Origin of the sequence: Bacillus massiliigorillae (assembly GCF_000380245.2) — a bacterium.
Lineage (GTDB): Bacteria > Bacillota > Bacilli > Bacillales > DSM-1321 > Bacillus_AD > Bacillus_AD massiliigorillae.
The window spans coordinates 142,278-198,500 of sequence record NZ_HG428745.1; the positions used below are offsets into that span (position 1 = coordinate 142,278).

The following is a 56,223-nucleotide window of genomic DNA, read 5'->3' on the forward strand; positions in this document are numbered from 1 at the left end:
ATAATATGCTTATATGGAATTGTTTGATACTTTCCGTTTGAAAATAAAAACTTTAAATATAACTCCCCAGTACTGTCTTGTACTGCTTCTACTGACGTACAAGGAACTGGCCACAATTCTGTTAACATACCATGTTCGTATTTCATATAAATAAAAGCATTATTATTTAATTTGTAATGCGTTGCAATCTTTTCTTGAAGCATCTGACCACTCATTAAAGGGTTTGGTTCTTCTAATAAAAATCTAATGTTTACATTTGGATTTATTTTAAAAGTTTGTTCGTTGCTTAGAATATGTTTAGCAATAAGCTTTCCACTTGCTTTAGCAAAAGGACGAATACAGGATCGGATGATGTCTGACTTATACAAATTGCCACCGAAAGAATAAAAACCATTACCGTTATCACTAATCATTTCAAATCTAGTTGTTGCTTTACTTTGCTTGTTAGGAAAAAGCCAATCTAATAACCCCAATGTTTCACCTCCCTTATATCATATTTTGATAATCATTCATCTTGTCTTGAAGAACTACATACGCATTTAATAATGCAGCTGTACCATCAATACGCCTTCTCTGATTATTTGTTTTACAAGGTTGTATATTTAAGTTCTTATCAATTTCAACTGCTGTATTTGATAAGCACCATTTATCTATCGGATGATTATTATAGTTAATTCTTTTTGCATCTAAATCTGCTTCTAACAAATACATAGGACCAGATAATGTTTTCTTTCCCTGAAAAACAGGTATCATTGATTCTTTTCCAAAATACCCTTGCATTTCCTCCACCCAATATTCAGCAGACCAAGCATCATAACCAATCCAAGGTAGATAAATATCATATTCGTCTCTACATTCTAAATACCATTCAGTAACTAGCTTAGGATGAACCTTGTTACCAGGTGAAACCCTTAATAGACCTGCATCATGCCATAAGTTATAAGGAATCTTATCTTCAGCACTTCTCTTATCTAATAATTCCTCTGGTAGCCAGTACATTTGCTTAACGTAAATTGTTTCATCACCAGGCAACATAAAAAGGACCTTTGCGGCTGTAAGGTCCGTTGTTTTAGACAAATCAGTTCCTCCGATACCATAACGTGGTTTAAGTTGAAGAATATCGAAAGTGGATTTATTATTTAATTGTTCAAATGTAAGCCATGCTTCTGAAGCTGTCTCTCTTATATTGAAATCTTTTGTTAAGAGATTCTTAACCAACAACGGGTTAGCCTTCGCTTTATTAACTTTAGTGCGTAGCTGATCTACTTGCTTTATAGTTCCAAGTCCTGGATTAGCTTTTGCCCATGTTTCTTCCCCTTCTAACCACTCTTTACGGTTATCCAACTCATAAATAATGGGGAGAAATCGCTCATCTTTATATCCATCTTCATCATCAAAACCATTAAGAACCATTTCAGCTTCTTCATACTTCATATCATAAACAGATTCACGAATAGTACCAGCTGTGGTTATCATGAATATCATAGGCTGTTCACGAGAAGATGTACCATCGACTATAACATCATACAAGTTTTTATCTTTCCAAGCATGAATTTCATCCATCATAGCACCATGAACGTTAAGGCCATCTAAAGTTTCAGAATCGGAACCAAGTGGCTTAAATACAGCATCGTATGCATCAGCTCTCAACTCACTTACTAACGGTTTGATTCGTTTCCTTAATGCTGGGGACTTAGTAACCATACGCTTTGCATCAAGCCACACTAATTTTGCCTGGTCTTTCTTCGTTGCTACAGCATATACTTCAGCACCAGGCTCTCCATCAGCAATCATTAAATACAATCCTATCCCTGAAGCAATCGTTGACTTTCCATTTTTCCTAGCCACAATTAGAAGTACTTCACGATATTTGCGAGTGCCATCAATTTTATGAATGAAGCCAAAAGATGCAGCAATAAAAGCTTTCTGCCATAATTCTAATTCAATCTGTTGACCGCCCCATTTACCTTTCGAATGCTTACAGAAGTTTTCTATAAATTCTATAGCATGATTGGCTCGTGAAGTGCTATATTCATATTCACTTTTAACATCATTTATATCATCAACAAGCTTTTTATAAATACGTCTAACCTTATTGGATACTACAACTTCACCAGATTGAATTTGATTGTAGTAATCAATAATAGGATTATAAGCCAATGGATAACGTTTCATCTGTCCATCACAAAGGTTTCAAAACCATCATCTTCAGGAACATTGGTACCTTTAGGGAATAAACCAAGTATTTCTTTCATGACAGTTGTATATCTTTGAATCATGGCATTGTAAGTAGTAACTGCTGGACTCGCTCTTAAAATCGAATATTCGCCTTGCTCCATTTCATCAATTGGTCCATTAGTATTTATATCTTCCTTGAGTTCAGCGAGTGTAGCTCTCATAAATGCTGCTTCTTGAATTAACCCTTCAACAGCCGATTTTTTATTTTCCTCTAAATCTTTGAAAATATCGCTTAGTCTCTTGATCTCTTTTTTAATCGCTCTTTCTTTTGGAAGCACTTTTCTAGTCGCCATAAAAAACACCACCTTTTTTTCGAAAAATGCTGAGTTTTTGGGAGGGGGGTCTTACAAAAACGACCTGTGTATTCTTTGAACCTCCCCTCTCGGTCCCCGTGCCGTTATCCTTGTTGAATATTAAGGGGGGCTATGCTTCTTCTTTTTCTTTTTCTTTATAAATAGTTATATTATTCATTTCCCTAGTGGCATGAAACCATCTTCTTGCAGTTGGATAATATTTATATGGATAATCACATTCTGTAGTTGTAACTGTTCCGTTTGTTACTTTACAAACTACTTCAAATTCGTTCACACCACACACCAACCTTAACAAGATTACCTTCATCATCAAACATTACATCACTACGAACAGGACTATACTTCTCATGGTGCTCCTTGTTATGGCAATCCTGACATAAGTATTCAAGGTTATCATGATTAAGAGATACATATGGATCAGTAATATTATTAGGTGTTAAGTATTCAATATGATGTAATATCTTACCCGGTTGTTTACATCTCTCGCATAATCCATACACATTACTGATATAGCTCTCTCGGCATTGTCTCCATGCTTTACTCTTATAAAACTTCTTGGCCCATTCTTTAGCCATTAACAGTTAATCCTTTTCAATCTCTTCTGACTTATCATCTAATCTACCATCAATAAGATGAACCAAATCATTTCTCATAAGTGGTAATTGCTTTCCTGCATCCAGTAAACAACTCTCTAACTCTTTAACATAATCAACTAAAGTATAGACAGACATGTTACTTCCTCCTCACAGCACCATTGCACCTTTTGTAAGTATCACGATTAACACCCATGATATTTTCCCATTCCTTTGTCGTATGCTTCTCTTTTACCTTAATAGCATTCAGTTTCTTGATAGCTTCAGGTGTAAGTCCATCTTTCAGTTTCATGCTAATCACATCCTTTAGGCATAATAAAAAGCACCTGTTAAATCTGGTGCTTTAAACTTAATAATTTCATATATTTTTTTCATCAATATTCTTGGCGATTTCTTCAAATAGATTTTCTACTTCGGCTCCACGAATTATTTCTCCTTTTTCTGTTTCAATTTTTATTCTTTTCCATTCCGATTTTAAGATTACCTGTTGAATATACGATAGCGTCTTTTTATATTCACTGTATTTAGGCATTTTAAAGTCATCACTAAGGATTTCATTAATAGTACAATCCAAATAGTATGTAAGCATCTTTGAAAAAAATTCTGTTGGGTTGATTAATAACTCAATATTATTTTTAGAAGCTATCACATTTTGATATGGTTCTCTAAAATCGTAACTACTTTTGTCCAAACTTTTCATTTGAATAGCAAATATAATCATACTTTGGGTATGAGTTAGTTTGTTAAATTCTACAAATGCATTTCTTAATTTATTAATCCACTCAATCCTTTGAATACTAATTGTATCAATTAGTCTTCTTTTATCTAAGGAGATTATATTTTCCTTCCCAATTTGTTCAGTACTTGCGGCAATCTCTATTGCTGTCTTGGTGTTTTCTTCAGCTATTGCTTTTGTGATTTTGATATTTTCTTTAGCTAGTTCTTTTGTAATTTTGATATTTTCTTCAGCTATTGCTTTTGCCGAATTGGTATTTTTTATTCCTATTACCACTGTTCCTACTAACGCGATTAATGCAGCAAATACCGAAGCTCCAGCTGCTATTAGCGCAACTTTCATTTCTTTACTTACTTCATTACCCAAAAACACCTCAATTAAAAATCCTACAAAGTCCAATATAATCATCCTTTTCAAAAATACACAGTTATATATTTACATTTTACTATATTTTCAAAGGATTTTACTCATTCAATTATCTACATACTATATTTTGTATAATTCACCTTACTTAAAAAATCCTTTATTACCAGTACTTCTAACCACTCTAAAATTTCAATTAGACAATTCTTTTTTGTAGATAATTGAAAAAGGCATTAAATTAATGATTAGATTTTATATTTTGTTTGATACGCATTTAAACCATCTTGTTGAATGCCAATATATCGAAGTGTCTCTTTCTGATCTGTATGATTAAACATCATTTGTAGAGCTACAACATCTTTAAATTGATTATAAAAATGATATCCATACGTTTTCCTAAATGAATGAGTACCAATGCGTTCTAAATCAAATTCCTCTGCTACATCCTGAAGAATCTTATAAGCCATTCCCCTTGTTATGGGTTTATTCTTTCCAATCCTACTTTTAAAAAGAAATTCATATTTAGGTTTTCCTTGCACATAAGACCTAACGGCTTTCTTTAATTCAGGAGGCATCTTTACTTCTTTTGGTTTCTTTGTTTTTTTCTCACGGACAAAAACGTTCCAACCTTGTACATCTCGGACTCTAAGGTTAAGGATGTCGGATATTCGCAATCCTGTGTTAATACCAAACAGAAAAAGAATATAATTTCTTTCATTTCTTTCTTTTAAGTACTCTTTAATTTCTTGGATTAATTCTTTATCTCTTATTGGTTGTACAAGATTCATTATCCTCACCGCCCGCCTTTAATAAAAAAAGATGGTACCAACTCTATTGTTAGCACCACCTCAATATCGAATATATAGACTTATCAACCATATATTTAGCAAATTATCAAATTTACCATACTATCATCTTATCAGCTTTTTCCCTTTATGCTCTGCCATCATTCTGCCGATTATCTGCCATTTTCAAATATATGATTCAATTTTCAGTGCAGCAGCCAGTTTAAAGAATGCTTTTGATTTCATTCTGTAATACTGTCTTTCTGATAAGTTCATTTCAGTATATATCTGATAATCATACACCATATCATCAACTAAATACCGTTTAATAATGATTTCTCTTTCACGAGCATTTAATCGATTTACACCTTTTCGAATCCAGTTAATATGCCGTTCTTTTATTTGCTCTAAATGAACACGATCAATCGCTACCGATTCGGTCGTAGAATTGAATAAATTTGAAGGAGCAGCCGATACCATTGAATATGTTGCTGTCACTTTAGGAAGCTTCTCTTCTGATACACTGAACATGAACTCTCGATATTTCACTAGAGCTTCTTCCACATTTGCCTTTGTTTCTTCCTCATTGATGGCTGGAATAAGACTTAACTGTTCAATCATTTAACGACCTCCTAACAATTTAATTCTTCAATCTTTGAGACCTGCAATGCAATTTTTTCGTAACATCCATCTATATCGCTCGAACAATCATGAACATCTTGTCCTTCAATCTCATATAGACCAAATTCATTAAGAAAGACCTTTATGTTATGAATTATGATAGTTCCTTCTTCTTTCACTTTCAATAACTTAGAATAAACAGGATCAAATTCATGTCCTAACTCATTATAAATTGATAACTGCTCCATAATTCACCTTCTTGCTTCCGTCTATCAAACTCTATAAGGGCTAAATATCTAAAATCAGTATGTCTAGCCAAGTATTGCAACTCGGCTAGACTAGCAATTCTAAGATTCATAACGTATTAGTTTCTCTTTTAATTCTTTATTTTCTCTTAGCAAACTAAGAATATAATTATGTTGATAATCCATTCTTTCCTTCATTCCAAAAATGTAATGTAATTGATCTACATTTTCTTGTATTGCATGTTCAACTAATTCAGTGTTTGTCCAAGATGAAGGAGTAAATGGTTCTGGATACTTTTCAGCACCTTTGCAAATCTGTCCTTGTCTAACCTTTTCCCATGCTTCCTTTGCTTCCTGGTAGAATGGATGAGCTAAATGCAATTGCAATTTATTTTCCAACATACATTTCCTCCTATTCAACTGGTTTACTCTTTTGTTTCCTTAACATTTCTCTTTAATGAGGTGAGCACATCATCTAGAGTACTTTTCTCACCACATATTTCGCGATTATTCTCTATATGCCATATAATGTTCTTAACTTGTCTATTCGTTAATGCCATAGAAATCCTCTCCATTCTCTTCTATATCGTTTTTAGCTAAATTCAACATTTTTCTACTACTTCTTACATAAAAAGTTATAATATACCTATATCAAAAAAAGTTGGTGTTGTTATGACAAAAGTACAAGAGAAAAATATAACCACAAATGCACAAGAAAAAACATTTGATAAGATTCAATGTGGATTAATTATGCCTATTGCACCCATTAGAGATTATTCAGAAGCCCATTGGCAAGATGTAAAAAGAATAATTCAAGAAACCACTTATAGTATCGAAGGTTATTCTTTTAAGACTGAGATGGTAAGTGACTCTGATGGTGAAACGAATATGATACACAAAAATATAATTCAAAATATTTACAATGCGGATATTGTTGTCTGTGATATAAGTGGACGTAATCCAAATGTGTTATTTGAATTAGGTATGCGTTTAACGTTTGATAAACCTACCGTCATTATTATGGATAATCAAACAGACTTTTTATTCGATATAGGCTCTATCGACACCCTTATTTACCCTAAGGATTTAAGATTTCAAAATATTATTGATTTTAAGGGTAAGTTAGCTCAAAAGATAATCCAAACCCTCCATAAATATAAGGAAGATAAGAATTATTCTGCTTTTTTAAAGCATTTCGGTGATTTCGAAGTACCAACAATAGATCAAAAACAACTTAGCACTGACCATATCATTCTGAATGAACTGCAGAGAATGAATAGAGATATTAGAATGATTAAAAATCAAACTAACTACGATAATAATTACTTAGAACAAAGAAAAAGTCCGATTAACCGTTCTAGCACTGTAAAAAATATTGCTCTTTCCTTGATTCAAACCTATGTCGCAAATTATATTACATCTACATTAGATAATAGAGCTCCAATAGAAATTGCTAAAAGTAAAGAATTTGTAGAATATATTACTTCTAATCTTGAAGCAAAATATACTCAATATATATCGAAAGATGAAATGATTAATATAATTGAACAAGCACAAATAGCTTATTAGATTATCATAGACTGAATTCGTAATACCATAATTCAGTCTATGAATCTCTCTCAACCTTGTGTTTCCTGGTAATAAAATGTAAAACCATTTATCTTATGTGATACAATTATCAAAAACAGGTGGGATTTTTAATGAACTATGATGATCTGATAGCCCAACTATTTTTATTTGTTATCACATTAGCAATATTATTTGGTGTTTATCGTGTTATTAAATTTGTATTTTCCCTAAAGAATCAGTCTAGTAATTCAAAGTCAGTTGAAGAAAAACTCGATAAAGTTATTGAATTACTGAAGAAAGATAAGAAAAGTTAATTCCTTCAATACGAAGGGATTTTTCTTTTAAGCAACACAATAATTCTTAAGATTCCAAAGATTTTCAATCACATATGAAACTTCTTATAAAGTAATTCCGTATTAATATGTAAACTAATTACATATAAGGGGAATTTTATGTCTAGACGAGTTTTAGGAACAACAATTGCAATATTAGGTGCACTTGCAACGATTATTAACCTTTCTTTTTTTCAGCATATGGAGTGGTATGATAAAGTCCGAGTGATTTCCTATGCTGTATTTTTTATAGGAATAATGTTAATTCCAGAATACAATAAGAAGAAAAGTAAAAATCAAGAGTAGGCTATAGTAAAGGGAAGCAGACAACTGTTTTCCTTTATTTCGTTATCCATCTTCATTCCTCCCCTATTCACTCATAATCTTTTCTGTATATGCTTTAACGAAGAATGACTTCTCTTCTTTTAATTGCTCAATTTGATTCCAATCGAACGTTTCCAAAATCTTAAGTAGCCGTTCCACTTTAGGAGCTCTCCAAGCTGTCATTGCATACGTATGAGCTTTAGCCGAATAGTGATAATGATTTAACTCAAGATGGCGCTTTGCTTCTGCTTTTGTTAAGAACATGGTATTTGGAGCAATAAACGAAACCTGCTCTTCATAAATTGGATAAAACCTTGAATCATCATCATAAGATTCAATCCAACTATAGACATCATTAGGTGAATCAAACTCTTGAAGATCCTTTAGTTCTTCTATTTCATCTTCAGTAAAATCTTCGCTACGTTCTCCATTTAAGATTTCATCTACATAATCATTTAGCTCTACAGTTTCACAAGCATCTGAATCAAATAAGGAAATTCTATCCTCATGCCCTTCTGCAGTAACTACCCATTTATAGTCCATAATCGCCCAAAATCTTGGTGAAGCTTGACAGTCATTTTCTTGGGTTCTAAGTTCTTGTTGCAAATCCTTTAAGAACTGAATATCTCCAATCATTTTTAATCCTCCTATCGATTTAGGAAACATAATACAAAATCTATTTCATATCTTGTGCAAATTCTGCAGATAGTGACCACTTACAACCACAAGTACAAACAAACACTAGCTTTTTATACTTCATAATATCGCTGTAAACTGTATACTTACATTTCGGACAATACGCTTTATATAGCTTCATACAGCATCATCCTAACTAATCAATTTCCACCCTTGTTTCAATCGATTGTGTAATTGATATTTTCGTAAAGGCTCAAACGAATAAACTTTTTGTCCATCTTCCCATTTATATAAAAAAAGCCATTTTGCATCTGGATGAACTCTCATTACATCATCCCCTAGCTATAAACTGAATTTGTCTACTGCTTCGTCTATTATGTCTTGATTAATCCCTATATAACGCATAGTTACACTTGGTGAAGAATGATTAAAAATCTCCTGGAGTATCGCTATATCCTTATATTTTTGATAAAAGTGATATCCGAACGTCTTGCGTAATGTATGTGTACCTATTTCTGTAATATTAACTTCTCTTGCTGCTTTATTAAGAATCTTCCAAGCTTGAACTCTTTTAATTGCTTTACTTCCCCGTAAGGATTTAAATAAAAAATCATCGTCATGTAGTTGCCGAATATATTGACTGATATGCGTTTGTAGATTTTCATTCAGCTTAAATCGTTTGTATTTACCTGTTTTCTTCTCGTTTAAAATCAAATGAGACTTACCTTTTACGTCAGATACTTTCAACCCAAGTAAATCACTAATACGTAACCCAGTATTAATTCCTAGAAGAAAAAGAAAGTAATTTCTGTAATGCTGATTCTTTAAAATTCCCTTCATTGCAGCAATCTTGTTCAAATCACGTATAGGTTGAACTGTTTTCAAATAAATGCCATCCCCTTGTTGTTTTGTCACCAATATTTATTCAAATTTTTATAGTGTTTTATTAAGTCTTTTTTACGTAATTCATAAAGCTTTGTACAAACAGTAGCTTTTGTTCGCCCTAATGCAAGTGCTACTGTTTCTAGATGGTCAAATTCATTAAATTTGCATAAATACTCTAAATCCTCTTCCGTCCATGGTGATTTTTGTTTAAAGTGCAGTTCTGGATGATATTTAATACGCCCACAGGAATCATATTCAATTCCTTGCAAATCATCTATTGTCACCCTAACCACCCTCCCGGACGAGATTTAATCCTTTTCTCACGCATCAAATGAAAAAGCACAAGAAAGATATCATCTAACGTTATTCGAAAACGTAATGCGATTTTACTAGCTTTTATGCCTTCGTTATATAGACTGATAACCTCTCTAAGATCACTTTCATTCCAGTCAAATTTCAGCTCGTCCAAAATGATGACTGTATTATCAAAATCAACACAAGCCCCCATATTACTCCCTCCTATGAAAACTTTTTAAAGCGATAGTTTTTTCCTTCGATTTTAATTGAGTCACAATATTGAACCATTCTGCTAAAATCTCGTTCTCCATACAATTCAATCAATTGTTTTGCTGTAAAATTCGTTGTATAAATAGTAGACTTACCAACCCGACTATCAACGACTTCATAAATTTTCCCCTTTGCCCATGCAGCAGCATCATCTTTCTTTCCATCAATTTCTACTCCAAGATCATCAAGGACAAGAACATTTACATTTTGTAATGCCGATAATACCTCTACTTCCTGCAAAGCACTTTTCCTGTTATACGTAGCTTTTAATTCCGTCATCAACCTTGGTAGAGAAATAAATATTCCACTATATTTTTTCTTAATTAATTCTTTAACAATCGCAGATGCAAGGTGGCTTTTACCTAGACCTGGTTTCCCTTGTAAAACTAATCCTCTCTCACAATCAAATTCATTTATATAAGTTTTTACCGTTTCAAGAGCAACATCTTGTGATTCATTTTGTGGATAATACTTATCTAAGGTAGCTTCATGTAAATCTTTATTCATTAGACTTTTCTTTTTAAATGCCGACATTAATTTATGAACATCTTCATTTTCTAACGCTTTTTCAGCCGAATCCTTTATTTCCTTATCTTCTGCAGCAATAGTAGAGCAATAAAAACAAAATTCATTTCCATTCTCATCAATGAGAAGCTTTCGTTTACATATGCTGTTGTTAATAATGTCGATATTTCTACAACGATTATCAGAAGTCAAAATTGTATTCTTCTGAAAGACTTTTGAGGTTTGGATCGATTTCATTTTGTCCACCACCTTTTTGATTTAAATATGATTCAAAGTTAGTACCAAACAACGTTTTAGGACGCACGAATTTATTCATTTTTTTATCATTCAGCCATTCGGCCACTTTTATATCAATTACTTGTTTAAAATCATCTAATCTAAATCCTTCATTCCAACGAGCTTTTATATAATCTCTGGATTGTTTAGAAGAAGAACGATAATTTGTATTTGCTTTAGCATTTAAATAGTCGAGTATCTCGACAAATGGAATTTCTTCTTTTTCTTTTTCTTCTTCTTTTTCTTCTTCTTTTTCTTTTTCTTTTTCTTTTTCTTTTTCTTGTCCACCTGTCGTACTACGATTCGTTGACGATACGTTGAACCCTTCATTGACAAGGAATTCAGTGAAAATATCTTTTATGTTTGGCTGCTGAATCATTTTATAAATTGGAACTAATTGAGACACATTCTTAATTAGTTTCAACTCTTTTCTTATTAAATCTTCTACAGGCTTACCAGCACGCCCTAAATTGTACTTTCCCCAATTTATAATAGCGATTTCTCTTGTTTTATTATCATAAGTAACTAATTTATGATGGTCGGTAAACCTTTGTAATAGAGCATTAACAGCCTCTTGTGCATATCCCATTTCAAAAGCTATTTGCTTTTTAGTTATTTGATAAACACCTATTTGGCGTGTATGAGGGTTAGTGAGAAGATAGAGATAAAAGAACTTATCCTCTGGTGTAAATTCCTCTTGAACCTTAACGTCATTCCAAAATGTTGTATGAACTTGTCTAAATACAGTCATTATGGCCTCCTTACAGTTCCTATAGATTTTCACTAGAAAATAGTGTAAAATTTACAGGAACGTAAATTCATCAATTATGTTTAAGTCTAGTGTTCCAGCACTAGGCTATTTTCTTTTTTACACAAGTGGTCTCCATGATTTAATCCAAGCTAACGCCTCATCAAAGTCAATTTTGCGTAAATCCCTGTATGTAGGTATCGCGAAAGCATCTCGAAAGTTACGATGAATTTTCGGAAATAACAGGTTTTTACCGATAGCATTAGGGTTATAATCTTCATAGACTTTGTAAACTCTTGAACCGATTTGTTTCTTAATGACATTGTTTTCAACCTCAATAAGTCTTTGATCAAACTCCAATAGCTTTTTATCATGTTCGAGAGACAGTTGTAAAAGCTCTACTCTTTGTTCATGTTCAGTTAAAACTTTCACCTTATTAAAATACGAGTCTACTAGCTTTGCATAAACTTCCCAAGCAGCATCCGTATTAAGTGATTTAGCATGAAGAAAAGCGCCTTTTTCTGTCCATAGGTATAAAACAGATGAATATTTAAGGGTGGCGTCAATTTGTCGTGACCCTTTAAACGCTTTTAAATCTTCTCCAGTTAGAGCAAAATAATGCTTACCATGAACATACCTATCAGTATTACGTTGGAAGTTCCTATTAATAGTTTTAGTATCTGTAGCGTAACTTTCTGCTAATTGGCTTGTTAATAAAACTCTTTGTCCATTTTTCTCGATGACTTTTAACTGATTCATGAAAACATTCCTTTCTAAAAATAATTAGATCAACTTAACATTTACTTTTCTTTCAATTTCAAAAGGCACTTCTGTTGTTAGATAAATGTTCATTGCTCCTTTTTCAGCAAGATATTTGATGTTGTCCAATGCATCTATTTCATCATCAAACATTGAAATGGTTGGAACGGAATTGTTATCCTTACAAATTACTACAAACATCTCTTTCACCTCCTCTCGGGTTTAGACCAACTTTCGTTCCTCAAATTCTGCAAAACTATTAAAAAGAGAGAGCCTTTTCAGGCTTACGCTTTTGAAAATCATAAACACGTTTCCGGTATTCAAGTTCTGATGCAATAACTAAGGCAGGATTCTGACGTAGATTATTATTATGTATTAGCACATCCTTTGCCTTCATTAGGCGACTTACCTGTAAGAGATAGGGCATAAATTATGTTCACTCCTTTAATAAACTTTCTCTTTAATTCATTGCTTTTTCTTCAAGCCAATTTAAAAGAAATTCTTTTGTTGCTTTAGCTGGAAAGTACCATTTCCCACCTACTTTTCTTTTGGGAAAGTTAGGATGAAAAAAGAACTCTTTCTGAATCGTATTCCAGCTCATACAAGTTCTTCTTTCTAATTCTCTTGAATCCCAAAAAAGAAGTTCTGCATCTATCTCTTTAAGCTTTTCTTCTATCTGATTTAGATAAACTTTCTTTAACTCCATTTCGTCTAACTCAATCTTTAGCATTTAAACACCTACAATTCGTTCCTTTTTAGGAACTTCAATTTCAAAAAAATAAGCACGTGGTATTCCAAAATGACTCGACATCATACGTGCTTCTTCCAGCGAAAAATCCCCACCTGTACCGTTTAACTTTTGATTAATCGCACTAGGGCTCTTTGCTAGTAATAAACCTACTTCCTTTTGTGAAATGTAATTTTCCACCAAGAACGCTTTGATTTTATTGTACGGAGGATGCCTACGTGATGTTTCACCATTAATATTCGCCATCCTTTCACCTCCTTTAAACCGTTCCTATTGAGGAACAACTTTAGTATAGATTAATGAAAATTATCTGTCAATAAATTTCGTTCCTTATTAGGAATATATTTTATGAATTTGTTGCATTATAGGAATTGTTGGTATAGTATATTAGATATGAATAATATCAAAGAGGGGAAATAAATATGCACTCATTTGGAGCCATACTAAAAAATCTTAGAACTTCTAGAAAACTCAGTATCGATCAATTAGCCAAACAAATAAATGAAAAGTATCAAACTAAAATTAGTAAAAGTATGATTTCTAGATATGAAAATAATTTATCTGAACCAAAGATGGATATTGTAAGAGTTTTTGCAGATTTTTTTGATGCGTCTCCAGAATACATAATGGGTATAAATCAAGCTGACACTGAACCTAAAGAAAAAACATCTAAAGCAATAGAAACTATTGCAGCTCACCTAGAAGGAAAAGACATCACAGACGAGAAAATGAAGGATGTTTTAAAATACATTGATTTTATTTTTCAAGATGAAGATTAATATATAAGGTGGGCACTCTTATAATGCATTACGAAAACTTACTATTAGAATACGATGACATTAAAGTTAAAGAAAAAAATCTTCAATATGGTTTTAAAGGATTATATAAAGATGGTGTTATTATTATTGATAAAAGCCTTTCTTTTATTGAAAAAGGATGTATCTTAGCTGAAGAGCTTGGTCATCACAATAAAACTGTTGGTAATATCCTTGATCAAAGTAAGATTTCGAATGTAAAGCAAGAAAAAATTGCAAGAGGATGGGCACACAATAAAATAATGCCTTTATCATGTTTTGTAGATGCTTATAGATATGGCTGTAGAAATAGATATGAGGTTGCAGAGTATTTAAATGTAACTGAAGAATTTTTACAAGAAGCTTTAGATAGGTATATTGAAAAATATGGAGATTATGTCGTTGAAGAAAATCTGATTATTCTGTTAAATCCTTTAAATATAATTGAAAACAGGTGATAACAAATGGCTACATTCAGAAAGTTAAAGAGTGGGAAATGGCAAGCTAGAGTTTCTAGAAATGGAAAGGAATTTAGCATTGGTACATTTCGCACAAAAAAAGAGGCTGAAATTGAAGCTGGCAGAGTTGAAGAACGAATTTACTATGGTCAAGCACTAAATGATCGCAATCTCTTATTTGATAAAGTTGCAAAAGAGTGGTTATATGATTATAAAAAGTCGAATGTTAAAGAGTCTACATTTGTACAACTTGAAGTAATTGTCCGATTACATCTTCTACCTTTCTTTGAAAATAAGAGGATTATGCAAATAAGACGTTCTGAATTGAATAAGTGGATTAAACATTATTCAGAGATAAAAAATAAAAATGGAGATCTGAAATACTCCTATGGAGCACGACTGAAATATTTATCAGTTTTAAAAAGCATATTTCATTATGCCGTACATGAATTAGAAGTCTTAGAAAAAAATCCATCAGATCGCTTAAAGGTACCAGTCCAAGATTCAGTGGCCTTAAAAAAAGACGTTAAATATTACTCGTTAAACGAATTAAAAACATTACTAAAATTCATGAAGACGTATAAACATCAGCGCTTCCCAGAATACCAGTTATACTTCATGCTTATGTATTTTTTTAGTGAAACCGGGTTAAGAATTAGTGAAGCTTTAGCTTTAAAGTGGACTGATATAGAGGAAAACAAAATAACAATCGAACGACAAACTAAAAGAGATTATAACAACAAAGTAACACTTACTACATTGAAAAATACTTCTTCTTACCGTACAATTGCTATCAATGAGCAACTATTAAAAGAACTAAAGAAATTTAAGCTAAAACAAAATGAAATGTTTTTAAGTAATAAAACGTTCAGAAGAAATAAAGATGGTATCATTTTTCAGAATTACTTAGGTAATTATTTAACTCCATCTACTGTACGAGACTCTTTTCTTAACTATTGTAAAAAAGCTGGAGTGGATTATAAAGGTACTCATGTATTTAGACATACACATGCAGTCTTACTTCTTGAATCAGGGGCAAATATAAAGTTTGTTTCACAAAGATTGGGACACAAAACCATTAAGACTACTGCAGATACTTACCTTGATATCACAGAAAAAATAGAAGAAGACGAACTTAAAAAGTTCGCCTCCTATACTAACAATAATATTTGAATCGGCACGAATTCGGCACGAAAAGATATATATACCTCAGCTTTATCCTCTAAACGTTGTTAAATCAACGTTTTTAACACTTTAGCCTATAGAACCTTCCATTTCGAATTTGATTAATCTATTCATTTCTACCGCATATTCCATCGGTAACTCTTTAGTGAATGGTTCGATGAAGCCCATTACGATCATTTCTGTCGCTTCTTGCTCAGAAATACCACGGCTCATTAGATAGAATAATTGTTCTTCAGATACTTTCGAAACTTTCGCTTCATGCTCTAAAGAAATGTTATCATTTAGAATTTCGTTATATGGAATTGTATCTGATGTTGATTGGTTATCCATAATCAATGTATCACATTCAATGTTAGAACGTGCGCCATCTGCTTTACGACCAAAGTGTACAATACCGCGATATGTTACTTTTCCACCATGTTTCGAAATAGATTTCGATACGATTGTAGATGAAGTATTTGGTGCTAAGTGAAGCATTTTCGCACCTGCATCTTGGTGTTGTCCTTTACCAGCGATTGCGATTGATAATGTTAAACCACGAGCGCCTTCACCTTTTAAGATAACAGCTGGATATTTCATCGTTAATTTAGAACCGATGTTACCATCAATCCATTCCATCGTTGCATTTGCATCACATGTTGCACGCTTCGTAACTAGGTTATATACGTTATTTGCCCAGTTTTGAATTGTTGTGTAACGGCAATATGCATCTTTCTTAATAATGATTTCAACAACTGCACTGTGAAGAGAGTTTGTTGTATAAACAGGAGCTGTACATCCTTCAACATAGTGTACGCTTGCGCCTTCATCAACTATGATTAATGTACGCTCAAATTGTCCCATATTTTCAGAGTTAATACGGAAATAAGCTTGAAGTGGTGTTTCTAATTTAACTCCTTTAGGAACATAGATAAATGAACCACCAGACCAAACAGCAGAGTTTAGTGCAGCGAATTTATTATCAGTAGGAGGAATTACAGTAGCCCAGTGCTCACGGAAAATATCTTCGTTTTCACGTAATGCTGAATCTGTATCTTTAAAGACAATACCTTGCTCTTCAAGTTCTTCCTTCATGTTGTGGTAAACAACTTCAGATTCATATTGAGCTGATACACCAGCAAGGTACTTTTGTTCTGCTTCTGGGATACCTAGCTTATCAAATGTTTGCTTGATTTCATCAGGTACTTCATCCCAAGATTTCTCAGACTTCTCAGATGGTTTTACGTAATACGTAATTTCATCAAAGTTTAAGCTTGATAAGTCCCCGCCCCATTGTGGCATAGGCATTTTGTAGAAATACTCTAATGACTTAAGACGGAAGTCAAGCATCCATTGTGGTTCGTTTTTCATCTTTGAGATTTCTTCTACGATTTCTTTTGTTAATCCGCGTTTAGAACGGAAAATCGAAACATCGCGATCAGAAAATCCATATTTATAATCCCCGATTTCAGGCGCTTTTTTTGCCATAGGTCGTATACCTCCAGTTCAAAGGAGAAAAGGCCTTCATTGTTGTGATGAGACGTTTTCTCTCTCGTTTTTATACCGTTCAACTTATGAGTAAAGGGAGCAATAGTCCCTCTATTCAAAGCTGCATTATTATTCTTTTAAACCTTTTTCCATCGCTTTCCAAGCGAGTGTTGCACATTTAATACGAGCTGGGAATTTGGAAACACCTTGAAGCGCTTCAATATCGCCTAAGTCCAAATCACCTTCATCATAATCTTTGCCTTGCATCATATCAGAAAAGATTTTTGACATCTTCATAGCTGTCTCTAAGTCTTTTCCTTTGATGGCTTGAGTCATCATAGAAGCTGACGACATTGAAATTGAACAACCTTCTCCATCGAACTTCGCATCCTTAACAATGCCATCTTCCACTTTTAACGTTAAGTGAATGCGGTCTCCACAAGTTGGATTATTCATATCAATTGTTAAGCTTCCTTCGTCAAGCTCACCTTTATTACGAGGATTTTTATAATGATCCATAATTACTTGGCGATAAAGGGTATCTAAATTATTAAAAGACATTGCTAAAATACTCCTTTGTTTTGACAAGCCCAGCTACTAGCTTATCAATATCTTCTTCCGTGTTATATAAATAAAAGCTTGCTCTTGCTGTCGCAGAAGCTTTTAACCATCTCATTAAAGGTTGTGCACAGTGATGACCTGCACGTACAGCAATTCCTTCCGCATCTAGAACCGTCGCTACATCATGCGGATGAACATCATCTAGATTGAAAGTAATAACACCTGCACGCATAGCAGAATCTTCTGGCCCATAGATTGTAAGGCCTTCTACAGTAGACATGCGTTCCATTGCGTAAGCAGCAAGTTTGTGCTCGTGCTGTTCAATAGCCTCAAGTCCAATGCTCTCTAAGAAATCAATGGCAGCACCTAAACCAATAGCACCTGCAATGATTGGTGTTCCACCTTCGAACTTCCAAGGTAGCTCTTTCCAAGTTGAATCGTATAGATCAACGAAATCAATCATTTCACCACCGAATTCAATCGGCTCCATTTTTTCTAAAAGTGCTTTCTTACCGTATAGAACACCTATTCCAGTTGGTCCACACATTTTATGACCTGAGAACGCATAGAAATCACAGTCCATATCTTGAACGTCTAGCTTAATATGCGGTGCACCTTGTGCTCCATCAACAACCATAATTGCTCCATTTTCATGAGCGATTGCAGCTAATTCTTTAACAGGATTGATGACACCTAATACGTTTGATACGTGCATAATTGACACGATTTTTGTATTTGGTGTAATAACTTTTCTCGCTTCCTCTAATGAAATCGTTCCATTAGGTTGAAGTGGCAAGTATTTCAATGTTGCACCTGTTACCTTTGCTACTTGTTGCCAAGGAATGATATTACTATGATGCTCCATGTAAGAGATGACAATTTCATCACCTTCTTTTACATTTGCACGACCATAACTTGCTGCAACAAGGTTTAAGGAAGCTGTAGTACCTTTTGTAAAAACAATTTCTTCCGTAGAAGAAGCATTCATAAACTTACGAACTTTTTCGCGTGCGCCTTCGTATCCATCAGTTGCTCTTGTTCCTAGTGTATGCACACCACGATGTACATTCGAATTATACTCTCTATAATATTTTTCAATTGCATCTATTACCATTTGTGGCTTTTGTGAAGTGGCAGCTGAATCAAGATAAACAAGCGGTGAGCCGTTTACTTCTTGATTCAGTATGGGAAACAACTTACGAATTTCGAATGCATCCATTATCGAACTTTCCTTTCGATTACCTCAACTAGTTGTTTCTTAACTGCTTCAATTGGAAGTTGGTTAACAACCGGTGCAAGGAATCCATGAATAATTAAACGTTCTGCTTCTTTCTTAGAGATACCGCGGCTCATAATATAGTAAAGCTGAACTGGATCAACACGACCAACCGATGCAGCGTGTCCTGCTGTAACATCATCTTCATCAATTAGAAGGATTGGGTTCGCGTCTCCACGAGCTTTTTCGCTAAGCATTAATACTCTTGATTCTTGTTCTGCATTTGATTTAGTTGCACCATGTTCAATTTTACCGATACCATTGAAAATTGATGATGCACTATCTTTCATAACACCGTGTTTCAGAATATAACCTTCTGAATACTTACCGTGGTGAATAATACTTGTTGTGAAGTTTTGCTTTTGTTCTCCACGACCAACAACAACTGTTTTAGAGTCAGCAAATGATCCATCACCGATCAAGTTCGTAACGTTTTCTGAAACCGTATTACCATCGTTCATTAAACCAAGTGCCCATTCAATTCTTGCATTAGCACTAGCTACACCACGACGATTTACATATGTTACGTGATCTTTAGATAATGTATCTACCGCTCCATATACAACTTTCGAGTTATTTCCAGCGATTACTTCAGAAGCAATATTTACAACGCCAGAACCTTCTACTGTTGAAATGTAGTTCTCAACGTACGTTACCATACTATTATCTTCAGCTACGATTAATACATGATTAAATAGTGATGCATCTTGTTGGTCAAGAACGTATACAGCTTGAAGTGGTTCTTTCACCTCAACATTTTTTGGCACATAAATGAAGATACCACCGTTCATTAATGCTGCATGAAGAGCCGATAAACGATGCTCATTAACTGTAATTCCTTTTGTCATAAAGAATTTTTCTACAAGTTCGCTGTGCTCACGAGCAGCAGTGAAAATATCTGTAAAAATAACACCTTGTTCTTTCAATGTTTCAGAAAGCTCAATATAAGCAGGTGTATTATTTCTTTGTACATAAAGATTGTTACTTGAATCTACATCTAATAGTGATTTTACTTCGCTTGGAAGTGCATCTACAGAAGCGTATACCTCACTTACTGTAGTGTGCTTAGGAAAATCTGTGAAATTCCATTTTTCTATTTTTGTTTTATCTGGCTTTGGTAATGGAAGAGTAGAAACAGCTTCAAAAGCTTTTTCTCTTAACTCCAATAACCAGCTAGGTTCATTATTTTGTTTTGAGAAAGATTGAATATCTTCTTTCCCAAGTGATAGTTTCATTTCAGTAGTCATTGAAATCCTCCTAACCTTACGCTTCTTGGCCTTCAGTTTCGTCTTCAATACCTAATTCTTGTTTAATCCAATCGTAACCTTCTGCTTCAAGACGTTGCGCAAGCTCAGGGCCACCAGATTTCACGATACGACCTTGCATCATAACGTGTACGAAATCAGGAGTAATATAATTTAATAGACGTTGATAGTGAGTAATCATAATGCAACCAAAGTCTTCTCCACGCATTTCGTTAATACCTTTTGATACAACTTTTAATGCATCGATATCTAAACCAGAGTCAATTTCATCAAGAATTGCAATTTTTGGTTCAATCATCATTAATTGAAGAATTTCATTACGTTTCTTCTCTCCACCAGAGAAGCCTTCATTTAAATAACGTTGTGCCATATCTGGATCCATTTCTAAGAATTCCATTTTAGAATCTAATTGACGGATGAACTTCATAATTGAAAGTTCATTTCCTTCTTCACGACGCGCATTAATCGCCGAACGTAAGAAGTCTGCATTTGTAACACCAGCAATTTCACTTGGATATTGCATAGCAAGGAATAGACCCGCTTGCGCGCGTTCATCTACTTCCATTTCTAATACATCTTCATTATCTAATGTAATGCTACCACTTGTTACTTCATATTTAGGGTGTCCCATGATTGCAGAAGATAATGTTGATTTCCCTGTACCATTCGGTCCCATGATTGCGTGAATTTCTCCACCTTTAACTTCTAAATCCAAACCTTTGATAATTTCTTTATCCTCAATTGAAACATGTAAATCTTTGATCTTTAATGTAGAAGATGCCATATATTTATACCTCCAACAATTTCTTGTGAACTTTTTGTATTTTTTGGTAAAATCATTCTCAATTTATTCTCATTACAATATTATAACAAATGAAAAGTAGACGCAACTAATACATTTTATTTTCCACTGTATATATAGTGGAAAATAAAATATCAAAAAAATCCCTATTTAATATGGGTTTTTCCTATACTATTTTGTCCATTTATTACATTTCCCTGTAAATAACGGTTTCTGTAACGTAAAGTACATTACAACTCACCTATAATTGATTGATAAAAACTGAGCAATCTTTTCAGTCGAAAAAGCCAGCGTTATAAACACTGACTTTCTTTACCTTATTTAAAAACACGACGACTGTATTCATTTACGATTTGAGACTCGAGTCTATAACTTTTTTCTCTGCGCTGTTCTACTTTTATTCTCACATCTAGATTACGGCTATACTCATTATAACCTACTCCATGCGAATGCTGCAAAGCCTTCTCCATATTCTCTGTCACGACCAAATCCAACTCATTTGAGTTAATAATGAACCAATCCCTTCATTTTTAGCTTCATTCAGCGAAGCCTTATTTCTATATTAGGTTACCATTCCTTTAGAGTCCTACTCAAATGCTATATAAACGAATATTCTTACTATAATTACAATGAACAAACATTTAAGAAACAATACTCTTTTTATTCATACAATAACTCTTGAATACTCCATTTAAGGGCTTGTTAGGTTAGAAAAGCCGACTTGGGACCTTTTTTTTGCTTCTTATTTTACCGCCAATAGAAGAGGTTGTAGAGTTATATAACTCCAGAATCATATATTTAGAATCAAGCCCCAAAACAACAAAAGGTCTAGGCATCAAGCCTAGACCTTCAACAATTATTCATTTACAGGAACAATTGCACCTTTATATTCTTTAGTAATGAAGTCTTGGATTTCTTTAGAATGTAAAACTTCCACTAAAGCTTTAATATTTTCTTTGTTTTCGTCACCTTTACGAACTGCAACGATGTTTACATACGGAGAATCTGATCCTTCAATTGCGATTGAATCCTTTAATGGATTTAAACCAGCATCAATTGCGAAGTTTGAGTTAATTACAACGATATCTCCTTCACCATTATTGAATACTTGTGGTAATAATTCTGGTGAAATATCTGTTTTAAATTTAAGTTTTTTAGAGTTTTCAACAATATCTTTTTGTGTCGCTGCTGTTTTATCAATACCGTCTTTTAATTTAATTAAACCTTCTTTTTCAAGAAGAGATAATACACGACCATGGTCAGCAACAGAACTACTCATGATTACTGTTGCACCTTCTGGTAAATCACTTAATTTTTTATATTTCTTAGAGTATACGCCGATTGGTTCAATGTGGATGCCACCAGCATTTACAAAATCATAACCATTATCTTTAATTTGTTGTTCTAAATAAGGGATATGTTGGAAATAATTCGCATCAAGACTCTTTTCCTCTAACGCTTTGTTTGGAATTACATAGTCATTATACTTTTGAATATCTAACTCAATCCCTTTTTTCTCTAAAAGCGGTTTTGCTTGTTCCAAAATTTCAGCATGAGGTACGTTAGAAGCACCTACTACTAATGTGTTCTTTTCTTCTTTCCCTTTAGCTTCGTCTCCTGACTTCTTGTCGTCAGAACTTGTTCCGCATGCAGTTAAAGCCAATAACAATGAAAGTGCTAGAACTAAAAATAAACTAATTTTCTTCATTTACTATAACTCCCCTTTTCTTTATAGCTTAATTTGATTTATCTTTTATCAACTTTAGAAGTTGCAAAATCACCGATAAATTGAACTATGAATACAATAATTAAAATAATAATGGTAGCTACTAATGTAACGTCACTTTGTCCACGTTGGAACCCATCTAAGTAAGCAACATTTCCAAGACCACCAGCTCCGATTGCTCCCGCCATTGCTGTTGAACCAATTAAAGCAATCGTCGTAACAGTAATACCTGAAATAATAGCTGGCATTGACTCTGGAATTAATACTTTAAAAATAATTGTGCTTGTTTTGGCACCCATCGCTTTAGCTGCTTCAATAACCCCTTTATCGATTTCACGTAATGCAATTTCAACCATACGAGCATAGAATGGTGCAGTCCCGATAATTAGTGCTGGCAATGCCGCCTTCGCTCCAATCATCGTTCCCATAATCATCTTCGTAAATGGAATTAATAATACAATTAATATAATAAACGGAATACTACGGAATATGTTGACATATGCTCCAACAATCGTATATACAAACTTATTCTGCCATAGATTCCCTTTAGAAGTTAAAAATAATACTAGACCTAGCAGTACACCCAAAATAAAAACAGCAACCACAGAAACGCCTGTCATAAATAATGTTTCTTTTGTAGCTTCCCACATGGACTCCCAGTCTACATTAGGAAAGTATTGCTCAAGCATTTGTGATCACCTCCACGCCTACTCTTCGTTGATTTAAGAAATCAATTGCTTGACTTAATTCAGAATCATTTCCATCAATGTGTAAAAATAATGTCCCATATGAACCTTTTTGCGTTTGTTGTATTTTCCCCTGGATAATATTGATATCAAATTGGAAATGACGAATAAGTTCATTTACAACAGGTTTCTCCGCATCATCACCAACAAATGTCAGCTTAACAACATGACCTGTCTGATATTTCTGTAATAAGTTATCAATAGCCTCTGTTGTTTCTTCAGGATCAGTCAATTGCTGAACGAAACGTTTCGTAATATCTTGTTGAGGATTTTGGAACACCTCTAACACATCCCCAATTTCTACAACTCGGCCTTTTTCCATTACAGCTACACGATGACATATTTTCTGAATAACATGCATTTCATGCGTAATTAAAACAATTGTTAAATTTAGCTTCTTATTAATATCCACTAATAAATCTAAGATACTATCTGTCGTTTGGGGATCAAGCGCTGAAGTTGCCTCGTCACAAAGCAGAACTTTAGGATTGTTAGCCAGTGCTCTAGCAATACCTACACGTTGCTTTTGACCACCACTCAACTGAGAAGGATATGCATCTCCACGTCCTTCTAAGCCAACAAGTGCAATCAATTCATCTACACGTTTTAAACGTTGCTGCTTAGATACACCTGCAATTTCTAATGGAAAAGCGATATTTTCTCTTACCGTCCTTGACCATAATAGATTGAAATGTTGAAAAATCATTCCAATTTCATGGCGTGCTGCTCGAAGCTTAGCACCTTTAATCGCAGACACTTCTTGATCACCTACAACAATTGTTCCTTCAGTTGGAACTTCCAGACCGTTTAACATACGAATCAATGTACTTTTTCCGGCACCACTATAGCCAATAACACCGAAAATTTCACCAGTATCAATATCAATTGAGACATTATCGACAGCTTTTAGTTTATCTTTTAGCCCTTGAGAGAAGAGCTTCGTAACTTTACTAATTTTTATCATGATCAATCACCTCTTTGTCCAGAAATAAAGACAAATATTTATTTACTAGATTATATCTTAAAACAACAAAAACCTTTCTGCTTAAAATGAGCAGAAAGGCATAATGATTTAAGGAACCTTCCTCTCATCTGTCAAAGTACGATACATACTTTGTGTGAATTGGCACCATTTCAAAAGTTAATTTGACGGTTGCCGGGCTTCAACGGGCACATCCCTCCACCACTCTTGATAAGAGCTTAAGCGCAATATTTAATTAACATTCACAAATAAATATTTTAGTAAAGTGATTTTATCATTAAAAAGACGATACTGTCAATTGAATTCTGAAAATAAAACTCTTTATCTTACTATAGAGATAAAGTGTTAAACTGATGTAGATTGCAGTGATGTAACACCTGTTGCAATTTCAATAGCATTCTCTAAATCAGCAATAATATCATCAATATGCTCGATACCAATTGATAAACGTACTAAATCCTCTGTTACACCTGATAATACTAACTCTTCAGCTGTAAGCTGCTGATGAGTTGTGCTTGCAGGATGAATAATTAAGCTCTTAGCATCCCCAACATTTGCAACGTGACTCCAAAGCTTAACGTTGTTAATTAACTTCGCACCGGCTTCTCTTCCACCTTCGATACCAAAAACAACTACTGCACCTGCACCTTTCGGTAAATACTTCTCAGCAAGAGCATGGTCTTTATGATCTTTGTCTCCTGGATATAGAACCCATTTAACCGCTGGATGTGCTTTTAAATACTCAACTACTTGCTTAGTATTCGAAATGTGTTCCTTCATTCTTACATGTAATGTTTCCAATCCTAAGCTAAATTGGTAAGCACTGAATGAGCTTAGTGCTGGCCCTAGGTCACGAAGTAATTGTACACGTGCTTTAATGATGAAAGCAGCAGCTCCAATTGCTTCACTATAAACTAAATTATTATAGCTAGGATCTGGTGTCGTAAATCCAGGGAATTTTGGTGAATTCCAATCGAATTTACCAGCATCAACAATGATTCCACCTAGTGTTGTGCCATTTCCTAAAAGCCATTTAGTAGCTGAATGGACAACAATATCCGCACCATGCTCTATTGGCTTGCATAGATACGGCGTAGCAAATGTATTATCAATAATTAAAGGAATACCGTTTTCATGAGCAATAGCGGCTACCTTTTCAATATCTAGTACAACTAAACTTGGATTACCAATTGTTTCAGCAAACACAGCTTTTGTGTTCTCATTAATAGCTGCACGGAAGTTCTCTGGATCTTCTGGATTTACTAGATGTACCTTAATTCCGTACTTCGGTAATGTATTGGCAAATAAATTAAATGTTCCACCATAAAGCGTTGAAGCTGCAACGATTTCATCTCCAGCGCCTGCGATATTAAGAATAGCTAATGTAATAGCTGCCATACCACTTGCTGCTGCAAGAGCTCCTATACCACCTTCAAGTAGTGCTACTCGCTCTTCAAACACAGAAGCAGTCGGATTATGCAAACGAGAATAAATATAACCGTTTTCCTTCAAGCCAAAAAGATTCGCTGCATGGTCCGTATCTTTAAATACATATGCATTACTTTGATAAATCGGTGTTGAACGTGCACCCGTTACAGGGTCTACTTGAATTCCCCCATGAATACTTAATGTTTCAAAACGATAGTTTTTTTCATTATTGCTCATTTCTTCCACTCCCATATTATTTCTTTTATTCCTAAATCCAAAAAGCGTAAACGCCCGCTTAGTTCCGTAAGGACTGGAGCCATCCAACTGAGATAAAGGAAACACGAAAAGCCGTTAGGCGTTTCGATGTTGACTTATCGTAGGGCGGATGGCGAAGTCATCTAGGAACTGGGCGTTGAAGCTAGATTAAAAAAAGCTCCTTCGATAAGAAGAAGCTTTATAGCCATATCTTCTTATCTTCACAGAGCATTGCTACTCTGCTGGATTTAGCACCGTGTAACTCATACCGGTTGCTGGGCTTCACAGGGCCAATCCCTCCACCTCTCTTGATAAGGTTATTTTATTTTAATACCAAGTAATTCCATAAACTTTAATTGAATATATCATCTTTCGAAAATTCAGTCAACTTATTTTAACAAAAATTCTTACTTTTTCACACTATTTGTTGCGAACGACTTAATAAAAAAATAGCTTCAATCAATAAAACTTGCCGATAATTACCCTGCACCTGAATTTTATTAAGCTTTTGTAATTGGCGGATTGAAGCTTCGCCACGAATAATTTCTTGAATCGATTCTTTTGACCCGAACAAGTGAATACGATATCTTCCTTTATCTGAATAATTCGTGTGTAATTCAGAAGTAGATAAAAACAAATGCCACTTTTCTTCTTCAGTAGAAAAAACAACCATCGTATGAGCCTTCTTTAGTAATACTCGTAGTTGCTCTCTATCTTCTAAATTCACTAACATCGATTGTAAAATACTCTCCACATCCGCCAACTCCCTTTTCTTCATCTTAAGATATAGAGATACCACAGATGTGAGAGTATTTCCTTTATTATTTGCTCGACAAGTTTCTTCGACGTTGTCGATAATTATTGTTCCATATCTCTAAAGAGTTCTAATAAATACGGTACAGAATGAAAAGCATATATTTTCTCATGTAACTTACCTTCTCTAAATAGTAACAAACAAGGTACACTTTCCACTTGATATTGCTCTGCTAAACCACGGATATAATTCACATCACTTTTACCTAATTCAACAGTTGGCACAATCTCCTTCACAACTGCTAACATCTTTGAAGCCACTTGACATGTACCACAAATAGGAGTGTATAAATACAAGCAAAACGAATTACCTGCTCTTATTTTATTTGTTATTTCTTCCCCATTCCACTCATTCATGCTACTTCATTCATCCTTTATTTAGATATTGTGTATGTACTGCAAAATTTGCGCTTAACAAGACCGTTGCAACATGATTATTAGGAGCAGACGCAACCTCTCTATATGCTTTATCAATGTACAAATGCTTTGCCTGTGGCATTTCACGTTTAAATTGCTTACGAAGTTTTTCGCCTGACTCGTCTTGATCAACCATAATATATACTTCTTTATCGTATAATTCATCTACGAACATATCCATCTTCTGAAAAGAGATGGTTCCATTCGTACAAAGTATCTCTACATCCTCTTTCAATACCTTTTGTACTTTTTTCTTGTCAGATGTACCTTCGACAATAATCACTTTTTCAATTTGAAAATCTTCCATACATATCACCTTTTACAAATGGTCTCATTAAAACTAACATAACCTATTTTTGGTTTAATATCTATTAATAATGTTTAAATTAAGAAAAGCGCAAACGCCCTGCTTAGCTCCGTATGTGCTGGAGCCCTCCAACTGAAATAAAGGAAAAACCGAAATGTGGAGAACGCACGTTTATCGGTGACAAGCATAAGGCAAGCTGGATAGAAGGTTGCTTTTAACCTTCTGGACTGATTGACTTATGACCTCGAGCCGATGGCGTTCGGAACTAGACAACACGAAGAGACGCTAGGCGATTCGATGTTGACTTATCGTAGGGAGAGGATGGCGAAGCACACTAGGAGCTGGGCGCTGGAGCTAGACAATAAAAAAAGGCATGCCTTAAAACAAAGGCACACCTTTTCATATCATCGAATTAATCTTCTTTTGTCATTTCTTCATACTGCTCTGCAGTCATTAGCTTCTCTAACTCTGATGCATCTGAAGCTTCAATCACAACCATCCATGCTTTTTCATAAGCAGATTCGTTAACGAATTCTGGGCTATCATTTAAATCTTCATTCACTTCTACAACTGTACCGCTTACAGGTGCGTACAATTCAGAAACAGTTTTAACAGACTCAACGCTACCAAAAGGCTCGTCCGCTGTTAATGTATCGCCTACTTCAGGAAGCTCAACGAATACGATATCTCCAAGTTCTGCTTGAGCAAAGTCTGTAATACCGATTCTCATTTTATTTCCTTCTACTTTTACCCATTCATGTTCTTCTGAGTAACGTAAATCTTGTGGTACTACTGCCATTCTAAATCCCTCCAAAAAAAATATATAAATGCAAAAGAGTTAATTATAACCACATTTGCTGGAACTGCTCTTCTTTAAATCCAACTGTAACTTGCTTTCCATCCGTTACAATTGGACGTTTAATTAACATACCATCTGATGCTAACAATTCGAACATTTCATCTTCAGAGGCTGTTTTTAGTCGGTCTTTCAAACCTAGTTCACGATATTTTTGTCCACTAGTATTAAAGAATTTCTTAATATCTAACCCACTTTTTCTATGTAAATCTTGTAATACTTCTTTCGTAGGTGGATTCTCAACGATATGTATTTCTTGAAATGCTAGACCATTCGTTTCTAACCATTTCTTTGCGTTTCTACAAGTACCACACTTTGGGTATGTATAAAATGTTACTTCCATATTTTTCACACCTTTCTTTAGAATACCTTGTTATCAATAAAAGTACAAAATTTTTGTCTTACATTTCTAATTCATACAATAACAGCTATTAACGAAAAATCAAAATGTTTTCCTTATATTTCTTAACTCTATTTACTAGATACAATGACAAAGAGAAAGCCACCAAAAAGGCGGCTTTCTCGATAAGCTATTATACAAAATATTTTTCTGTTTCAACAAGCGCTGCTGCTACTTCACGCTTCTTACCAATTACATTAATTGGTGTGTGACGAGTGAACTTACGTAATGCTGAAATCATCATACGTAAAGTATCACCTTCTTCAACAGCTAATAATGTTTCCTTCGCATGTTGTTCAATTGTATTGAACGACTCTTGGCAGAAAATTTGTGTATATAGAAGCTTTTGCTTATTGTTTTCTAAGCCAGTGTTTCCGATTGCTTTCTCTGTACGTAGCACTACGGATTCCATTGCGTATGCTAATGATACAATATCAGCAATATTCGCTAATACTTCTTGCTCTTTTTCTAATGCTGTACCGAATTTTTGAGCTGCAAGACCTGCTGCCAATAAGCCGATTTTCTTAGCATTCTTCACAAGGTATTTTTCTTGTGCTAACGGCTCATCGCCTGGCTCTTCAGGCATCATTGACATTAGCTCTCCTTGAAGTGCCATTGCTTTTTGGAATAATGGAAGCTCACCCTTCATTGCCTTACGGACAAATGTACCCGGAACTAATAGACGGTTAATTTCATTTGTTCCTTCAAAGATTCGGTTAATACGAGAATCACGATATGCTCTTTCAATCTCATATTCAGCCATAAATCCATATCCACCGTGGATTTGTACACCTTCATCTACAACATAATCTAATACTTCTGAAGCGAAGAATTTATTTAGTGAACATTCAATTGCATATTCAGCGATTGAACTTGCTAACACTTTAATATCCTTTACTTCTTCCGTACTCAAAGCCCCCATATAGTCTTCATAAAGACCTACAGTACGATAAACTGAGCTTTCAGCAGCATAGATTTTTGAAGCCATTGTTGCTAACTTTTCTCTTATTAAGTTAAAAGAAGAAATTGGTGTTTTGAATTGTTGACGTTGATTGGCATATTGTGCAGCCACTTCAAATGCACGTTTCGCACCACCAACTGTACCTACACCTAATTTATAACGACCAATATTTAAGATGTTGAATGCAATTACGTGTCCTTTTCCAACTTCACCAAGCAAGTTTTCTTTTGGAACTAGTGCATCTTGTAGGATGACTGTACGAGTAGATGAGCTCTTAATTCCCATCTTCTTCTCTTCTGCGCCTGTAGATACACCAGGGAATTCTCTTTCAACGATGAAAGCAGAGAATTTATCTCCATCAATTTTTGCATAAACAACAAATACATCTGCAAAACCAGCATTTGTGATCCATTGTTTTTCACCATTTAATACGTAATGAGTGCCTTCAGCGTTTAATTTCGCCACTGTTTTCGCACCCAGCGCATCAGAACCAGAACCAGGCTCAGTTAAACAGTAAGCAGCAAGCTTTTCACCTGAAGCTAATAATGGTAAATATTTATGCTTTTGCTCTTCGTTACCGAAAAGCACGATTGGTAATGAACCAATTCCTACATGAGCACCATGAGATAGAGAAAATCCGCCAGCACGTGCCATTTTTTCTGTAATTAATGATGAACTAATTTTATCAAGACCTAGTCCACCATACTCTTCAGGTACATCCGCCCCTAATAATCCAAGCTCCCCCGCTTCTTTCAGAAGACGAACTGTAATATCGAATTGATGCTCTTCTAATTTATCAATATTAGGAGTAACTTCGTTAATAACAAAGTCTTCCGTTGTTTTGGCAATCATTTTTTGCTCTTCAGTGTAATCCTCTGGAGTAAATAATTGTGCAGCTTCAATATCCTCAATTAAAAAACTTCCACCTTTAATAATAGCTTTTGTTGATTCAGACATAATAAAAACCTCCCCTTTGATTTAAACTCCGTAAGTAATGTTGTATACATGGAACCATCCAAAAAGTTCAAATACGTATCAACATTTACTTACTAGAGTTATTCGTAAAAAATTTGTCTTCAAACGGTCTTTTACTTAAGCTAATAATTCAAATACACCAGCAGCCCCCATGCCGCCGCCAATACACATTGTTACAACACCGAATTGTTGATTTCTACGTTTCATTTCATGAAGTAGTGTAAGAGTAAGCTTTGCCCCTGAACATCCAAGTGGGTGTCCTAGTGCAATTGCTCCACCGTTTACATTAACCTTCTCTTCATCAAGACCAAGCTCACGGATAACTTGAATGGATTGAGAAGCAAATGCTTCATTTAATTCAAATAATCCAATATCAGATAGCTCTAGACCAGCGATTTTCAAAGCTTTTGGGATTGCAGCTACTGGACCAATTCCCATGATTTCAGGTGGAACACCAGCTACTGCAAATGAACGGAATCTACCCATTGGCTGTAAACCTAAAGAGCTTGCTTTTTCACTGTCCATCACCATTACTGCTGCCGCACCATCACTTGTTTGTGAAGAGTTACCCGCTGTTACAGAGCCTGTTACAGAGAATGCAGGTCTTAGCTTAGCTAACCCTTCAACACTCGTACCAGGACGTACACCTTCATCTATCGAAAATAATGATGTTGATTCTTTTAATTTATTATCACTACCAACAGAACGACTAATTACTTCTACAGGAACAATTTCATCCACGAACTTACCAGCTGCAATAGCTGCTGCTGCTTTCTGATGACTTCTTACTGCAAATTCATCTTGATCCGCTCTTGAGATACCGTATTTCTTCGCTACTTCTTCCGCAGTATGTCCCATGCCCATATAATATTGAGGTGCGCCTTCTGCAAGCTTCACATTAGGACGTACAACGTGACCCATCATTGGAACAAGACTCATAGATTCCGCTCCACCAGCAATAATCGTATCACTAGCACCTAGCATAATTCGCTCTGCTCCATAAGCAATTGTTTGTAAACCACTTGAACAATAACGATTAACTGTGATAGCAGGAACGGTATGTGGCAACCCAGCTAACGCGCCAATATTTCTTGCCATATTTAAACCTTGTTCAGCTTCTGGCATTGCACAGCCTATAATTAAATCATCAATATTACCTTCATAGTTACCAGCACGCTTTAATGTTTCTTTGACAACTAATGCTCCTAAATCATCAGGACGTACATGTGCAAGCGTACCTTTCTTCGATTTCCCCACTGGAGTTCTTGCACCAGCAACAATTACCGCTTCTCTCACGCTTGTTCCCCCTTTTCATTATGAATCCGCTCTATTAATTACGTAATGGCTTTCCTTTAACAAGCATATGCTGCATTCTTGCTTGTGATTTCGGCTGTTGAACAAGACTAATAAATGCTTCAAGCTCTAAATCAAGCAAATATTGCTCATCTACTTCTGTTCCATAAGGAACTCGACCTCCAGCAATAACATATGCAAGTTTCTCAGCAATCTTCAAATCATGTTCAGAAATAAACCCTGATAACAGCATCGTTTTTGCACCTAACAATAGCGTTGCATAACCTGTTTCACCAACAACAGGTACCTTCTTTCGAACAGGTGGTGTATATCCTTGCTCATCAAGAGCTAAAACAACCTGCTTGGCATCATACAATTGATGATCCGCATTTACGCTTACAGCATCTTGATTATTCAACACATTATTTTCTCTTGCTTCTTGGCCAGAAGTTGATACTTTTGCCATTGCAATGCTTTCAAATACTTTATTCGCAACTTGCTGTAAATCGACCTGTACACCATTTGGAAGGCTTTCTAAATGCTTAATATAAAGCTCTTTATTACCGCCACCACCAGGAATTAATCCAACTCCTGTTTCAACGAGTCCCATATACGCTTCAGGTCCGGCTTGAATGCGAGCTGCTGGTAAACAAACTTCTGTTCCACCACCAAGCGTCATACCAAATGGAGCAGCAACAACTGGCTTCGCACTATATTTAATACGCATCATTGCTTGTTGGAAGCCACGTACTACAGATTGAACTTCGAAAATATCGTCATCTTGAACGCCCATTAAGATCATCGCTAAATTCGCACCAACACAGAAGTTCTTACCTTGATTACCGATTACAAGACCTTTGTAATTCTTCTCTACTTCATCGATTGCGAAATTAACCATTTGAATAATATCGTAACCAATTGCATTATTTTGTGAATGGAATTCTAGTAACGCTACACCATCACCTAAATCTATTAAACTAGCTCCAGAATTTTTATGAATAACACCTTTTTGTTTCTTCAAACGTTTAAGATTAATCACCTTTGGGTTTTCTTTTACTTTTTTATATTCACCATAGCTATAGTAGTACACGTTCCCATCTTCTTCTTTGTAGAAAGATGTAACACCACTTGCTAGCATATTTTCAACCCAATCTGGAATTTGACGACCTTCTTGCTTCATACGTTCTACCGATTTAGCAACGCCAATCGCATCCCATAATTCAAACGGTCCTTGTTGCCAACCGAAGCCCCATTTCATCGCTTGGTCAATCGCAACAATATCATCTGCAATATTGCCAAATAATTCAGCAGAATAAATTAATGTAGGAACAGTAATATTCCATAGTAAAGCTCCTGCTTTGTCGTCACTATATAATAACGTTTTCAATTTATTATTTAAGCCTTTTTCTTGTTTACTTAATTCAACAGATGGAGCTTTTAATTTTTTTCTTGCTTCGTATTCAAGCGTTGTTGGATTCAATTCCAGAATTTCTTTTCCTTTTTTCAAGAAGAAACCCTGTCCAGATTTAGCACCATACCAACCATTTTCAAGCATAGAAGAAATGAATGTTGGCAGTTCGAATACTTGCTTCTCAACACCCTCAACTTGGTCATAAACATTCTTTGCCACATGTGCGAACGTATCTAAACCAACTACATCTAATGTTCTAAATGTTGCACTTGAAGGTCTACCAATCAATGGACCAGTAACTGAATCAACTTCACCAACACTGTAACCGCCCTTTAACATTTCTTGTACAGTTATAAGTAATCCGTATGTTCCAATACGGTTTGCAATAAAATTTGGCGTATCTTTTGCTTCAACTACACCTTTTCCAAGAACATCTTCTCCGAATGTTTTCATGAAAGATAGAACTTTAGAACTTGTATGTTGAGTAGGAATAACCTCTAATAATTTTAAGTAACGTGGAGGATTGAAGAAATGCGTTCCTAAGAAGTGCTTTTTAAAATCTTCTGAACGTCCTTCTACCATTGCCTCTACTGATATTCCTGACGTATTAGAGCTTATAATGCTCCCAACTTTTCTATATTGATCAACTTGAGCAAATACTTGCTTTTTAATTTTTAAATTTTCAACAACTACTTCAATAACCCAGTCAACTTCTGCAAGACGTTTCATATCGTCTTCAAAGTTACCAGCCTCTAGAAGAGCTAAGTTCTTCTTAACAGCTAGTGGAGCTGGCTTTTGTTTTAATAATTTTTGTAGATTAGTCGTACTGATGCGATTTCTAACTTGTGAATCTTCTAAAGTAAGTCCTTTTTGTTTCTCTGCTTCAGTTAATTCACGCGGAACAATATCTAGCAACAATGTAGGAATTCCAACGTTTGCAAGATGCGCAGCAATACCTGCTCCCATTACCCCAGATCCTAATACTGCTGCTTTTCGAATATTTCGTACCAATTTAATGTCCCCCTTTGTACGAATTTGAATGAATGGTCATTCATTTTTTAGTCAAAAAAAATATCAAACTCGACTTGATAAATATATGATAAAAGATTTTTGAAAATTCTGCAACATATTAAATGCATTTTTTGTTTATTTTTACAAAAAATTTTTTATCCCTTTTTCATAATTCCTTTTAAAATAAAAGCAACATTAGCGGGTCTTTCAGCAAGTCTACGCATAAAATAACCGTACCAGTCTGTTCCATAAGGCACATATACCCGCATTTTGTAGCCTTCGTTTACTAATTCAACTTGGCGCTCGTGTCGAATACCATACAGCATTTGAAATTCGAACTGATCATTTTCAATTCGATATTCCTTCACAAGTTGTTTAGTATAATCAATGATTGCGTCATCATGTGTGGCAATCGCGGTGTAATTTCCATTTAGCAAATGTGTTTTTATGATTCTTTTAAAATTAGCATCAACATCGCTTTTCTTTGGAAAAGCAACCTCTGAAGATTCTTTATACGCTCCTTTCACTAACCGAAGATTAGGTTTATACAAGTTTAATTCTTCAATGTCATTCTTCGATCTATATAGATATGCTTGTAGTACGGTGCCAATATGTTGATGCTTCGCTCGCAACTTTTTAAAAAGAGTAAGTGTTTGATGACATCTTGTATAATCCTCCATATCAATGGTAACGAATACATGATGTTCTTCCGCAGACTTCAAAATCCGCATCATATTATTTAAGACAATTCCCTCAGATAAATCTAATCCCATTGATGTTGCCTTTAACGATAACTGTGCATCCAATTGCTCACCACCAATTGCTTGAATAGCTTCAATACAATGATCCACCATTTTCTTAGCTTCCGCTTCATTATCGATAAACTCACCTAAATAATCAATCGTTACACAAAGCCCTTGCCTATTTAAATTCTTAATTACTTCAACAGCTTGTTCAATTGACTCTCCTGCAACGAATCTAGAAGCACCAAACCGTAAGCCATACTTTTTAGCCATCTTTGTCATCATTTTATTTTTAGATAAATAAAGAAAAAAATCTCGCATAACTTGCATCCTTGATCCCTCCTGAAACGTTTCATTAGATGCCATACTACATGCTGTTTCTTATTTCTGACACATCTATCCATTCTTTATATTCTATGTCACTAATGCCGAATACTTGTAATAAAAAAGCACAAAATAAGACAGCCTAATTATTATAGAAGGAGGAAAATAAAATGAATCAACAAAACAATCAGTTTCAGAACCAACAACCTAGTACAAATCAAGTTGTTTATCCTGAGCCACCTGCTGTACTAACAACGAAAGATGAACTCTATTTAACAGATATGATGTCCTGGAATTTAGTTATTTTCAAGAAAGCTGCCTTTTACGCTCAACACTGCCAAGATCCTGAAATCAAACAAGCTATTCAAACAGTAGGACAAATGCATCAAAAGCAGTATGATTCTTTTCTATCTCACTTAGGATTAGCACAAAATGGCGGAGCTACACCATTACAATAAGGTTAGGAGGCTATTCTATGAACAGCAATCAAAATAAAATTCAAAATCCACAGACTACTGTGCCACAAACACCACAAATGAATGATCGTGATTTTATTAACGACATGCTAGCAACTGAAAAACATATCACGAATTCTTATAGTACAGCCATGCATGAGGCGAGTCATCAAGGACTTTATCAAAATATTTATACCGCTTTCCAAGAATCCTCTCAAGCACAGCGAGATTTATATGACCTTATGTTTAAAAAAGGTTGGTATGGAATGGATAAAGCTCAGCAACAAGGCATTTTGCAAGATTATCAAAAATTCACTGGTTATAAAAGTCAATTTCCATTTGGCAATATGATTCAATAACATGAAAAGTATCTGTTTACATAAAAAAAGCAAAATCATTTTATAATTGATTTTGCTTTTATGTATTTTGTTGTTCCTCTTTTAATTGAATCCAATTAAGGATACTACGAAAGACATTTTCGAATTCTTTACCGATTGATGTTAATTCATATTCTACTTTTCTCGGTGAAGAAGGCGATACCTTCTTTACAATAATTCCTTGCTTTTCAAGATCACGCAAACGCTCAGTCAATAAACGATCTGAAATCCCTGGTATACTTTCTGATAGTTCATGAAACCTTTTAGGTCCATTTAATAGATTGTATATGATAATTCCCATCCATCGTTTACCAATAAATTCAATCGTATTATGAAAGTTATCACAAAAATTAGTACAACTATTATCCTTTTTATATTGCTCGTCCATTATCATACCCTCATTTTTTTGATTAATTGTATAGTATCACATTTCCCATTGACAGTTAAACTTACTTTTAGTAAGCTTATTTCAACTTACTAAAAGTAAGTTGAAATATCATTCTCTGGAGGGTCATATGTCAAACACAACAAAAAGTTTATCTGAAATTATACATGCTCGTCATTCTGTAAGAAAATTCGATTCTTCTTTTTCAATATCAAAAGAAGAAATTGAAAATATATTAAGTGAAGCAACTTCAGCGCCTTCATCAAGCAACTTACAGCCATGGAAGTTTATCGTTATTCAAGATGCAGAAGTCAAAAAAGAATTACGAGCAATTGCTTATAATCAAGAACAAGTTGAAACAGCTTCTGCCGTTATTGCTGTACTAGGCGACACAGAAATGTACCGAAATGCCGAACAAGTACATCAAAGCAGTCTAGAAGTAGGATTCATTGATGAAGACAGAAAGAAACTACTGATTGATAATGTAAATAAGGCCTATCCTTATGCTCCATTCGAAGCAAGAGCGAATATCGCCACATTTGATGCAGGCTTAATCTCTATGCAGCTTATGTTAATTGCAAAAGAAAAAGGATATGATACGGTAACAATGGGTGGATTTGATAAACAAAAACTCATTGAGAAATTTAACATTAATGAAAGATATATACCGATTGTATTAATTGCATTAGGAAAAGCTGCTGCTCCAGCTTATAAAACAACACGATTGCCAATTGAACAATTAGTACAGTTTGTGTAACCACAAAATTCCCATACAAAAAGAGGTTGAAAAGTATTAATACTTTTCAACCTCTTTTTCCTATTTCTCCGAGGAGAACATATATTTCTTATAGTGATAACCGATACTGAAGATAACGCCCATGGCGAGCATATTCCCCCAAAGTGAACTTCCTCCGTAACTAATAAACGGTAATGGAATACCTGTAATAGGAAGTAAACCAATTGTCATACCAATATTTTGGAATACATGGAACGTAATCATACTAATTACACCAACACATATGTAGGTGTAGAATGAATTTTTCGTACCCATTGCAATTCTAATAATATGATAAATCAATAAGAAGAATAAACTCACGACAATGCTTGTACCGACGAATCCAAATTCTTCACCAATAACACTAAAGATAAAGTCTGTTTGACTTTCTGGTAAATATACTTCTCTATTGCCGATTCCTTTACCTGTCGTTTCTCCAGAACCAATCGCTAACAGAGAACGAGTTAAGTGGAAACCTGCTGAACTTTCATAGTTATACGGGTCTAACCAAGAGTAAATTCGGCCAAACTGATACTGCTTCACGCCTAAATACTTCTCTAATACTTCAGGAGCCCATAATACAAAAAACATGACCGCTGATGCAAGTAAAGTCCCGGCCGAAAATATAGGTACTAATATTTTCCACGTAATACCCGATACGAAAATAACACCTAATAAAATCGATAAAAACACAAGCGCAGTTCCAAGGTCAGGTTGCTGCATAATAAAGGCTAACGGTAATGCTGTTACTAATCCAAGTTTAATTAAAAGCCAAAAATCGCTCTTAACTGTTTTAATTGGATTTTTTTCATGATGGGTAGCTACTACATTTGCCAATGCTACTATTAGAAATACTTTCATAAATTCCGAAGGTTGCAAAGAACCAATTCCCGGAAGCTTATACCAACTTTTCGCTCCATTAATAACTGGTGCAATACTCTTTGGTGCTACAATTAAGAAAGCTAATAGCGCATTACCAAAACCATACGCATACCATGAAATTTTTCTTAGCTGATCTGAGTCTAACCGAATAACGGCCAATATGATGACAACACCTGTCCCATACCAAACCATTTGCTTTAATAAGAAATTCTCTTTATACTGTCCAGTCATTTGTGCGCTATAAATAGCTAAACAACTACTCAGAAAGAGAAGAAACAATAATAAGACTAACGTGTAGTCTATCCTTGATGTTCGTAGTTTAACTGGTTGCACAATTTTATTCTCCTTATAACTAGGGAATGTTAAATTTTAAATACTATAATACTTTTTCAATTATACTGTATGCTACAAAAATCACAACTGAGAAAACTCGCTTGGATACATTTTCAATCAGAAAAAAAACAAAGAAATTCAAGTTTAATCAATATTCAACTGGTTTTATTAATTTTTGTTCTAAATCAAAAAATATACAGATAGAATTGCTTTTTCAATCCAGCATGGTATTTTCCACTATTAGCAATAAGCAAAATAATAAAAATTACCTCTTTATATATGTTTAAATATAATAAAACAATATAAAGAAAGAGGCGAATATAATTGTTAAAGGAGTTTCGAAACTTTATTGCCCGTGGTAACGTCATTGATTTGGCAGTTGGGGTTATTATTGGTGGAGCATTCGGAAAAATTATCACATCATTAGTAGAAGACGTTATTATGCCGCCAATTGGTTTACTAATTGGAAAAGTTGACTTCACAGAGCTATACATTAATCTTTCAGGTAAAGACTATAATTCATTAGCAGAAGCAAAAACAGCTGGAGCCGCTACCATTAATTATGGACTATTTTTAAATAATGTTATTAACTTCTTAATCATTGCTTTCTGTATTTTCATCGTCATAAGACAAATCAATAAACTGTCAAGAAAAAAAGAAGACGCACCCAAAACAACAAAAGAATGCCCTGCATGTTTGTCAGAGATACCACTTAAAGCATCCCGTTGCCCTGCATGTACCTCATATGTAGAAAACGGTGAACAAAAAGCTACTTCATAACTTAAAGAAAAGTTGTAAAATTGCTAATCAAAACATCAATAAAAAGAGTAAGAGAGTCAATCATTTCGATTGACTCTCTTACTCTTTTTTCCCGTTCAACTAATGCATGGTGATGAATAAAACGCCCACCAAGCAAAGTTTCACTTTATTGATTAAAGTAATTCGTTACACCTTGCACAATTCCTCTAGCTACCTTTTGACGATAGCTTGCTGTGCTTATAATGCTTTCTTCTGTAGGGTTCGATAAAAATCCTAATTCAACTAAAACAGAAGGCTTACTATTTTCTCTACTTACATGAAAATCTCCAAAATGAACACCTGCATTATGTAAGTTTGTATTTTTTACTAGCTCATTTTGAATACTATTAGCAAGCATTCGATCCTTTGATGGTGAATAATAAAATGACATAATTCCACTACTTGTTTTTAAAGCCGAATTATAATGAAAACTAATAAATGCATCAGCATTTGAAGCATGACTTACCCTAACTCTTTCTTCTAAGGCAATATACGCATCCTGATTTCTTGTAAAAATAACATTTGCACCTGCTGCTTGTAATAAACTTGCTGTTTCCATCACTGTTGCTAACGTTAAATCTTTTTCCAAATAAGTAGCACCAATTTTACCTGGGTCTCTACCACCATGCCCAGCATCTAATACAATCGTTTTACCTTGAATACCTCTTGAATGACTTACTGTCGTTTGTTGTGTACCATTGCTAGTATTAGTAGTAGAATTCGTTCCAGTAGTCAACCAACTCGCTACCCATGCAGCTGAACCATTTGGTAATTGTACTTGTATCCAATCACCACTTGAGCCAATGACTTTATATGTGGAACCTGCTTGTCCAAGTAGTACGGATTGATGTTGTGTGCTTGGTCCTGTCCTTAAATTTGCATTCGAGCGAAGGACTATGTTTCCTTGATTAGATGAATGGGAATTCTCTTGTGTAGTATTAGTCGAAGAAGCTAAATATTGATTAGCCACCCAACCTTGTCCATTTGAAAACTGGACCTTTGACCACTCACCAACCTCTTGCAAAACAGTTACTTGATCATTTTGTTTTAAAACTTGAACAATAGTACTATTAGTAGATGACTTTGAACGGACATTTAATGTAGAGGATTTAACATACTTTATCCCTCCTACATAGTTACTATCTCTAGAGGGTGTTGAATCCTCCTTACTACCTTGTAAAGAAATATAATCTTTTGAAACCCATCCATTAATATAACCAGATTGAATATAATACCAGCCTTGACTTTCAGAAATAATTGTTACTTGTGTTCCTTTATTTAATGAACCTATCTTTGTACTTGTATCACTCGCTTTACTACGTATATTGAGTGACGATCCTGTTGTGTAGCCTTTAAGATGCTTGAATCGTAAATATTCTGAAGAAACCCAACCAATTGTTGAGCCAAACTCAATCTTACTCCATCCATTTTGCGTTCCTAGTATTTGTACTTGCTGATTTTGTTGCAATACCCCCACTATAGAAGCGTTTGTACTCGGGGTTGAACGTACACGTAGTGTATCTGCGCTTACGTTCGCAAATTGATAAGTGTCAGCACTAGATGAAATTGGTTGCCAAAACCATAAGGAACAAAACATAACTATACTAATTACGGATAATACTATCTGTCTTCGCATTTGTTCACCCCTTCTAATAATTTAAAACTATTATCTCTAGTAATTTCATTCAAAATGGCTTAGATGAGAGATTATTACTACATATATCGTACATCATTTCAATATTTTAATATAATCATTAAAAGAAAAATGATGAAATAATGTCAATATTTTTGAATATTTTAACAATAAATCATTAATTTTCCTATTAAAAGAGTATTTAGACCCACTTCTTTCGGCGTTCTTCCGAATGAAATTACTATGCTGATATGTTTTCAATTCAAACTTTATACTACCCAAATTGACTATCACTCTAACACACTTTTATATTATTCTATAAATCTATTAAGAAATTATTTTAATATCTTCAAAAACCCAAAACCTCTTTTTACACACCAAAAAAGCTGTCAATAAAAAACTCCTGGACAGCTTTTTTCCTATATTATGCTCTTCCATCCGAAACAATCATTATATCAGTATTTCGAAGATGCCTCATAATGATATTAACAATACTTCCTTTCGTAATTTCTTCCCAACGTGTTCGGGCAGATTGCCCCATTACTATTTGGGTAATTCTCTTTTTTTTAGCTACTTCTACAATTATATTAGCAGGTTTTTTCTTTCCTTTTTCTTCTATTATAAAATGTGCATTACACTCAGCAGCTAATTCTTTCCAAAGTTTTATTTTTTGTTTTTTTTCCTCTGAATATGAACCTTCACTTTCAGAGGAAATATTCAATATATATAATTCCGCTTTTAACCGTTTCGCAACTCGTGCTCCTCGTCTAATCAAACGTTCAGCAGTTGGACCGTACTGAACACAAACAAGAATGCGATCATATACACCAATCGGTCCATCTATATCATTATCATTTGATTCAATTTTTTCATCTACTTCATTTGCCGCTTCTCGAAGTAACAATTCCCTTAAAGCAGATAAATTATTTATGGTGAAAAAATTTTGTAACGACTGCTCTATTTTATCGGATTTATATATTTTCCCTTCTAATAGACGTTTCTGTAATGTTTCTGGACTTGCATCAATTACCTGAAGTTCATCTGCTTTTTGAATGAAAAAGTCCGGTACTCTTTCTCTGACAGCTACTCCTGTAATTTGCTTAACAATATCATTCACACTTGCAATATGTTGAATATTTACTGCACACCATACTGTAATACCCGCTTCTAAAAGCTCTTCTACATCTTGAAATCTTTTTCTCCATTTACTTCCCGGTATATTCGTATGAGCTAATTCATCAATTAAGACAATCTCAGGATTTCTTTTCAAAATAGCAGGTACATTCACTTCTGTAAAATGGCGGTTTTTATATGTAATTTCTGCAAGAGGCACACATTCTAAGTCTTGCACTTGCGCTTCTGTTTCTTTCCTTCCATGAGATTCTATATACCCTATAACAATATCTTTTCCTTCTAGTCTTGCCTCATGCGCATCTTGAAGCATCTTAAATGTTTTACCTACTCCGGGAGCCGCTCCAATATAAATTTTTAATTTTCCTTTTGAACTTTCATAAATTTCTCCTAACAGTTCCACAGGTGTTTTTCTTCTGAAATACGGATGTTCTTCAGCCATACTTCTTCCTCCCTCATCACAAAGCATACCCTAACGATATATAGGTTAGGGTCGCATTTCATTTATTCATATAGTTTCTGAAGGCTTATATTTAACTCTAAAACATTTATTTTCTCTTGACCAAAAAGACCGAGTGCCTTACCTTCTGTATGCTCTTTAATTAACGATTTTAATTTTTCTTTAGATATGCCACCTTTTTCAGCGATTCGATCCACTTGAACATACGCTGCCTTTGGACTAATATGCGGGTCTAATCCTGATCCTGAATTCGTTAATAAATCGATGGGCACCTCTTCAATTGGTATAGTAGGATTTTCTTTCTTCCAATTCACTATCGATTCTTCTAATCGTTTATGATAATCCTTATTAGAAGGTGCATAATTATTAGAACCTGATCCATTCGCATTGTTCTCGATACTTGAAATTCTTCCATGAAAATATTTTGGGTCAGAAAAGTTTTGTCCTATCAACTCCGAACCTATCACTTCATGATGAGCATTATAAACTAAACTACCATCAGCTTTTTTCTGCATAAAAGCTTGCGCAACTCCAGTTGAAACTAACGGATAAATCAAACCACAAATCAACATGAATACTAAACTAATTCTGATTACAGGGCTAACGATGCTTTTCAGCTCTTTCATGAGCATTCAAACCTCTTTCTTTATTAGATTGGCTTTTACATGAATAATCCTAACAACAAATCAATGAGTTTAATTCCAATGAACGGTGCAATGACCCCACCTAACCCATAAATGCCTAAATTTCTTTTTAATAAAGTATTTGCACTCATCGGCTTATACGCAATTCCTCTCATTGCTAAAGGAATAAGCAATGGTATGATAATCGCATTAAAGATTAATGCTGATAAAATAGCTGATTCCGATGAATGTAAGCCCATTACATTGAGCGTGTCCATTTCAGGTATCGCAACCATAAACATCGCTGGGATGATTGCGAAATATTTAGCAACATCGTTTGCGATACTAAAGGTTGTTAAAGCACCACGCGTCATTAACAGTTGCTTTCCTATTTCTACTACTTCAATGATTTTCGTTGGATTAGAATCTAAATCAACCATATTAGCCGCTTCTTTTGCTGCTGTTGTACCAGAATTCATCGCCAATCCAACATCTGCTTGAGCAAGCGCTGGAGCATCATTCGTTCCATCACCCGTCATTGCCACAAGTTTACCCTGACTTTGTTCATAGCGAATAACATCGATTTTATCCTCAGGCTTACATTCTGCAATAAACTCATCTACGCCAGCCTCTTTCGCAATCGTAGCTGCTGTTAACGGATTATCTCCCGTACACATAACGGTTTTAATCCCCATTTGACGTAGTTTTTCAAATCTTTCTCTCATACCCGGTTTAACCGTATCCTTTAAATAAATTAAACCGATAATTTGATAGTTCACAGCAACAGCTAATGGTGTGCCACCTTTTTTCGCAATTATATTCGCTTTTTCATCTAAATCTTGCGGAACAAAGCCACCTTGTCCTTGTACCCACGTCTTAATAGCATCTACAGCACCTTTACGAACCTTCCGACCATCAGGAAAATCTAACCCACTCATTCTTGTTTCAGCTTTAAACGGAATAATCTCTGCGCCATCAATCAATGATTCTTTCACAACTGTTCCCATTGTTTTCGCTAATTCAATAACAGATTTCCCTTCTGGTGTATCATCTTGTAAAGATGTAACTACACTATAGTGTTGAACTTCCTGGTCAGTCGAGTCACCAATGGGAATGAATTCGCTCGCCATCCGATTACCAAATGTGATGGTACCCGTTTTATCAAGAATAATCGTATGAATATCTCCAGAAGCTTCTACTGCTTTACCAGACATAGCGATTACATTGAATTGCGTTACACGATCCATTCCTGCAATACCGATTGCTGAAAGTAAGCCCCCAATTGTAGTCGGTATTAAACAAACTAATAAAGCAATTAAAACCGGCACATCTATCGTAAATCCTAAATATTTCGTAAAGAACGGCAGAGCCATAACCACAATCATAAAAATGAGCGTTAAACTTGTTAATACCGTATTCAATGCGATTTCATTCGGCGTTTTTTTACGTTCAGCACCCTCTACTAAAGAAATCATACGGTCTAAGAATGACTCACCAGGATCACTTGTAATCTTCACCGTAATACAATCGCTGACCACCTTCGTTCCTCCTGTTACCGAACAGAAGTCGCCTCCGCTTTCTTTAATAACAGGTGCGGACTCACCCGTAATAGCTGATTCATCAATGGAAGCTAACCCTTTAATGATTTCACCATCTCCAGGAATAAACTCCCCCTCAGAAGCGATGACAATATCTCCTTTTTTCAAGGTTGCAGATGATACCGTTACAACCTTCTCACCTTTTAAGAGATTAGCAGGTATATCTTTCTTCGATTGCTTTAATGAATCGGCTTGTGCTTTTCCTCGTCCCTCCGCCAATGATTCTGCAAAGTTGGCAAATAAAATAGTGAGCAATAAAATAATTGAAACCGTAATGTTAAACCAAACCTCTGACCCACTATCTCCAAATAAATTTGGAGCAAATGATAAAATCAACGTTACAATAAAGCCTACTTCCACGACAAACATGATTGGATTTTTAATCATAATTGCCGGATTTAATTTTATAAACGCTTGTTTAATAGCATCCTTTATTAATAGACTTTGTGAAGAGTGAGGTTGGTCGAAGAGTGTGTCACCTTCCGCATCCTCATTTACTTTATTTTTCACTTTTATACTTACACCGTGTTTTGACTGTTCTTTAACGGCTGGTTTTCCCATCGTATTCCATCCTCCATCTTATAAAGTTAAAAGTTCCGCGACCGGTCCTAAAACCAATGTTGGGAAGAACGTTAAGGCACCTACAATAATGATGGAGCCTAATAAGATTCCTCCAAATAACGATGTATCTGTGCGAAACGTACCTACCGTTTCAGGTACTAGTCTTTTACTAGCCAATGAACCAGCAACAGCAATCATCGCAATAATGCTAAAGCATCTACCAAAGAACATGACAATTCCAGTTGAAATATTCCAAAATGGCGTTGCGTCAGCCAACCCTTCAAAGCCCGAACCATTATTCGCAGCTGAAGAAGTAAATTCATACACAATTTGTGTAAGGCCATGAAACCCTGGATTCGAAATACTATCCGACCCAAGCGGAGTCCAAAGAGCAATCGCTGAAGCACCTAATATTAATAACGGATGAATGAGAAGCGTAAGAGCAATGATTTTCATTTCTCTACCTTCTATTTTCTTACCTAGAAATTCTGGTGTTCTTCCTACCATAAGTCCTGATAAAAATACCGCGATGATACAGTACATCAATACGTTAATAAAACCTGCACCAACGCCGCCGAAGATTGTATTGAGCATCATGTTCATCAATGGAATCATGCCACCAATTGGCGTTAATGTATCATGCATCGTATTGACAGCACCTGTTTCCGCAGCTGTTGTAACAACAGAGTAAAACGCTGAATCCCCAACACCAAATCGCACTTCTTTTCCTTCCATACTTCCTTGATTTGCTTGTAACCCCATTTCACCAAGGACTGGATTTCCATTGAATTCAGAAGTAAGTGAAGTACTCAACATAATGACAAACATAACCGCCATAACTGTAAATAAAATTCGTCCTTGTTTTCGATTGCCTACCATTTTGCCGTATGCGAAAGGCAGTGCCGTTGGTAGCAGTAACATAAGCCAAATTTGTAAAAAGTTACTCATTGCATTCGGATTTTCAAAAGGATGCGCTGAATTTGCGCCAAAGAATCCACCACCGTTATTACCAACCTCTTTAATAGCTAAAAATGCCGCTACTGGACCTCTAGCAATCTCTTGTTCCTCTCCACTAACCGTATGTGCCGTCACAGTGGGCTCTAAAGTTTGTGGAACACCTAACGCTACAAAGATTAATCCCGCAATAAAAGCAATCGGTAAAAATACACGAGTGATACTTCTTGTTAAATCCACGAAGAAGTTGCCAAGACCTTTACCAGCTAATCCTCGAATAATCGCCATTACGGATGCAAGAGCCGTAGCAGGTGAAACGAACATTAAGAAAACAATCGCAACCATTTGAGATAAATAAGACAAGCCTGACTCTCCGCTATAATGCTGTAAATTCGTATTTGCCATAAAGCTGATAGCTGTATTAAAAGCCAATGTTGGCTCCATTCCTGCAATATGGTTTGGATTTAAAGGCAACACACCTTGTAATCGAAAAACCAAATACGTCAGAAATACTGTACAAACATTTACGAGTAAAAAAGATAACGCATATAACTTCCAGCTTTGGTTTTCTTGTTTCACTCCCGTCACTTTATATATAAGATTTTCAAATCCTCCAAAAAAGCGATCTATTTTTGTTTTGTTATAATCAAAAGCGTTTGCTAAATAAATACCAGTTGGTTTTATCATGATGCCTATAATAAGCAAAGCAATAATAATGGAAACGATACTCATGACCAAGCCGTCCATCCTCCTATATGATTAGAATTTTTCTGGATTACATAACGCATATAATAAATACAAAGAAACACAACAACCTAGAGCAAATAAAATAACGCCCATATTACTCACTTCCTTTTTCAATTTCAGAAGAAGCATATTTAATAAATCCCACCATTAACGATGTCGAGAGAATGATGATTCCAATCATAAGAACATCCAACATTTTTTTTCGCCTCCAGCATTTTGAATTCAAACTACACGTAAAACTTTTTCAAAGTAATTGCTTATATGAAGTTCAGCTAAGCCATCCTCCTTTTATGCCAAACAAAAAAGACCAATGCATACTTTTCTCCACGTTGAAAATAATCGTACAAGAATAGAAACGAATATAGTCTTAAAAAAGCACATATAATCCGTTCTTCTTTGCACATTCAACTTTAAATTGGAGAAAAAGTAAGCATTGGTCTACTTAACGCCCAGCTAGCGCTAGCTACCTTTGCGTTCCGTCTTCCATTTGCACTTTTTCAATTTATAGGCATAATAAAAAGACCTACAAAATTCGTTCAAATAGCTCCTTTTCTACGAATAATCGCATAAAAAAAGCCCCTTGAATAAGGTGGTCTTTAGGACCTCCTTCGCTTTAGCCGACGAAGTTAGCTGACGGGTAGGATGGCGAAAGAGATTGTCTCTCATCCCTTCTACGCATGTAGAATTAACCCCAAAAGATTGGTTCCTCCGCTCTCGTTACGAGACTAGGCCGAATTAAATTTGAATTCATAATAACGTGGTTAAGAGCATTATGCAAACGAAAAATTTCAGCAAAAAATAACTAAATTTATTCATTTCAGCTTATTTTTCTTATCTTTTCCCTCTAAATCTCATTATTTCATTAAAATTCTCTCTATTTCATTTCTTTCAAAAGTATAAACAAAATGGTACAAATAAATAACAAATTAATGTCATATTGTAAAATTCTCTCTGAAACAAACTATTTAAATATAATTTATATCTAAATGAAGTGAGGAATGGATATTGGCTCTAAACAAAAAAAAGTTAGAAAATGAGTTAAGTGAGGCATTTATAAAGTTACAAAGAGATTTAATCGGGAGAGGACCACAAGAAACAAAAACATATATCGTCAAAGATATGATTATTGTCCGATCAAAAGGTGCTTTAACCGTTGAAGAAAAGCATTTAGTAAAGCATGATAACGGACGAAAACTTGTAAAAAAAGCACGTCAAATTCTACGCGAAATGTATAGTGAAAACTTCGAAGAAATTGTAGAGCGTTACACAGAGTGTCAAGTACTATCGAGTCATAGCGATATTAGTACGAAAACAGGTGAAAGAATTGAAGTATTTATTATTGATAGAGATTTAGAAAAAATGCTCGAAGGTTAAATCTTTGCAAATATAACAAAAATAGAAACTGGGACATAACTAAAATGTCTCACCTTTTAGACAAATAAGCAAAAAATCCGAACTAATATGAAACTCTATTTAGAATTTCATATTGGTTCGGATTTTCTTTGGGCTAAAATGTTTTTGTCACAGCTTCAAATTCTTGTTATTTTATTACTAGCAATTGCTAAAGAAATATTTTTCTTCACTAGTTAAGAAAATATATTGTAATGAGCTGATGCATCTGTTGATAATATCGCATTTCCACCAAGAGCGACGACAGCTTTCCGTTTAATCATCAGATCTTCTCCTTTTTTCTAATGTAAAAAATCAGATCTTCACCATTTGATACTTTTCCTTATACACGGGGAATAAATAAGTTTCCGAGTGTTGCAGCCATAATTGCCTTGATGGAGTGCATGCGATTTTCAGCTTGGTCAAATTGCCGTGCATATTGGCTACGGAATACCTCATCCGTGATTTCCATTTCTTTCACACCGAAACGTTCAGCCATTTGTTTACCATACACCGTTTCTGTATCGTGAAAGGCTGGTAAGCAATGTAAAATGATAAGATTATCATTCTTTGTTTTCTTCACCATATCCATGTTAATTTGGTAAGGCTTCAATAATGTAATACGTTCTTCAAATTTCTCTTCTTCCCCCATCGAAACCCAGACGTCTGTGTAAAGTACATCAGCGCCATCTACACCCTTGGTCACATCGTCAGTAATCATGATTTCTGCACCAGACACTTTAGCATAACCCTCTGCTAATGCAATAATATTTGCTTCTGGGAATAAAGTTTCTGGTGCGACGATTCGCATATTAACTCCTAATATTGCTCCGGTAACAAGTAAAGAGTTAGCAACATTATTACGTCCATCGCCTACGTAAACCATATTAATGCCTTCTAGACGACCAAAATTTTCTTGAACCGTTAGGAAATCCGCAATCATTTGTGTTGGATGCCATTGATCCGTTAATCCATTCCATACAGGTACACTTGAAAATTCAGCCAACTGTTCCACTACCTTTTGGCTAAATCCTCGGAATTCAATACCGTCAAACATCCGCCCTAACACTTTTGCTGTATCTTCAACAGATTCTTTCTTTCCTAATTGAATATCGTCTTTACCAAGATATTCAGGGTGTGCACCAAGATCAATGGCTGCCGTAGTGAAAGCGGCTCTTGTTCGAGTTGAGGTTTTTTCAAACAACAAAGCTATATTTTTGCCTTCTAGATAACGATGAGGAATGCCTCGTTTTTTCAGGTCTTTTAAGTACTCGGAAAAATCAATTAAGTATTGGAGTTCTTCTCTACTAAAATCCTTCTCTGCTAAGAAACTTCTTCCTTGAAAAACTGTTTTTTTCATCCTACATCTCTCCTCTAATCATGTTTGATTTAACAAAGGTCTGTTAATCTATGAAAAAGTCTAAATAATGTTTGCTAATTCAAGTAAGCAAAGGATAAATAAAATACTTAATATTCCTGCTATAAATTTTTCATACGTACGAAAAACTGGTTTTTGATACGATTTTTGTACATATACAAAGATAATTGTACCTGGAAAAAAGAGTACTACAGTCAACAATAAATACCATAACCCCGATGCGTATGCTAGCCATAGCATGTAGACTGTCGAGATAGATCCTAATATGATATTCTTCATAAAATCCGATTCTTTTTTAACCGTAAGTGTATATTTTAATTGGTACAATGCTACACAAGCATAAGGTAACAAAATTGTAGAAGAAGCTAAAGAAGCCATAGCTGTATATGCTTGATCCGTGATTAAGAAGGATAACAAGAACAACTGAACAATCGAATTTGTAATGAGTAACGCATTAACTGGCATTCCTGAAGCATTTTCTTTAAGAAAGACTTTCGGAAAGATGCGATCCTTCCCAGCTTGATAAGACACTTCTTCAGCAAGTAACGTATTTGCCATCCAAGCTCCTAATATAGAAATAATAACGCCAAGATTTACAATCACTGCCCCTGCTTTTCCAATGATTTTTTCTAAAACAAATGCCATTGCGGGTTGATCTAGATTGCTCAATTCTTGTTGTGTCATAATACCATAAGAAAGTACCGTTACCATCATATAGATGAGTGTTACTGCTGCGAATCCTAATAATGTAGCCTTACCTACATCACTACGTTTTTTTGCACGACCAGAAAAAACGACAGCTCCTTCGATTCCAATAAATACCCAAACCGTGATAAGCATCGTTCCCTTTACCTGGTTCAATACGTCATTGAAGTGGAAATTCCCACTCAGCGTTCCCCAAAAATCTTGCGTAAAGACACCTACATTAAAAGCACCAATCACACATACAAGGAAAATGACGATTGGCACAAGCTTCGCAATCATTACAAGGGTATTGATAAAAGCAGCCTTGTCCAGCCCCTGACAGATTATGAAATGTATAGTCCACAAGATTATGGAAGCACCAATAATAGAAGCAACGTTCTGGCCACCTGAAAAAATCGGAATAAAATATCCTATCGCACTAAATAACAATGTTCCAAAGGCAACATTTCCAAGGATGACAGAAATCCAATATCCCCATACGGAATTAAACCCAATATAATTACCAAATCCTGCTTTCGCATAACTAAATATACCTGCATCTAAATCCGGTCGCTTTATATTTAAATTCATTAGGCAAAATGCAAGAGACCCCATACCGATACCTGCCACTAACCAACCTAAGATCGTTGCACCGGCAGAAGCTGTATTTGCCATATCAGACATTAAATTAAATATTCCAGCACCAATAATGGCGCTCATAATAATACCGACTAACGAGAGTAAGTTTAACTTTTTTTCACTTGATTCCATTTGTCTTGTCACTTCCTCGTTTATATAGTCATAATCTATGTAGGATTACATTAAATAAAGCATAGCTCCAGTTCAGTGAAGTACTGAAACTATGCTCTACATTGTCGCTTTCGAATGTACGCTAAAAGATTATTTTCATAAGGATGTTAACCTTATCATTTAGAATCGAAGAGATAGACAACTTAAGCCACCATCGATTTTTCTAAACTCCGAAGTATCAACTACAAGAACTTTATAACCAAGTTCTTCGATTTTCTTTTGAACAGTAGGGTATCCTTCTGGAACCAATACATAATCATTGACCCAAATACAGTTCGCACCATAAGCTTCATCTTCAGGTACGACTATTTTATTAAATTTAGCGAATTCAGGATCATCAATAAATTCACCAGCAACTAATAGATTATTATTTTCTAAATATGCTAGCCCTGTTTTTAAATGAAGAACCTTTTCTAAAGTAACAATGGATCCACTTAATCCATATTTCTCAAGAATAGCAATCATTTGATTTGCTCCTTCTTTGTTTGTACGAGCAGATTCACCTATGTAGAAATGATCTCCAACCATCATAATATCCCCTGCTTCAACAGTTCCAGGAGCTTCAATTTGTTCAATATGCTCATAAAACTTTCCAAGTGCTTCTTTCATATCGGCTAACTGCACTTCTTTTTGTCTCGTTTCTGCACCTGGTCTTGTAATAATGGCACATTTACTAGTACATAACGCAACATCTTCAACAAAACATGAATCAGGGAATGCTTCTTTAGGTTCAAGTACTGTTACTTCAACACCTGTCTTAGTGAGAGCGCTTACATAGTTCTCGTGTTGCATAAGTGCTTTTTCGTAAATAGGCTTTCCTAAGCTAGCACTTGTAATGCCTTCTGAAATACTGCTTGCAGGTACTCTTACAATAACATTTTTAAACATTTTTCATTCCTTCTTCCTATTGTTTTTTGTATTAAATGTTCCTTATGTATACAATATACAATACTAAATTCAGACTTGTCAATTATATTAAAAAAATAATATTTAAAGATTGTATGAGAATTGTTATACTTATAGTAGAAAGTTCAAGAGGAGAATTAGTATGCAAAATTACTCATCGCAAAAACGGAATATTTACAATTTCATTTCGGAAGAAATTAGTAGTGGGAAATTAACAAGAAGTGACAAACTAACAGAGCAATATATCGCTGAAAAACTGAATATAAGTAGAACTCCTGTGAGAGAGGCTTTATTTCAACTTGCTTCGGACGGAATACTAGAACATACTCCAAGAAAAGGTTTTAAAATCAAAAAACTAAGTCAACAAGACGCAAAGAACATTTATCAGTTGATTGGTCTTCTAGATGCAAAAGCCGCCATATTGTCAATTCCTTATTTGGATGAGAATGATTTTTCAAATATGCAATTTCTTATTGACGCCATGAATTCGGCAATAAAAAATAAATTGTATACAAAATACAATGAGCTACAAAGGCAATTTCATGATGTTTATATTTTCAAGTGTCAAAATAAAATTCTTATTGAATCATTAGAGAAATATAAGGACTTTTTTATTGGAAATGAATACTGCAATATCAACTCAAATGAAATCCAGGATTTGCTTTTGAAAACGAACGAAGAGCATCAAAAAATACTAGAGTATTTCAAAGAGAATGATTTGACTGCTTTAAGAGATTATATAGAGAATGTTCATTGGAGTATTGAAAGTGCACAATATGATATATGGTAAAAACACAGTAGTCTTATTCATAAGCTATATAGAGTTCTCAAAATAGAAGTTTACGTTTTACTCTAGCAAATATCTTTCAAAATGATCATTTCTGGGTACTACCAACAAAACGCGGATATTATAAGCTAAACGGGTGCGTTAGTACAACAGTATAAAAACTTGTTGTTGTAAATGCGGTCATTTGTAGTACAAAAGAGGATAGATAGAGCATATTTCATTCTACTCATCTATCCTCTTTTATTTACCCTACATAATGTCTGACATTAAATAAAAATAATGTGTTATTAAGGATTCAAAAAATTGTGCTGACTTTTAATAAAAAATTAAGAAACCAATTTTAAACCAACAGCCGACCCTAATATCATAAAAATAAACAGTATTCGTTTCCAGTTTTTCGGTTCATTATAAAGAAGCATGCCTATGATTGCTCCACCAGAGGCACCAATACCTGTCCAAATTGCATACGCTGTCCCCATTGGCAAATCAAGCATAGCAATGGCTAGAAAAAGAAAGCTTGCTGTAAATGCTAAAAGCATCATCGTGAATGAAGACTTGTTTTTTTGTTCATGAAATCGATTGATCATCATAACACCTGTCATTTCAAACAATCCTGCTAAAATCAAATAAACCCAAGCCATTATGCTCCCTCTCCCTTCTTCTCACCCGTCACTAATTTAAGGCCAACCACACCAGCTAATAAAATAATGATTAAAATCATTTTCACCCAGCTGAATGACTCGCCAAAAAAGAGAATATCTGAACACACCGTTCCTGCGGTTCCTAGCCCTACAAATACAGCATAGACGGTACCTACAGGTAATTCTTTTCCTGCCATAATCATCAAGTAAAAACTAATTGCAATACAAATAATCGTACCTATCCATTCCAAAGTATTGTCAGCATGCTTTAGTCCAATCACCCAAAAAACTTCAAAAAAAGCTGCAATAAAAACCTTCAACCATTCTTTATTCATCTTTTCATTCCTCCTCTAAATAATCACAAACTCAAAAAAGCCCGTGAGAATAGAATCATCTAATCTCCCAGGCTTTTATCCTTCCGTGACATTGTAATAACAATGAGTTTTCTCTCGGACCAGGCTAGCTATGCAGCTACGGAACCCTAGAAAACATTTTTTCTATTGGATTATCATTTATATACAAAATAACACATCTATTACTTAATTAAAATATCTAATTCTTATTCTTATGTACATAAAAATAAATCGTTAAAGGCCACCATAAAACAGCAAAAGTAGGATAAACAAACCAAATAACACTTGGAGAATAATACATATTAATAAATAAAAAGAAAGAAATAATCAATACACTTCCACAAACTGAATAACCAAAATGAATTTTCTTCATATAATTTCGCTTTTCTTTTTTCATTTGGTTAGCAAGAAGCTCTTTACAGTTTGCTTCAAAAGCTTGTTTCTTTACCTTAGTTTCCTCACTATCGGGAAAATCTTTAAACAATTCATCTATTTGATGTTTCAATTCCTGCATATACGTCACCTCGAACTACCACAACTTCCATGAATCTATTAACTACATACTATTATATCAGTTCACAGGAGCCGATATATAACGGATTGTATTTCCAATAGAGTTGATTGTAGGGCAATACAATTCGTGTCATAATGAAACATAATGATGAATGAAAGGATTCATGCAAATGGCACGAAAAAAGAGAATTGAACATCATGAATTAATGGCAGAAACAGAGAAATTACTGTTAGAGAAAGGCTATAATGCTTTTCATTTTCGCTTATTATCCGAAAGACTAGGAGTCGGTAGAAGCACTATCTATGAATACTATGCAAATAAAGATGAGTTAATTATTGCATATATTCATATATTTGCTTTTGAACGTGTCGAAGATTGTAAAAAGATTATGAAAATCAGTGATATCAAAGAAAAAATACGTGAATTTTTACGAATCTTTTTGAAATATTCTCATGTTCAACAAGTGATTACAATGTTAACACAAATGGAAGAGCAATCAAAAGATGCAGAACGAGTGAAACCAGTTCGAGAACTGTCCAGACAAATATACTTATATAGTTTAGAGATCATTAAAGAAGCAAAACAAACCGGCTTGCTACGCAAAGAAGTAGATAATACATTTATTTCCTATATCATGTTCAACTTAATTCAAATACCAAATCTTCGAAAACAATCGGAAGAAGAAAGATTAAACGAAATGATAGATTTCATCCTAAATGGCGTCGGAGCATAAACATTGACGCCTTTTCTTTTTTTATGTGATAATTTTACCAGTTATCTAAAAAGAGGTCTTCATCTTTTTTTTAGAATATCCGACACTACTGTCGGAAAAATTACAAGGGGGATTATTCATGTTTAAAAGTGTAGCAAAAGTTGCTCGTTCTAAACGAGGCGTAGGGATTACACTTTCCATTTGGGTACTACTAATGGTGTTACTATCTGCATTAGCACCATCATCTAGAGATGCAATTTCTCCAAAAGACGGAAGCGGTCTACCAGAAAGCGCCTTATCCGAACAAGCAAAAAAAGAAATGAATCGCTATTTCTCAAACGATGCAAGTACACCTGCAATACTCGTATTTACGTCCGATAAGCCACTCACAACAGAAGAATTATCGAGCATTGCAAAAGCTAGTAAAGCTATTGATGAAGCAAAAATCAAATCTGTAAAAGAAGTTTTACCATTGTATCAAATGCCTTCTCAAGTGCTTCAAGCATTTGTGTCGGAAGATGGAACGAGTATTTCTTTACCTGTAACCCTGCTTCCAAATTTAGAGGCTAAGGAAATGTCAGCAGCCATTAAAAAAATTGAAAAAGAGACAAAAGACA

Annotated in this window: 71 protein-coding genes, 1 pseudogene and 4 riboswitches (2 of these 76 running past the window's edge); of the genes and pseudogenes, 14 read left to right on the forward strand and 58 right to left on the reverse strand. The window is 34.7% G+C overall.

The features are described 5' to 3' along the window. The 13 genes from TX86_RS22200 to TX86_RS27510 all read right to left on the reverse strand — a co-directional run. Positions 1-473: the 5' end (the start) of a phage portal protein gene (locus tag TX86_RS22200; protein WP_042352265.1), read on the reverse strand. It extends 712 nt beyond the left edge of the window; 473 of the gene's 1,185 nt are visible here — the first part of the coding sequence; the start codon lies at positions 471-473; its stop codon lies off the left edge, out of view. 13 nt (positions 474-486) lie between these two features. Further along, on the reverse strand, positions 487-2,175 hold the full coding sequence (locus TX86_RS22205) for a terminase large subunit (protein ID WP_042352267.1): 1,689 nt from the start codon (positions 2,173-2,175) through the stop codon (positions 487-489). After that, on the reverse strand, positions 2,172-2,531 hold the full coding sequence (locus tag TX86_RS22210) for a hypothetical protein (protein ID WP_042352269.1): 360 nt from the start codon (positions 2,529-2,531) through the stop codon (positions 2,172-2,174). Before TX86_RS22210 ends, TX86_RS22205 begins: the two co-directional genes overlap by 4 nt. Before the next feature lie 130 nt (positions 2,532-2,661). Beyond that, complete coding sequence (locus TX86_RS26875; RefSeq protein ID WP_154663204.1) at positions 2,662-2,826, reverse strand: hypothetical protein; 165 nt, start codon at positions 2,824-2,826, stop codon at positions 2,662-2,664. Beyond that, entirely contained in the window at positions 2,813-3,127 is a 315-nt protein-coding gene (locus tag TX86_RS22215) for an HNH endonuclease (RefSeq protein ID WP_042352270.1), read from the reverse strand. The genes TX86_RS26875 and TX86_RS22215 overlap by 14 nt, the downstream gene beginning before the upstream one ends. A gap of 6 nt (positions 3,128-3,133) precedes the next feature. Further along, positions 3,134-3,283, reverse strand: coding sequence for a hypothetical protein (locus tag TX86_RS26880; protein WP_154663205.1), 150 nt, complete (start codon positions 3,281-3,283; stop codon positions 3,134-3,136). Between the two features lies 1 nt (position 3,284). Next, a complete protein-coding gene (locus TX86_RS27095; RefSeq protein ID WP_195892942.1) occupies positions 3,285-3,437 on the reverse strand; it encodes a hypothetical protein in 153 nt (50 codons plus the stop codon). A 66-nt stretch (positions 3,438-3,503) separates the two neighbouring features. Further along, positions 3,504-4,280 (reverse strand): hypothetical protein, encoded by a 777-nt coding sequence (locus TX86_RS22220; RefSeq protein WP_042352273.1) that lies wholly within the window; start codon positions 4,278-4,280, stop codon positions 3,504-3,506. A gap of 209 nt (positions 4,281-4,489) precedes the next feature. After that, positions 4,490-5,032 (reverse strand): tyrosine-type recombinase/integrase, encoded by a 543-nt coding sequence (locus TX86_RS22225; protein ID WP_042352275.1) that lies wholly within the window; start codon positions 5,030-5,032, stop codon positions 4,490-4,492. 183 nt (positions 5,033-5,215) lie between these two features. Next, positions 5,216-5,650, reverse strand: coding sequence for an ArpU family phage packaging/lysis transcriptional regulator (locus TX86_RS22230; protein WP_042352276.1), 435 nt, complete (start codon positions 5,648-5,650; stop codon positions 5,216-5,218). 11 nt (positions 5,651-5,661) lie between these two features. Next, on the reverse strand, positions 5,662-5,898 hold the full coding sequence (locus TX86_RS22235) for a hypothetical protein (RefSeq protein ID WP_042352278.1): 237 nt from the start codon (positions 5,896-5,898) through the stop codon (positions 5,662-5,664). A 99-nt stretch (positions 5,899-5,997) separates the two neighbouring features. Beyond that, complete coding sequence (locus TX86_RS22240) at positions 5,998-6,297, reverse strand: hypothetical protein (RefSeq protein WP_042352280.1); 300 nt, start codon at positions 6,295-6,297, stop codon at positions 5,998-6,000. A gap of 23 nt (positions 6,298-6,320) precedes the next feature. Then, positions 6,321-6,455, reverse strand: coding sequence for a hypothetical protein (locus TX86_RS27510; protein ID WP_268258268.1), 135 nt, complete (start codon positions 6,453-6,455; stop codon positions 6,321-6,323). A 112-nt stretch (positions 6,456-6,567) separates the two neighbouring features. Between TX86_RS27510 and TX86_RS22245 the strand changes: the two genes are divergently transcribed. From TX86_RS22245 to TX86_RS22255, 3 genes are all read left to right on the forward strand, one after another. Further along, the gene (locus tag TX86_RS22245) at positions 6,568-7,464 is read left to right on the forward strand and encodes a hypothetical protein (RefSeq protein WP_052343844.1); all 897 of its coding nucleotides are present in this window, start codon (positions 6,568-6,570) and stop codon (positions 7,462-7,464) included. Positions 7,465-7,595: 131 nt separating this feature from the next. After that, positions 7,596-7,778, forward strand: a complete 183-nt coding sequence (locus TX86_RS22250) for a DUF4083 family protein (protein WP_042352282.1) — start codon at positions 7,596-7,598, stop codon at positions 7,776-7,778. Positions 7,779-7,916: 138 nt separating this feature from the next. Further along, complete coding sequence (locus TX86_RS22255) at positions 7,917-8,102, forward strand: hypothetical protein (RefSeq protein ID WP_042352283.1); 186 nt, start codon at positions 7,917-7,919, stop codon at positions 8,100-8,102. A 63-nt stretch (positions 8,103-8,165) separates the two neighbouring features. On the opposite strand, the gene TX86_RS22260 is transcribed toward TX86_RS22255, so the two are convergent. From TX86_RS22260 to TX86_RS22300, 12 genes are all read right to left on the reverse strand, one after another. Beyond that, on the reverse strand, positions 8,166-8,756 hold the full coding sequence (locus TX86_RS22260; RefSeq protein WP_081707804.1) for a hypothetical protein: 591 nt from the start codon (positions 8,754-8,756) through the stop codon (positions 8,166-8,168). 40 nt (positions 8,757-8,796) lie between these two features. Continuing rightward, positions 8,797-8,937, reverse strand: coding sequence for a hypothetical protein (locus TX86_RS26885; RefSeq protein WP_154663206.1), 141 nt, complete (start codon positions 8,935-8,937; stop codon positions 8,797-8,799). A gap of 11 nt (positions 8,938-8,948) precedes the next feature. Next, positions 8,949-9,083: a hypothetical protein gene (locus TX86_RS27515; RefSeq protein ID WP_268258269.1), complete on the reverse strand. Its 135-nt coding sequence runs from the start codon at positions 9,081-9,083 to the stop codon at positions 8,949-8,951. A 15-nt stretch (positions 9,084-9,098) separates the two neighbouring features. Continuing rightward, positions 9,099-9,641: a site-specific integrase gene (locus TX86_RS22265; protein ID WP_154663207.1), complete on the reverse strand. Its 543-nt coding sequence runs from the start codon at positions 9,639-9,641 to the stop codon at positions 9,099-9,101. A 26-nt stretch (positions 9,642-9,667) separates the two neighbouring features. After that, a complete protein-coding gene (locus tag TX86_RS22270; protein ID WP_052343846.1) occupies positions 9,668-9,925 on the reverse strand; it encodes a hypothetical protein in 258 nt (85 codons plus the stop codon). Then, on the reverse strand, positions 9,922-10,149 hold the full coding sequence (locus TX86_RS22275; protein WP_042352284.1) for a helix-turn-helix domain-containing protein: 228 nt from the start codon (positions 10,147-10,149) through the stop codon (positions 9,922-9,924). Before TX86_RS22275 ends, TX86_RS22270 begins: the two co-directional genes overlap by 4 nt. A gap of 11 nt (positions 10,150-10,160) precedes the next feature. Continuing rightward, the gene (locus TX86_RS22280; RefSeq protein WP_042352286.1) at positions 10,161-10,970 is read right to left on the reverse strand and encodes an ATP-binding protein; all 810 of its coding nucleotides are present in this window, start codon (positions 10,968-10,970) and stop codon (positions 10,161-10,163) included. After that, a complete protein-coding gene (locus TX86_RS22285; protein WP_042352287.1) occupies positions 10,915-11,760 on the reverse strand; it encodes a conserved phage C-terminal domain-containing protein in 846 nt (281 codons plus the stop codon). Before TX86_RS22285 ends, TX86_RS22280 begins: the two co-directional genes overlap by 56 nt. 117 nt (positions 11,761-11,877) lie before the next feature. Next, a complete protein-coding gene (locus TX86_RS22290) occupies positions 11,878-12,516 on the reverse strand; it encodes an ORF6N domain-containing protein (protein WP_042352290.1) in 639 nt (212 codons plus the stop codon). 24 nt (positions 12,517-12,540) lie between these two features. Next, the gene (locus tag TX86_RS26890) at positions 12,541-12,717 is read right to left on the reverse strand and encodes a hypothetical protein (RefSeq protein WP_154663208.1); all 177 of its coding nucleotides are present in this window, start codon (positions 12,715-12,717) and stop codon (positions 12,541-12,543) included. Positions 12,718-12,976: 259 nt separating this feature from the next. Then, positions 12,977-13,246: a group-specific protein gene (locus TX86_RS22295; RefSeq protein WP_042352291.1), complete on the reverse strand. Its 270-nt coding sequence runs from the start codon at positions 13,244-13,246 to the stop codon at positions 12,977-12,979. Then, positions 13,247-13,510 (reverse strand): helix-turn-helix domain-containing protein, encoded by a 264-nt coding sequence (locus tag TX86_RS22300; RefSeq protein WP_042352292.1) that lies wholly within the window; start codon positions 13,508-13,510, stop codon positions 13,247-13,249. 176 nt (positions 13,511-13,686) lie between these two features. Between TX86_RS22300 and TX86_RS25965 the strand changes: the two genes are divergently transcribed. Genes TX86_RS25965 through TX86_RS22315 form a run of 3 tightly spaced genes read left to right on the forward strand, consistent with a single transcriptional unit; the run spans position 13,687 to position 15,689 of the window. Beyond that, a complete protein-coding gene (locus TX86_RS25965; protein ID WP_052343847.1) occupies positions 13,687-14,043 on the forward strand; it encodes a helix-turn-helix domain-containing protein in 357 nt (118 codons plus the stop codon). A gap of 23 nt (positions 14,044-14,066) precedes the next feature. Beyond that, on the forward strand, positions 14,067-14,516 hold the full coding sequence (locus TX86_RS22310; RefSeq protein ID WP_042352295.1) for an ImmA/IrrE family metallo-endopeptidase: 450 nt from the start codon (positions 14,067-14,069) through the stop codon (positions 14,514-14,516). Between the two features lie 6 nt (positions 14,517-14,522). Continuing rightward, complete coding sequence (locus TX86_RS22315) at positions 14,523-15,689, forward strand: tyrosine-type recombinase/integrase (RefSeq protein WP_042352297.1); 1,167 nt, start codon at positions 14,523-14,525, stop codon at positions 15,687-15,689. 81 nt (positions 15,690-15,770) lie between these two features. Here the strand turns inward: TX86_RS22315 and sufB are convergent, their stop codons facing one another. The 19 genes from sufB to TX86_RS22405 all read right to left on the reverse strand — a co-directional run bounded on the left by sufB (position 15,771) and on the right by TX86_RS22405 (position 35,726). Beyond that, entirely contained in the window at positions 15,771-17,168 is a 1,398-nt protein-coding gene (gene sufB / locus TX86_RS22320; RefSeq protein WP_042352298.1) for a Fe-S cluster assembly protein SufB, read from the reverse strand. A gap of 129 nt (positions 17,169-17,297) precedes the next feature. Next, positions 17,298-17,729, reverse strand: coding sequence for a Fe-S cluster assembly sulfur transfer protein SufU (sufU, locus tag TX86_RS22325; protein ID WP_042352299.1), 432 nt, complete (start codon positions 17,727-17,729; stop codon positions 17,298-17,300). Then, positions 17,719-18,948, reverse strand: coding sequence for a cysteine desulfurase (locus TX86_RS22330; protein WP_042352301.1), 1,230 nt, complete (start codon positions 18,946-18,948; stop codon positions 17,719-17,721). The genes sufU and TX86_RS22330 overlap by 11 nt, the downstream gene beginning before the upstream one ends. Continuing rightward, positions 18,948-20,252, reverse strand: coding sequence for a Fe-S cluster assembly protein SufD (gene sufD, locus TX86_RS22335; protein ID WP_042352302.1), 1,305 nt, complete (start codon positions 20,250-20,252; stop codon positions 18,948-18,950). Before sufD ends, TX86_RS22330 begins: the two co-directional genes overlap by 1 nt. 16 nt (positions 20,253-20,268) lie before the next feature. Continuing rightward, positions 20,269-21,054, reverse strand: coding sequence for a Fe-S cluster assembly ATPase SufC (gene sufC / locus TX86_RS22340; RefSeq protein ID WP_042352304.1), 786 nt, complete (start codon positions 21,052-21,054; stop codon positions 20,269-20,271). A gap of 335 nt (positions 21,055-21,389) precedes the next feature. Beyond that, positions 21,390-21,554: a YuzK family famiily protein gene (locus TX86_RS26895; protein WP_154663209.1), complete on the reverse strand. Its 165-nt coding sequence runs from the start codon at positions 21,552-21,554 to the stop codon at positions 21,390-21,392. Between the two features lie 374 nt (positions 21,555-21,928). Continuing rightward, entirely contained in the window at positions 21,929-22,780 is an 852-nt protein-coding gene (locus tag TX86_RS22345; protein ID WP_042352305.1) for a MetQ/NlpA family ABC transporter substrate-binding protein, read from the reverse strand. A 38-nt stretch (positions 22,781-22,818) separates the two neighbouring features. Continuing rightward, positions 22,819-23,487 carry a methionine ABC transporter permease gene (locus TX86_RS22350; protein ID WP_042352307.1) on the reverse strand — a complete coding sequence of 223 codons (669 nt, stop codon included), beginning with the start codon at positions 23,485-23,487 and terminating at the stop codon, positions 22,819-22,821. Further along, the gene (locus TX86_RS22355) at positions 23,480-24,508 is read right to left on the reverse strand and encodes a methionine ABC transporter ATP-binding protein (protein ID WP_042352309.1); all 1,029 of its coding nucleotides are present in this window, start codon (positions 24,506-24,508) and stop codon (positions 23,480-23,482) included. The genes TX86_RS22350 and TX86_RS22355 overlap by 8 nt, the downstream gene beginning before the upstream one ends. 121 nt (positions 24,509-24,629) lie before the next feature. Continuing rightward, a riboswitch (SAM riboswitch) is annotated at positions 24,630-24,743 on the reverse strand. Between the two features lie 128 nt (positions 24,744-24,871). Then, the gene (locus TX86_RS22360; RefSeq protein ID WP_042352310.1) at positions 24,872-26,191 is read right to left on the reverse strand and encodes an O-acetylhomoserine aminocarboxypropyltransferase/cysteine synthase family protein; all 1,320 of its coding nucleotides are present in this window, start codon (positions 26,189-26,191) and stop codon (positions 24,872-24,874) included. A gap of 230 nt (positions 26,192-26,421) precedes the next feature. After that, positions 26,422-26,527: riboswitch (SAM riboswitch) on the reverse strand. Positions 26,528-26,624: 97 nt separating this feature from the next. Further along, positions 26,625-26,963, reverse strand: a complete 339-nt coding sequence (locus TX86_RS22365) for a hypothetical protein (RefSeq protein ID WP_042352312.1) — start codon at positions 26,961-26,963, stop codon at positions 26,625-26,627. A 104-nt stretch (positions 26,964-27,067) separates the two neighbouring features. Then, a complete protein-coding gene (locus tag TX86_RS22370) occupies positions 27,068-27,379 on the reverse strand; it encodes a thioredoxin family protein (RefSeq protein WP_042352314.1) in 312 nt (103 codons plus the stop codon). A 10-nt stretch (positions 27,380-27,389) separates the two neighbouring features. Next, the gene (locus TX86_RS22375; RefSeq protein ID WP_042352316.1) at positions 27,390-27,746 is read right to left on the reverse strand and encodes a toprim domain-containing protein; all 357 of its coding nucleotides are present in this window, start codon (positions 27,744-27,746) and stop codon (positions 27,390-27,392) included. 412 nt (positions 27,747-28,158) lie between these two features. Beyond that, on the reverse strand, positions 28,159-28,545 hold the full coding sequence (gene gcvH / locus TX86_RS22380) for a glycine cleavage system protein GcvH (protein ID WP_042352317.1): 387 nt from the start codon (positions 28,543-28,545) through the stop codon (positions 28,159-28,161). Positions 28,546-28,588: 43 nt separating this feature from the next. After that, a complete protein-coding gene (locus tag TX86_RS22385) occupies positions 28,589-28,945 on the reverse strand; it encodes an arsenate reductase family protein (RefSeq protein ID WP_042352319.1) in 357 nt (118 codons plus the stop codon). 190 nt (positions 28,946-29,135) lie between these two features. Beyond that, positions 29,136-30,920: an acyl-CoA dehydrogenase FadE gene (locus tag TX86_RS22390; protein ID WP_042352321.1), complete on the reverse strand. Its 1,785-nt coding sequence runs from the start codon at positions 30,918-30,920 to the stop codon at positions 29,136-29,138. 135 nt (positions 30,921-31,055) lie between these two features. After that, positions 31,056-32,234: an acetyl-CoA C-acetyltransferase gene (locus TX86_RS22395; RefSeq protein ID WP_042352323.1), complete on the reverse strand. Its 1,179-nt coding sequence runs from the start codon at positions 32,232-32,234 to the stop codon at positions 31,056-31,058. Positions 32,235-32,268: 34 nt separating this feature from the next. Continuing rightward, positions 32,269-34,653: a 3-hydroxyacyl-CoA dehydrogenase/enoyl-CoA hydratase family protein gene (locus TX86_RS22400; RefSeq protein ID WP_042352326.1), complete on the reverse strand. Its 2,385-nt coding sequence runs from the start codon at positions 34,651-34,653 to the stop codon at positions 32,269-32,271. 155 nt (positions 34,654-34,808) lie between these two features. After that, complete coding sequence (locus TX86_RS22405; RefSeq protein ID WP_042352328.1) at positions 34,809-35,726, reverse strand: proline dehydrogenase family protein; 918 nt, start codon at positions 35,724-35,726, stop codon at positions 34,809-34,811. Between the two features lie 164 nt (positions 35,727-35,890). On the opposite strand from TX86_RS22405, the gene TX86_RS22410 reads away from it, so the two are divergent. Together TX86_RS22410 and TX86_RS22415 are read left to right on the forward strand one after the other, a co-directional pair. Continuing rightward, positions 35,891-36,178, forward strand: coding sequence for a hypothetical protein (locus TX86_RS22410; protein WP_042352330.1), 288 nt, complete (start codon positions 35,891-35,893; stop codon positions 36,176-36,178). Positions 36,179-36,195: 17 nt separating this feature from the next. Then, positions 36,196-36,534, forward strand: a complete 339-nt coding sequence (locus TX86_RS22415) for a spore coat protein (protein ID WP_042352332.1) — start codon at positions 36,196-36,198, stop codon at positions 36,532-36,534. Positions 36,535-36,592: 58 nt separating this feature from the next. Here the strand turns inward: TX86_RS22415 and TX86_RS22420 are convergent, their stop codons facing one another. Further along, the gene (locus tag TX86_RS22420; RefSeq protein ID WP_042352333.1) at positions 36,593-36,940 is read right to left on the reverse strand and encodes a winged helix-turn-helix transcriptional regulator; all 348 of its coding nucleotides are present in this window, start codon (positions 36,938-36,940) and stop codon (positions 36,593-36,595) included. Positions 36,941-37,067: 127 nt separating this feature from the next. Between TX86_RS22420 and TX86_RS22425 the strand changes: the two genes are divergently transcribed. Then, on the forward strand, positions 37,068-37,694 hold the full coding sequence (locus TX86_RS22425) for a nitroreductase family protein (RefSeq protein WP_042352334.1): 627 nt from the start codon (positions 37,068-37,070) through the stop codon (positions 37,692-37,694). Positions 37,695-37,754: 60 nt separating this feature from the next. Here TX86_RS22425 and rodA read toward each other — a convergent pair whose 3' ends face one another. Continuing rightward, positions 37,755-38,927 (reverse strand): rod shape-determining protein RodA, encoded by a 1,173-nt coding sequence (gene rodA, locus TX86_RS22430; protein WP_042352337.1) that lies wholly within the window; start codon positions 38,925-38,927, stop codon positions 37,755-37,757. 324 nt (positions 38,928-39,251) lie between these two features. Between rodA and mscL the strand changes: the two genes are divergently transcribed. Beyond that, the gene (gene mscL, locus TX86_RS22435) at positions 39,252-39,707 is read left to right on the forward strand and encodes a large conductance mechanosensitive channel protein MscL (RefSeq protein ID WP_042352338.1); all 456 of its coding nucleotides are present in this window, start codon (positions 39,252-39,254) and stop codon (positions 39,705-39,707) included. A 145-nt stretch (positions 39,708-39,852) separates the two neighbouring features. Here the strand turns inward: mscL and TX86_RS22440 are convergent, their stop codons facing one another. From TX86_RS22440 to TX86_RS27660, 6 genes and pseudogenes are all read right to left on the reverse strand, one after another. Continuing rightward, on the reverse strand, positions 39,853-41,361 hold the full coding sequence (locus TX86_RS22440; RefSeq protein WP_042352339.1) for an N-acetylmuramoyl-L-alanine amidase family protein: 1,509 nt from the start codon (positions 41,359-41,361) through the stop codon (positions 39,853-39,855). Positions 41,362-41,782: 421 nt separating this feature from the next. After that, on the reverse strand, positions 41,783-42,931 hold the full coding sequence (kdpDN, locus tag TX86_RS22445) for a KdpD-like non-kinase potassium sensor (protein WP_042352340.1): 1,149 nt from the start codon (positions 42,929-42,931) through the stop codon (positions 41,783-41,785). A 62-nt stretch (positions 42,932-42,993) separates the two neighbouring features. Next, positions 42,994-43,575: a potassium-transporting ATPase subunit KdpC gene (kdpC, locus tag TX86_RS22450; protein WP_042352471.1), complete on the reverse strand. Its 582-nt coding sequence runs from the start codon at positions 43,573-43,575 to the stop codon at positions 42,994-42,996. 35 nt (positions 43,576-43,610) lie between these two features. After that, positions 43,611-45,596: pseudogene (gene kdpB / locus TX86_RS22455) on the reverse strand (potassium-transporting ATPase subunit KdpB); the annotation flags it as partial. 153 nt (positions 45,597-45,749) lie between these two features. Then, the gene (gene kdpA, locus TX86_RS22460) at positions 45,750-47,417 is read right to left on the reverse strand and encodes a potassium-transporting ATPase subunit KdpA (protein WP_042352473.1); all 1,668 of its coding nucleotides are present in this window, start codon (positions 47,415-47,417) and stop codon (positions 45,750-45,752) included. Between the two features lie 27 nt (positions 47,418-47,444). Beyond that, the gene (locus TX86_RS27660; RefSeq protein ID WP_081707806.1) at positions 47,445-47,561 is read right to left on the reverse strand and encodes a potassium-transporting ATPase subunit F; all 117 of its coding nucleotides are present in this window, start codon (positions 47,559-47,561) and stop codon (positions 47,445-47,447) included. 471 nt (positions 47,562-48,032) lie between these two features. Further along, positions 48,033-48,174, reverse strand: a riboswitch (cyclic di-AMP (ydaO/yuaA leader). Positions 48,175-48,434: 260 nt separating this feature from the next. Here TX86_RS27660 and TX86_RS22465 point away from each other — a divergent pair. Continuing rightward, positions 48,435-48,806, forward strand: coding sequence for a Na-translocating system protein MpsC family protein (locus tag TX86_RS22465; protein WP_154663210.1), 372 nt, complete (start codon positions 48,435-48,437; stop codon positions 48,804-48,806). Positions 48,807-49,164: 358 nt separating this feature from the next. Here TX86_RS22465 and argF read toward each other — a convergent pair whose 3' ends face one another. The 3 genes from argF to TX86_RS22480 all read right to left on the reverse strand — a co-directional run bounded on the left by argF (position 49,165) and on the right by TX86_RS22480 (position 52,581). Further along, positions 49,165-50,181 carry an ornithine carbamoyltransferase gene (gene argF, locus TX86_RS22470; protein WP_042352345.1) on the reverse strand — a complete coding sequence of 339 codons (1,017 nt, stop codon included), beginning with the start codon at positions 50,179-50,181 and terminating at the stop codon, positions 49,165-49,167. Between the two features lie 60 nt (positions 50,182-50,241). Next, positions 50,242-51,654: a basic amino acid/polyamine antiporter gene (locus TX86_RS22475; protein ID WP_042352347.1), complete on the reverse strand. Its 1,413-nt coding sequence runs from the start codon at positions 51,652-51,654 to the stop codon at positions 50,242-50,244. 159 nt (positions 51,655-51,813) lie between these two features. Continuing rightward, positions 51,814-52,581 (reverse strand): dimethylarginine dimethylaminohydrolase family protein, encoded by a 768-nt coding sequence (locus TX86_RS22480; RefSeq protein ID WP_042352350.1) that lies wholly within the window; start codon positions 52,579-52,581, stop codon positions 51,814-51,816. Positions 52,582-52,741: 160 nt separating this feature from the next. Between TX86_RS22480 and TX86_RS22485 the strand changes: the two genes are divergently transcribed. Next, on the forward strand, positions 52,742-53,389 hold the full coding sequence (locus TX86_RS22485; protein ID WP_042352352.1) for a GntR family transcriptional regulator: 648 nt from the start codon (positions 52,742-52,744) through the stop codon (positions 53,387-53,389). Positions 53,390-53,712: 323 nt separating this feature from the next. On the opposite strand, the gene TX86_RS22490 is transcribed toward TX86_RS22485, so the two are convergent. The 3 genes from TX86_RS22490 to TX86_RS22500 all read right to left on the reverse strand — a co-directional run bounded on the left by TX86_RS22490 (position 53,713) and on the right by TX86_RS22500 (position 54,894). Beyond that, positions 53,713-54,027 carry a DMT family transporter gene (locus TX86_RS22490; RefSeq protein ID WP_042352354.1) on the reverse strand — a complete coding sequence of 105 codons (315 nt, stop codon included), beginning with the start codon at positions 54,025-54,027 and terminating at the stop codon, positions 53,713-53,715. Further along, on the reverse strand, positions 54,027-54,362 hold the full coding sequence (locus tag TX86_RS22495; protein WP_042352356.1) for a DMT family transporter: 336 nt from the start codon (positions 54,360-54,362) through the stop codon (positions 54,027-54,029). Before TX86_RS22495 ends, TX86_RS22490 begins: the two co-directional genes overlap by 1 nt. A gap of 62 nt (positions 54,363-54,424) precedes the next feature. Next, positions 54,425-54,523, reverse strand: a riboswitch (guanidine-I (ykkC/yxkD leader). A 56-nt stretch (positions 54,524-54,579) separates the two neighbouring features. Continuing rightward, positions 54,580-54,894 (reverse strand): hypothetical protein, encoded by a 315-nt coding sequence (locus TX86_RS22500; RefSeq protein ID WP_042352358.1) that lies wholly within the window; start codon positions 54,892-54,894, stop codon positions 54,580-54,582. Positions 54,895-55,063: 169 nt separating this feature from the next. On the opposite strand from TX86_RS22500, the gene TX86_RS25970 reads away from it, so the two are divergent. Continuing rightward, entirely contained in the window at positions 55,064-55,627 is a 564-nt protein-coding gene (locus tag TX86_RS25970; RefSeq protein ID WP_052343849.1) for a TetR/AcrR family transcriptional regulator, read from the forward strand. A 118-nt stretch (positions 55,628-55,745) separates the two neighbouring features. Continuing rightward, positions 55,746-56,223: the 5' end (the start) of an MMPL family transporter gene (locus TX86_RS22510; RefSeq protein WP_042352360.1), read on the forward strand. The gene runs 1,703 nt beyond the window's last position; the window shows 478 of its 2,181 coding nt (coding positions 1-478); it begins with the start codon at positions 55,746-55,748; its stop codon lies beyond the right edge, outside the window.

Excerpts from the sequence above, each read along its gene's own strand:
- TX86_RS22205 (WP_042352267.1), bottom strand. The coding sequence starts at position 2,175 with ATGAAACGTTATCCATTGGCTTATAATCCTATTATTGATTACTACAAT.
- TX86_RS22210 (WP_042352269.1), bottom strand. The coding sequence starts at position 2,531 with ATGGCGACTAGAAAAGTGCTTCCAAAAGAAAGAGCGATTAAAAAAGAG.
- TX86_RS22215 (WP_042352270.1), bottom strand. The coding sequence starts at position 3,127 with ATGGCTAAAGAATGGGCCAAGAAGTTTTATAAGAGTAAAGCATGGAGA.
- TX86_RS26880 (WP_154663205.1), bottom strand. The coding sequence starts at position 3,283 with ATGTCTGTCTATACTTTAGTTGATTATGTTAAAGAGTTAGAGAGTTGT.
- TX86_RS27095 (WP_195892942.1), bottom strand. The coding sequence starts at position 3,437 with ATGAAACTGAAAGATGGACTTACACCTGAAGCTATCAAGAAACTGAAT.
- TX86_RS22225 (WP_042352275.1), bottom strand. The coding sequence starts at position 5,032 with ATGAATCTTGTACAACCAATAAGAGATAAAGAATTAATCCAAGAAATT.
- TX86_RS22230 (WP_042352276.1), bottom strand. The coding sequence starts at position 5,650 with ATGATTGAACAGTTAAGTCTTATTCCAGCCATCAATGAGGAAGAAACA.
- TX86_RS22235 (WP_042352278.1), bottom strand. The coding sequence starts at position 5,898 with ATGGAGCAGTTATCAATTTATAATGAGTTAGGACATGAATTTGATCCT.
- TX86_RS22240 (WP_042352280.1), bottom strand. The coding sequence starts at position 6,297 with ATGTTGGAAAATAAATTGCAATTGCATTTAGCTCATCCATTCTACCAG.
- TX86_RS27510 (WP_268258268.1), bottom strand. The coding sequence starts at position 6,455 with ATGGCATTAACGAATAGACAAGTTAAGAACATTATATGGCATATAGAG.
- TX86_RS22245 (WP_052343844.1), top strand. The coding sequence starts at position 6,568 with ATGACAAAAGTACAAGAGAAAAATATAACCACAAATGCACAAGAAAAA.
- TX86_RS22250 (WP_042352282.1), top strand. The coding sequence starts at position 7,596 with ATGAACTATGATGATCTGATAGCCCAACTATTTTTATTTGTTATCACA.
- TX86_RS22255 (WP_042352283.1), top strand. The coding sequence starts at position 7,917 with ATGTCTAGACGAGTTTTAGGAACAACAATTGCAATATTAGGTGCACTT.
- TX86_RS22260 (WP_081707804.1), bottom strand. The coding sequence starts at position 8,756 with ATGATTGGAGATATTCAGTTCTTAAAGGATTTGCAACAAGAACTTAGA.
- TX86_RS26885 (WP_154663206.1), bottom strand. The coding sequence starts at position 8,937 with ATGAAGCTATATAAAGCGTATTGTCCGAAATGTAAGTATACAGTTTAC.
- TX86_RS27515 (WP_268258269.1), bottom strand. The coding sequence starts at position 9,083 with ATGAGAGTTCATCCAGATGCAAAATGGCTTTTTTTATATAAATGGGAA.
- TX86_RS22275 (WP_042352284.1), bottom strand. The coding sequence starts at position 10,149 with ATGGGGGCTTGTGTTGATTTTGATAATACAGTCATCATTTTGGACGAG.
- TX86_RS22280 (WP_042352286.1), bottom strand. The coding sequence starts at position 10,970 with ATGAAATCGATCCAAACCTCAAAAGTCTTTCAGAAGAATACAATTTTG.
- TX86_RS22285 (WP_042352287.1), bottom strand. The coding sequence starts at position 11,760 with ATGACTGTATTTAGACAAGTTCATACAACATTTTGGAATGACGTTAAG.
- TX86_RS22290 (WP_042352290.1), bottom strand. The coding sequence starts at position 12,516 with ATGAATCAGTTAAAAGTCATCGAGAAAAATGGACAAAGAGTTTTATTA.
- TX86_RS26890 (WP_154663208.1), bottom strand. The coding sequence starts at position 12,717 with ATGTTTGTAGTAATTTGTAAGGATAACAATTCCGTTCCAACCATTTCA.
- TX86_RS22295 (WP_042352291.1), bottom strand. The coding sequence starts at position 13,246 with ATGCTAAAGATTGAGTTAGACGAAATGGAGTTAAAGAAAGTTTATCTA.
- TX86_RS22300 (WP_042352292.1), bottom strand. The coding sequence starts at position 13,510 with ATGGCGAATATTAATGGTGAAACATCACGTAGGCATCCTCCGTACAAT.
- TX86_RS25965 (WP_052343847.1), top strand. The coding sequence starts at position 13,687 with ATGCACTCATTTGGAGCCATACTAAAAAATCTTAGAACTTCTAGAAAA.
- TX86_RS22310 (WP_042352295.1), top strand. The coding sequence starts at position 14,067 with ATGCATTACGAAAACTTACTATTAGAATACGATGACATTAAAGTTAAA.
- TX86_RS22315 (WP_042352297.1), top strand. The coding sequence starts at position 14,523 with ATGGCTACATTCAGAAAGTTAAAGAGTGGGAAATGGCAAGCTAGAGTT.
- sufB (WP_042352298.1), bottom strand. The coding sequence starts at position 17,168 with ATGGCAAAAAAAGCGCCTGAAATCGGGGATTATAAATATGGATTTTCT.
- sufU (WP_042352299.1), bottom strand. The coding sequence starts at position 17,729 with ATGTCTTTTAATAATTTAGATACCCTTTATCGCCAAGTAATTATGGAT.
- TX86_RS22330 (WP_042352301.1), bottom strand. The coding sequence starts at position 18,948 with ATGGATGCATTCGAAATTCGTAAGTTGTTTCCCATACTGAATCAAGAA.
- sufD (WP_042352302.1), bottom strand. The coding sequence starts at position 20,252 with ATGACTACTGAAATGAAACTATCACTTGGGAAAGAAGATATTCAATCT.
- sufC (WP_042352304.1), bottom strand. The coding sequence starts at position 21,054 with ATGGCATCTTCTACATTAAAGATCAAAGATTTACATGTTTCAATTGAG.
- TX86_RS22345 (WP_042352305.1), bottom strand. The coding sequence starts at position 22,780 with ATGAAGAAAATTAGTTTATTTTTAGTTCTAGCACTTTCATTGTTATTG.
- TX86_RS22350 (WP_042352307.1), bottom strand. The coding sequence starts at position 23,487 with ATGCTTGAGCAATACTTTCCTAATGTAGACTGGGAGTCCATGTGGGAA.
- TX86_RS22355 (WP_042352309.1), bottom strand. The coding sequence starts at position 24,508 with ATGATAAAAATTAGTAAAGTTACGAAGCTCTTCTCTCAAGGGCTAAAA.
- TX86_RS22360 (WP_042352310.1), bottom strand. The coding sequence starts at position 26,191 with ATGAGCAATAATGAAAAAAACTATCGTTTTGAAACATTAAGTATTCAT.
- TX86_RS22370 (WP_042352314.1), bottom strand. The coding sequence starts at position 27,379 with ATGAATGAGTGGAATGGGGAAGAAATAACAAATAAAATAAGAGCAGGT.
- TX86_RS22375 (WP_042352316.1), bottom strand. The coding sequence starts at position 27,746 with ATGGAAGATTTTCAAATTGAAAAAGTGATTATTGTCGAAGGTACATCT.
- gcvH (WP_042352317.1), bottom strand. The coding sequence starts at position 28,545 with ATGGCAGTAGTACCACAAGATTTACGTTACTCAGAAGAACATGAATGG.
- TX86_RS22385 (WP_042352319.1), bottom strand. The coding sequence starts at position 28,945 with ATGGAAGTAACATTTTATACATACCCAAAGTGTGGTACTTGTAGAAAC.
- TX86_RS22390 (WP_042352321.1), bottom strand. The coding sequence starts at position 30,920 with ATGTCTGAATCAACAAAAGCTATTATTAAAGGTGGAAGTTTTTTAATT.
- TX86_RS22405 (WP_042352328.1), bottom strand. The coding sequence starts at position 35,726 with ATGCAAGTTATGCGAGATTTTTTTCTTTATTTATCTAAAAATAAAATG.
- TX86_RS22410 (WP_042352330.1), top strand. The coding sequence starts at position 35,891 with ATGAATCAACAAAACAATCAGTTTCAGAACCAACAACCTAGTACAAAT.
- TX86_RS22415 (WP_042352332.1), top strand. The coding sequence starts at position 36,196 with ATGAACAGCAATCAAAATAAAATTCAAAATCCACAGACTACTGTGCCA.
- TX86_RS22420 (WP_042352333.1), bottom strand. The coding sequence starts at position 36,940 with ATGGACGAGCAATATAAAAAGGATAATAGTTGTACTAATTTTTGTGAT.
- TX86_RS22425 (WP_042352334.1), top strand. The coding sequence starts at position 37,068 with ATGTCAAACACAACAAAAAGTTTATCTGAAATTATACATGCTCGTCAT.
- TX86_RS22440 (WP_042352339.1), bottom strand. The coding sequence starts at position 41,361 with ATGCGAAGACAGATAGTATTATCCGTAATTAGTATAGTTATGTTTTGT.
- kdpDN (WP_042352340.1), bottom strand. The coding sequence starts at position 42,931 with ATGGCTGAAGAACATCCGTATTTCAGAAGAAAAACACCTGTGGAACTG.
- kdpC (WP_042352471.1), bottom strand. The coding sequence starts at position 43,575 with ATGAAAGAGCTGAAAAGCATCGTTAGCCCTGTAATCAGAATTAGTTTA.
- kdpA (WP_042352473.1), bottom strand. The coding sequence starts at position 47,417 with ATGAGTATCGTTTCCATTATTATTGCTTTGCTTATTATAGGCATCATG.
- TX86_RS27660 (WP_081707806.1), bottom strand. The coding sequence starts at position 47,561 with ATGCTTCTTCTGAAATTGAAAAAGGAAGTGAGTAATATGGGCGTTATT.
- argF (WP_042352345.1), bottom strand. The coding sequence starts at position 50,181 with ATGAAAAAAACAGTTTTTCAAGGAAGAAGTTTCTTAGCAGAGAAGGAT.
- TX86_RS22475 (WP_042352347.1), bottom strand. The coding sequence starts at position 51,654 with ATGGAATCAAGTGAAAAAAAGTTAAACTTACTCTCGTTAGTCGGTATT.
- TX86_RS22480 (WP_042352350.1), bottom strand. The coding sequence starts at position 52,581 with ATGTTTAAAAATGTTATTGTAAGAGTACCTGCAAGCAGTATTTCAGAA.
- TX86_RS22485 (WP_042352352.1), top strand. The coding sequence starts at position 52,742 with ATGCAAAATTACTCATCGCAAAAACGGAATATTTACAATTTCATTTCG.
- TX86_RS22490 (WP_042352354.1), bottom strand. The coding sequence starts at position 54,027 with ATGGCTTGGGTTTATTTGATTTTAGCAGGATTGTTTGAAATGACAGGT.
- TX86_RS22495 (WP_042352356.1), bottom strand. The coding sequence starts at position 54,362 with ATGAATAAAGAATGGTTGAAGGTTTTTATTGCAGCTTTTTTTGAAGTT.
- TX86_RS22500 (WP_042352358.1), bottom strand. The coding sequence starts at position 54,894 with ATGCAGGAATTGAAACATCAAATAGATGAATTGTTTAAAGATTTTCCC.
- TX86_RS25970 (WP_052343849.1), top strand. The coding sequence starts at position 55,064 with ATGGCACGAAAAAAGAGAATTGAACATCATGAATTAATGGCAGAAACA.